At 37.9% G+C, this 57,671-nt stretch carries 57 protein-coding genes (2 of these 57 only partly in view); 43 read left to right on the top strand and 14 right to left on the bottom strand.

The genetic code is table 11. The features are described from left to right. The 3 genes from SULBA_RS09520 to mnmG all read right to left on the bottom strand — a co-directional run. Nucleotides 1–275, bottom strand: the 5' end (the start) of a protein-coding gene (locus SULBA_RS09520) for a cytochrome b (protein WP_014770082.1). 982 nt of this gene lie to the left of the window's left edge; only the first 275 of its 1,257 coding nucleotides appear in the window; it begins with the start codon at nucleotides 273–275; the stop codon falls past the left edge of the window. Between the two features lie 11 nt (nucleotides 276–286). Next, nucleotides 287–793 carry a ubiquinol-cytochrome c reductase iron-sulfur subunit gene (gene petA, locus SULBA_RS09515; RefSeq protein ID WP_014770081.1) on the bottom strand — a complete coding sequence of 169 codons (507 nt, stop codon included), beginning with the start codon at nucleotides 791–793 and terminating at the stop codon, nucleotides 287–289. 102 nt (nucleotides 794–895) lie between these two features. Continuing rightward, nucleotides 896–2,767, bottom strand: coding sequence for a tRNA uridine-5-carboxymethylaminomethyl(34) synthesis enzyme MnmG (gene mnmG / locus SULBA_RS09510; protein WP_041671844.1), 1,872 nt, complete (start codon nucleotides 2,765–2,767; stop codon nucleotides 896–898). A gap of 163 nt (nucleotides 2,768–2,930) precedes the next feature. Here mnmG and SULBA_RS09505 point away from each other — a divergent pair, with 163 nt between their 5' ends. Genes SULBA_RS09505 through SULBA_RS09495 form a run of 3 tightly spaced genes read left to right on the top strand, consistent with a single transcriptional unit; the run spans nucleotide 2,931 to nucleotide 5,268 of the window. Continuing rightward, nucleotides 2,931–3,659, top strand: coding sequence for a 5-oxoprolinase subunit PxpA (locus tag SULBA_RS09505; RefSeq protein WP_014770079.1), 729 nt, complete (start codon nucleotides 2,931–2,933; stop codon nucleotides 3,657–3,659). Next, the gene (gene pxpB / locus SULBA_RS09500) at nucleotides 3,656–4,339 is read left to right on the top strand and encodes a 5-oxoprolinase subunit PxpB (protein ID WP_014770078.1); all 684 of its coding nucleotides are present in this window, start codon (nucleotides 3,656–3,658) and stop codon (nucleotides 4,337–4,339) included. The genes SULBA_RS09505 and pxpB overlap by 4 nt, the downstream gene beginning before the upstream one ends. Continuing rightward, nucleotides 4,336–5,268, top strand: coding sequence for a 5-oxoprolinase subunit C family protein (locus tag SULBA_RS09495; protein WP_014770077.1), 933 nt, complete (start codon nucleotides 4,336–4,338; stop codon nucleotides 5,266–5,268). The genes pxpB and SULBA_RS09495 overlap by 4 nt, the downstream gene beginning before the upstream one ends. Nucleotides 5,269–5,283: 15 nt before the next feature. On the opposite strand, the gene SULBA_RS09490 is transcribed toward SULBA_RS09495, so the two are convergent. Then, nucleotides 5,284–7,236 (bottom strand): methyl-accepting chemotaxis protein, encoded by a 1,953-nt coding sequence (locus tag SULBA_RS09490; protein ID WP_014770076.1) that lies wholly within the window; start codon nucleotides 7,234–7,236, stop codon nucleotides 5,284–5,286. A 148-nt stretch (nucleotides 7,237–7,384) separates the two neighbouring features. On the opposite strand from SULBA_RS09490, the gene SULBA_RS09485 reads away from it, so the two are divergent. The 3 genes from SULBA_RS09485 to SULBA_RS09475 are packed head-to-tail and all read left to right on the top strand — an operon-like array spanning nucleotide 7,385 to nucleotide 8,912. Beyond that, complete coding sequence (locus SULBA_RS09485; RefSeq protein ID WP_014770075.1) at nucleotides 7,385–7,993, top strand: riboflavin synthase; 609 nt, start codon at nucleotides 7,385–7,387, stop codon at nucleotides 7,991–7,993. Further along, entirely contained in the window at nucleotides 7,993–8,667 is a 675-nt protein-coding gene (gene pgeF, locus SULBA_RS09480) for a peptidoglycan editing factor PgeF (RefSeq protein WP_014770074.1), read from the top strand. The genes SULBA_RS09485 and pgeF overlap by 1 nt, the downstream gene beginning before the upstream one ends. Beyond that, nucleotides 8,664–8,912: a hypothetical protein gene (locus tag SULBA_RS09475; protein ID WP_014770073.1), complete on the top strand. Its 249-nt coding sequence runs from the start codon at nucleotides 8,664–8,666 to the stop codon at nucleotides 8,910–8,912. Before pgeF ends, SULBA_RS09475 begins: the two co-directional genes overlap by 4 nt. On the opposite strand, the gene tpx is transcribed toward SULBA_RS09475, so the two are convergent. The 3 genes from tpx to SULBA_RS09460 form a co-directional block, all read right to left on the bottom strand. Continuing rightward, a complete protein-coding gene (gene tpx, locus SULBA_RS09470; protein WP_014770072.1) occupies nucleotides 8,913–9,452 on the bottom strand; it encodes a thiol peroxidase in 540 nt (179 codons plus the stop codon). It abuts the gene before it with no gap. Nucleotides 9,453–9,528: 76 nt separating this feature from the next. Further along, the gene (locus SULBA_RS09465) at nucleotides 9,529–11,991 is read right to left on the bottom strand and encodes a diguanylate cyclase (protein WP_014770071.1); all 2,463 of its coding nucleotides are present in this window, start codon (nucleotides 11,989–11,991) and stop codon (nucleotides 9,529–9,531) included. Between the two features lie 116 nt (nucleotides 11,992–12,107). Beyond that, nucleotides 12,108–13,535: an EAL domain-containing protein gene (locus SULBA_RS09460; RefSeq protein WP_156790533.1), complete on the bottom strand. Its 1,428-nt coding sequence runs from the start codon at nucleotides 13,533–13,535 to the stop codon at nucleotides 12,108–12,110. Between the two features lie 158 nt (nucleotides 13,536–13,693). Between SULBA_RS09460 and SULBA_RS09455 the strand changes: the two genes are divergently transcribed. Next, nucleotides 13,694–16,114 (top strand): heavy metal translocating P-type ATPase, encoded by a 2,421-nt coding sequence (locus tag SULBA_RS09455; protein WP_014770069.1) that lies wholly within the window; start codon nucleotides 13,694–13,696, stop codon nucleotides 16,112–16,114. Between the two features lies 1 nt (nucleotide 16,115). Then, entirely contained in the window at nucleotides 16,116–16,355 is a 240-nt protein-coding gene (ccoS, locus tag SULBA_RS09450) for a cbb3-type cytochrome oxidase assembly protein CcoS (protein WP_014770068.1), read from the top strand. 92 nt (nucleotides 16,356–16,447) lie between these two features. Here the strand turns inward: ccoS and SULBA_RS09445 are convergent, their stop codons facing one another. Next, the gene (locus SULBA_RS09445; RefSeq protein ID WP_014770067.1) at nucleotides 16,448–16,744 is read right to left on the bottom strand and encodes a c-type cytochrome; all 297 of its coding nucleotides are present in this window, start codon (nucleotides 16,742–16,744) and stop codon (nucleotides 16,448–16,450) included. Nucleotides 16,745–16,892: 148 nt separating this feature from the next. On the opposite strand from SULBA_RS09445, the gene SULBA_RS09440 reads away from it, so the two are divergent. From SULBA_RS09440 to SULBA_RS09355, 18 genes are all read left to right on the top strand, one after another. Next, a complete protein-coding gene (locus SULBA_RS09440) occupies nucleotides 16,893–17,597 on the top strand; it encodes a tetratricopeptide repeat protein (protein WP_014770066.1) in 705 nt (234 codons plus the stop codon). A gap of 1 nt (nucleotide 17,598) precedes the next feature. Then, complete coding sequence (gene gmhB, locus SULBA_RS09435; protein ID WP_014770065.1) at nucleotides 17,599–18,108, top strand: D-glycero-beta-D-manno-heptose 1,7-bisphosphate 7-phosphatase; 510 nt, start codon at nucleotides 17,599–17,601, stop codon at nucleotides 18,106–18,108. 8 nt (nucleotides 18,109–18,116) lie between these two features. Next, nucleotides 18,117–19,130, top strand: coding sequence for an ADP-glyceromanno-heptose 6-epimerase (rfaD, locus tag SULBA_RS09430; protein WP_014770064.1), 1,014 nt, complete (start codon nucleotides 18,117–18,119; stop codon nucleotides 19,128–19,130). Then, on the top strand, nucleotides 19,123–20,541 hold the full coding sequence (rfaE1, locus tag SULBA_RS09425; protein WP_014770063.1) for a D-glycero-beta-D-manno-heptose-7-phosphate kinase: 1,419 nt from the start codon (nucleotides 19,123–19,125) through the stop codon (nucleotides 20,539–20,541). The genes rfaD and rfaE1 overlap by 8 nt, the downstream gene beginning before the upstream one ends. Then, the gene (gene gmhA / locus SULBA_RS09420; RefSeq protein ID WP_014770062.1) at nucleotides 20,538–21,104 is read left to right on the top strand and encodes a D-sedoheptulose 7-phosphate isomerase; all 567 of its coding nucleotides are present in this window, start codon (nucleotides 20,538–20,540) and stop codon (nucleotides 21,102–21,104) included. The genes rfaE1 and gmhA overlap by 4 nt, the downstream gene beginning before the upstream one ends. A 6-nt stretch (nucleotides 21,105–21,110) precedes the next feature. After that, the gene (locus SULBA_RS09415; protein WP_014770061.1) at nucleotides 21,111–22,373 is read left to right on the top strand and encodes an O-antigen ligase family protein; all 1,263 of its coding nucleotides are present in this window, start codon (nucleotides 21,111–21,113) and stop codon (nucleotides 22,371–22,373) included. Next, nucleotides 22,373–23,290: a lipid A biosynthesis lauroyl acyltransferase gene (locus SULBA_RS09410; RefSeq protein WP_156790532.1), complete on the top strand. Its 918-nt coding sequence runs from the start codon at nucleotides 22,373–22,375 to the stop codon at nucleotides 23,288–23,290. The genes SULBA_RS09415 and SULBA_RS09410 overlap by 1 nt, the downstream gene beginning before the upstream one ends. Further along, nucleotides 23,256–24,329: a glycosyltransferase family 4 protein gene (locus SULBA_RS09405; RefSeq protein ID WP_216593423.1), complete on the top strand. Its 1,074-nt coding sequence runs from the start codon at nucleotides 23,256–23,258 to the stop codon at nucleotides 24,327–24,329. The genes SULBA_RS09410 and SULBA_RS09405 overlap by 35 nt, the downstream gene beginning before the upstream one ends. Next, nucleotides 24,326–25,306: a lipopolysaccharide heptosyltransferase I gene (waaC, locus tag SULBA_RS09400; RefSeq protein ID WP_014770058.1), complete on the top strand. Its 981-nt coding sequence runs from the start codon at nucleotides 24,326–24,328 to the stop codon at nucleotides 25,304–25,306. The genes SULBA_RS09405 and waaC overlap by 4 nt, the downstream gene beginning before the upstream one ends. 73 nt (nucleotides 25,307–25,379) lie before the next feature. Further along, on the top strand, nucleotides 25,380–26,138 hold the full coding sequence (locus tag SULBA_RS09395; protein ID WP_014770057.1) for a lipopolysaccharide kinase InaA family protein: 759 nt from the start codon (nucleotides 25,380–25,382) through the stop codon (nucleotides 26,136–26,138). Further along, nucleotides 26,135–26,842, top strand: a complete 708-nt coding sequence (locus tag SULBA_RS09390; protein WP_014770056.1) for a hypothetical protein — start codon at nucleotides 26,135–26,137, stop codon at nucleotides 26,840–26,842. The genes SULBA_RS09395 and SULBA_RS09390 overlap by 4 nt, the downstream gene beginning before the upstream one ends. A gap of 4 nt (nucleotides 26,843–26,846) precedes the next feature. Next, nucleotides 26,847–27,827, top strand: a complete 981-nt coding sequence (locus tag SULBA_RS09385) for a polysialyltransferase family glycosyltransferase (RefSeq protein WP_014770055.1) — start codon at nucleotides 26,847–26,849, stop codon at nucleotides 27,825–27,827. A 26-nt stretch (nucleotides 27,828–27,853) separates the two neighbouring features. Further along, the gene (locus SULBA_RS09380) at nucleotides 27,854–29,314 is read left to right on the top strand and encodes an MBOAT family O-acyltransferase (RefSeq protein WP_014770054.1); all 1,461 of its coding nucleotides are present in this window, start codon (nucleotides 27,854–27,856) and stop codon (nucleotides 29,312–29,314) included. 9 nt (nucleotides 29,315–29,323) lie between these two features. Then, nucleotides 29,324–30,409: a hypothetical protein gene (locus SULBA_RS09375; RefSeq protein ID WP_014770053.1), complete on the top strand. Its 1,086-nt coding sequence runs from the start codon at nucleotides 29,324–29,326 to the stop codon at nucleotides 30,407–30,409. A gap of 31 nt (nucleotides 30,410–30,440) precedes the next feature. Continuing rightward, a complete protein-coding gene (locus SULBA_RS09370) occupies nucleotides 30,441–31,484 on the top strand; it encodes an N-acetylneuraminate synthase family protein (protein ID WP_014770052.1) in 1,044 nt (347 codons plus the stop codon). Next, complete coding sequence (gene neuC, locus SULBA_RS09365) at nucleotides 31,477–32,616, top strand: UDP-N-acetylglucosamine 2-epimerase (RefSeq protein WP_014770051.1); 1,140 nt, start codon at nucleotides 31,477–31,479, stop codon at nucleotides 32,614–32,616. Before SULBA_RS09370 ends, neuC begins: the two co-directional genes overlap by 8 nt. Continuing rightward, nucleotides 32,574–33,311 carry an acylneuraminate cytidylyltransferase family protein gene (locus tag SULBA_RS09360; RefSeq protein ID WP_216593422.1) on the top strand — a complete coding sequence of 246 codons (738 nt, stop codon included), beginning with the start codon at nucleotides 32,574–32,576 and terminating at the stop codon, nucleotides 33,309–33,311. Before neuC ends, SULBA_RS09360 begins: the two co-directional genes overlap by 43 nt. Continuing rightward, nucleotides 33,308–34,432, top strand: a complete 1,125-nt coding sequence (locus tag SULBA_RS09355; protein ID WP_014770049.1) for a polysaccharide pyruvyl transferase family protein — start codon at nucleotides 33,308–33,310, stop codon at nucleotides 34,430–34,432. The genes SULBA_RS09360 and SULBA_RS09355 overlap by 4 nt, the downstream gene beginning before the upstream one ends. On the opposite strand, the gene SULBA_RS09350 is transcribed toward SULBA_RS09355, so the two are convergent. From SULBA_RS09350 to SULBA_RS09325, 6 genes are read right to left on the bottom strand one after another with little or no spacing between them, the layout of a single operon-like run. Further along, on the bottom strand, nucleotides 34,386–35,132 hold the full coding sequence (locus SULBA_RS09350) for a lipopolysaccharide core heptose(II) kinase RfaY (RefSeq protein ID WP_014770048.1): 747 nt from the start codon (nucleotides 35,130–35,132) through the stop codon (nucleotides 34,386–34,388). The genes SULBA_RS09355 and SULBA_RS09350 overlap by 47 nt on opposite strands. Next, nucleotides 35,129–36,055 carry a glycosyltransferase family 9 protein gene (locus tag SULBA_RS09345; protein WP_014770047.1) on the bottom strand — a complete coding sequence of 309 codons (927 nt, stop codon included), beginning with the start codon at nucleotides 36,053–36,055 and terminating at the stop codon, nucleotides 35,129–35,131. The genes SULBA_RS09350 and SULBA_RS09345 overlap by 4 nt, the downstream gene beginning before the upstream one ends. Further along, nucleotides 36,039–37,082, bottom strand: a complete 1,044-nt coding sequence (locus SULBA_RS09340) for a hypothetical protein (RefSeq protein ID WP_014770046.1) — start codon at nucleotides 37,080–37,082, stop codon at nucleotides 36,039–36,041. Before SULBA_RS09340 ends, SULBA_RS09345 begins: the two co-directional genes overlap by 17 nt. Further along, nucleotides 37,079–37,837, bottom strand: coding sequence for a glycosyltransferase family 2 protein (locus SULBA_RS09335; RefSeq protein ID WP_014770045.1), 759 nt, complete (start codon nucleotides 37,835–37,837; stop codon nucleotides 37,079–37,081). Before SULBA_RS09335 ends, SULBA_RS09340 begins: the two co-directional genes overlap by 4 nt. Continuing rightward, the gene (locus SULBA_RS09330) at nucleotides 37,834–38,559 is read right to left on the bottom strand and encodes a polysaccharide deacetylase family protein (protein ID WP_014770044.1); all 726 of its coding nucleotides are present in this window, start codon (nucleotides 38,557–38,559) and stop codon (nucleotides 37,834–37,836) included. Before SULBA_RS09330 ends, SULBA_RS09335 begins: the two co-directional genes overlap by 4 nt. Then, nucleotides 38,546–39,304 carry a lipopolysaccharide kinase InaA family protein gene (locus SULBA_RS09325; protein WP_014770043.1) on the bottom strand — a complete coding sequence of 253 codons (759 nt, stop codon included), beginning with the start codon at nucleotides 39,302–39,304 and terminating at the stop codon, nucleotides 38,546–38,548. The genes SULBA_RS09330 and SULBA_RS09325 overlap by 14 nt, the downstream gene beginning before the upstream one ends. 70 nt (nucleotides 39,305–39,374) lie before the next feature. On the opposite strand from SULBA_RS09325, the gene SULBA_RS09320 reads away from it, so the two are divergent. The 17 genes in view from SULBA_RS09320 to SULBA_RS09240 are tightly spaced (at most 33 nt apart) and all read left to right on the top strand, a layout consistent with a single transcriptional unit that may run on beyond the window. Beyond that, the gene (locus tag SULBA_RS09320; protein ID WP_014770042.1) at nucleotides 39,375–40,160 is read left to right on the top strand and encodes a 3'-5' exonuclease; all 786 of its coding nucleotides are present in this window, start codon (nucleotides 39,375–39,377) and stop codon (nucleotides 40,158–40,160) included. Beyond that, a complete protein-coding gene (locus tag SULBA_RS09315; RefSeq protein WP_014770041.1) occupies nucleotides 40,160–41,530 on the top strand; it encodes a phosphomannomutase/phosphoglucomutase in 1,371 nt (456 codons plus the stop codon). Before SULBA_RS09320 ends, SULBA_RS09315 begins: the two co-directional genes overlap by 1 nt. A gap of 2 nt (nucleotides 41,531–41,532) precedes the next feature. Beyond that, nucleotides 41,533–42,396, top strand: coding sequence for a glucose-1-phosphate thymidylyltransferase RfbA (rfbA, locus tag SULBA_RS09310; protein ID WP_014770040.1), 864 nt, complete (start codon nucleotides 41,533–41,535; stop codon nucleotides 42,394–42,396). Beyond that, a complete protein-coding gene (gene rfbB, locus SULBA_RS09305) occupies nucleotides 42,393–43,409 on the top strand; it encodes a dTDP-glucose 4,6-dehydratase (RefSeq protein WP_014770039.1) in 1,017 nt (338 codons plus the stop codon). The genes rfbA and rfbB overlap by 4 nt, the downstream gene beginning before the upstream one ends. Further along, nucleotides 43,409–44,224 (top strand): DNA ligase, encoded by an 816-nt coding sequence (locus tag SULBA_RS09300; RefSeq protein WP_014770038.1) that lies wholly within the window; start codon nucleotides 43,409–43,411, stop codon nucleotides 44,222–44,224. Before rfbB ends, SULBA_RS09300 begins: the two co-directional genes overlap by 1 nt. A gap of 11 nt (nucleotides 44,225–44,235) precedes the next feature. Next, nucleotides 44,236–45,492, top strand: a complete 1,257-nt coding sequence (gene tviB, locus SULBA_RS09295) for a Vi polysaccharide biosynthesis UDP-N-acetylglucosamine C-6 dehydrogenase TviB (RefSeq protein ID WP_014770037.1) — start codon at nucleotides 44,236–44,238, stop codon at nucleotides 45,490–45,492. Beyond that, the gene (locus SULBA_RS09290) at nucleotides 45,492–46,661 is read left to right on the top strand and encodes a nucleotide sugar dehydrogenase (RefSeq protein ID WP_014770036.1); all 1,170 of its coding nucleotides are present in this window, start codon (nucleotides 45,492–45,494) and stop codon (nucleotides 46,659–46,661) included. The genes tviB and SULBA_RS09290 overlap by 1 nt, the downstream gene beginning before the upstream one ends. 8 nt (nucleotides 46,662–46,669) lie before the next feature. Then, nucleotides 46,670–47,731 (top strand): NAD-dependent epimerase, encoded by a 1,062-nt coding sequence (locus SULBA_RS09285; protein WP_014770035.1) that lies wholly within the window; start codon nucleotides 46,670–46,672, stop codon nucleotides 47,729–47,731. A gap of 21 nt (nucleotides 47,732–47,752) precedes the next feature. Continuing rightward, on the top strand, nucleotides 47,753–49,024 hold the full coding sequence (locus SULBA_RS09280) for a lipid II flippase MurJ (protein ID WP_172634077.1): 1,272 nt from the start codon (nucleotides 47,753–47,755) through the stop codon (nucleotides 49,022–49,024). Between the two features lie 33 nt (nucleotides 49,025–49,057). Next, nucleotides 49,058–49,732: a class I SAM-dependent methyltransferase gene (locus SULBA_RS09275; RefSeq protein ID WP_014770033.1), complete on the top strand. Its 675-nt coding sequence runs from the start codon at nucleotides 49,058–49,060 to the stop codon at nucleotides 49,730–49,732. After that, nucleotides 49,729–50,460 (top strand): TylF/MycF/NovP-related O-methyltransferase, encoded by a 732-nt coding sequence (locus tag SULBA_RS09270; RefSeq protein WP_014770032.1) that lies wholly within the window; start codon nucleotides 49,729–49,731, stop codon nucleotides 50,458–50,460. The genes SULBA_RS09275 and SULBA_RS09270 overlap by 4 nt, the downstream gene beginning before the upstream one ends. A gap of 3 nt (nucleotides 50,461–50,463) precedes the next feature. Then, the gene (locus SULBA_RS09265) at nucleotides 50,464–51,528 is read left to right on the top strand and encodes a glycosyltransferase family 4 protein (protein ID WP_014770031.1); all 1,065 of its coding nucleotides are present in this window, start codon (nucleotides 50,464–50,466) and stop codon (nucleotides 51,526–51,528) included. Then, on the top strand, nucleotides 51,525–52,643 hold the full coding sequence (locus SULBA_RS09260; RefSeq protein WP_014770030.1) for a glycosyltransferase: 1,119 nt from the start codon (nucleotides 51,525–51,527) through the stop codon (nucleotides 52,641–52,643). Before SULBA_RS09265 ends, SULBA_RS09260 begins: the two co-directional genes overlap by 4 nt. After that, nucleotides 52,636–53,769 (top strand): glycosyltransferase, encoded by a 1,134-nt coding sequence (locus SULBA_RS09255; protein WP_014770029.1) that lies wholly within the window; start codon nucleotides 52,636–52,638, stop codon nucleotides 53,767–53,769. The genes SULBA_RS09260 and SULBA_RS09255 overlap by 8 nt, the downstream gene beginning before the upstream one ends. Continuing rightward, nucleotides 53,757–55,670, top strand: coding sequence for an asparagine synthase (glutamine-hydrolyzing) (gene asnB, locus SULBA_RS09250; protein ID WP_014770028.1), 1,914 nt, complete (start codon nucleotides 53,757–53,759; stop codon nucleotides 55,668–55,670). Before SULBA_RS09255 ends, asnB begins: the two co-directional genes overlap by 13 nt. Beyond that, complete coding sequence (locus tag SULBA_RS09245; RefSeq protein ID WP_014770027.1) at nucleotides 55,667–56,785, top strand: glycosyltransferase family 4 protein; 1,119 nt, start codon at nucleotides 55,667–55,669, stop codon at nucleotides 56,783–56,785. Before asnB ends, SULBA_RS09245 begins: the two co-directional genes overlap by 4 nt. Before the next feature lie 26 nt (nucleotides 56,786–56,811). Next, nucleotides 56,812–57,671: the 5' portion of a glycosyltransferase family 4 protein gene (locus SULBA_RS09240; RefSeq protein WP_014770026.1), read on the top strand. 160 nt of this gene lie beyond the right edge of the window; 860 of the gene's 1,020 nt are visible here — the first part of the coding sequence; it begins with the start codon at nucleotides 56,812–56,814; its stop codon lies beyond the right edge, outside the window.

Raw genomic sequence — 57,671 nt, 5'->3', positions numbered from 1 at the left:
TGTCTCCAAAGCCAGCCGTATTCTACCTCTTGCATAATGGTGTAGTTCACACTATCAAATGCTAAGTTAATGTCTGGTTTGTAGTACATAAGAAGGAAAATACCTGAAACAATCAAGATTTTAAACAAAACAACTAAAACAACACCCATTGCCCAAAGGAAGTTGATGTTTTTAGGAATCCAATACTCTGTCATCATTACACGCATAAATGCTTTAACGGCCAAACGCTGATCAAGCCAGTCCATCAGCCCATCTGCTTTTTTTATCTCTGCCATGACTGCCTCCTTTACGCTTTTTTAGCGGTTAATTTTTGGTATTCTGGACCTTCTTCACCGAGAACGAGTTTTTCGCCATCAATTTTAAAAGGAGGAATATCCATAGGACGCGGTGGTGGTCCAAATGTATTGACGCCACTGGCATCAAAGACACCACCATGACAGGCACAAGAAAACTCTTTACGGGCAGGAATCCATGTAGGAATACAACCTAAGTGTGTACAAAGACCGATAATAACAGTGTAGTTACTGTTTCCTGCAACGACATCACGGTTCTCGTTTTTTTTCATATCAGCGGTTTTTTTCAAGATAAAGATAGGTTTCCCTCTCCATTGAAGCGTTTTAAGTTCCCCCTCTTGCATCGGTGAGAGATCAACGGTAATAAAACCAGCAGATTGTACGCTAGGGAGTGGATCCCATGTCTTTTTCATCGCTCCAAGTGCTATGACACCACCCACAGCTGTGACACCGCCCAATGCCATACCGATGAAGTCTCGTCTGTTTTGTTCAACAGCCATTCCTTTTCCTTTCATTTTGATTAATTTGTGACAATTTTATCGCATAAATTATTAAGAATCTATGACAAAAGTCAATTATGACAAATTTATGTCACTATTTCGTCAATTGATTTTTTTGTTGTGTATTTTAATGTATACATGTAAAATATCAAGCGCCGCAGGGGTCATGCCACTGATTTCACTGGCTGCAAATAAGGTAGGAGGATTAAAGCGTTGCAATTTTTCAACCACCTCGTTACTAAGCCCTGAAATCGAACTAAAATCCATCATCGGTGGGATTTTAACATTCATCATCTCCTTCATGCCATCAATTTGGTCTTTTTGCTTGATGATATAATTTTTATATTTCGCTTCGACTAAAATTTGCTCTTTTGCATCTTCGCTAAATTCGAGGACCAAAGGGGCGAGTTTTTCCAATTTTTCAATACTAAAGTCTGAACGTGCAACAATTTTTTGCAAGGAGACTTTATCGGTAATTTTATCTTCTCCAATACTCGCTAAAAAAGCATTGTTTTCATGAGAAGGTGTAAGGCTGCTCTCTTCAAGATAACGAAGTCCTTCTTTCAGCTCTTTTTGTTTTTTCACCATTTTCTCATGCGTTTTTTCATCGATGAGACCAATTTTATAGCCATAAGGCATTAGTCTTAAATCAGCGTTGTCCTCACGAAGCAGTAAGCGATACTCTGCACGGCTTGTAAACATACGGTAAGGCTCTTTCGTTCCTTTGGTAACCAAATCATCAATTAAAACACCAATATAGGCTTCATCACGTCTAAAAACAAGTGGCTCTTCATCCCTTAGGCTCAGCGAGGCGTTAATTCCTGCCATCAAGCCTTGTGCTGCTGCTTCTTCGTACCCTGTGGTGCCATTAATTTGACCTGCACAGTAGAGTCCTGAAACTTTTTTGGTTTCAAGGGAGTGTTTGAGCTCTGTTGGGTCAACATAATCGTATTCGATAGCATAACCGTACCGTACAATGCGTGCATTTTCCATTCCTTGTACGGAATGAATCATATTTAATTGAGTATCTGTAGGAAGTGAAGTACTAAAACCATTAATATAATATTCGGTTGCCTCACGGGTTTGCGGTTCAATGAAAAGGTGGTGGCGTTCTTTGTCTCGAAAACGGTTGATTTTATCTTCAATGCTCGGACAATAACGAGGCCCTATGCCATTAATTTGTCCTGTAAAAAGGGGTGCTCTGTGAAAGTTCCCTTCAATAATCGTATGCGTTTCTTCATTGGTATAGGCAATATAACAAGGCAGTTGAAAAGGTTTAAAGCTCTCACGCTCGGTTCTAAAGCTAAAAGGCATTGGATTTTCATCGCCTGGTTGCAGTTCCATTTTTGAAAAATCAATCGTTTTTGCATCAATCCTTGCGCATGTTCCTGTTTTTAATCGCCCCATTCTAATGCCCAAAGATTGGATAGAATCGCTTAGGGTGCGTGAGGGGAATTCGCCTACACGTCCTGCTTCTTGTTGGAATTCTCCAATATGAATCAGCCCTTTTAGAAACGTACCTGTGGTTAGAATGACTTTTGGTGCATGGTAGTGATTTCCTAAGGCTGTGATAACGCCTGTCACGATACCATTGTCTGTGATGATTTTCTCTGCCATCTCTTGTGCCACATAAAGATTTTCGGTGTTTAAGATAATGGTACGCATGTAGATGCGGTACCTATCCATATCAATTTGTGCACGGCTACCACGAACGGCTGGTCCTTTGGAGAGATTGAGGGTGCGAAATTGAATGCCCGCATTATCCGTAGCAAGTCCCATTTGACCACCCAGTGCGTCAATCTCTTTCACCAAGTGTCCTTTGGCAAGTCCACCAATGGCTGGGTTACAGCTTGCTGCTCCAATTTGTTCTGCTAATAAAGAGAGTAAAAGGGTTTTATGCCCAAGTCTCGCGGAGGCTAAAGAAGCTTCAATGCCTGCATGCCCTCCGCCAATTACAATCACATCATATTTCATACGTATTTTTACCTTCGTTGTGTACATAGATTTGTCTCATTATACAATGATTAATGTTTTTAAATCTTTACATGTAAGAGTAATGGTAAAGAATTAAGCACAATTCACTTTTTTATTTGTGGTAAGATTCTTAACACAAAAGAGTTCTATAAAGGATACGGTCATGATACGTCTAAATTGTGATGCGGGTGAGAGTTTTGGTTCGTGGAAGATGGGATTGGATGAGGCGATTATGCCTTATGTTGATATGGCAAATTTTGCATGTGGATTTCATGCAGGAGATCCTTTGATTATGGATAAGTCCATTCAATTGGCGCTCAAACACGGGGTTAGCATTGGTGCGCATCCTGCTTATCCTGATTTGGTAGGGTTTGGTAGGCGTAGTATGGCGTGCTCTTTGGAGGAGATTGAAGCCATGGTGATTTATCAAATTGGTGCTTTGCAAGGTTTTGCGACAGCGCACAATGCTACGCTTTCTTACGTAAAACCCCACGGGGGACTTTACAACGATATGATGAAAAATGAACGCATTTTTGAGGCGGTTGCTAAGGCTGTGGCTCGGGTTAATCCTCGCTTAAAGCTGATGATTCTCTCCATGGTTGATACGTCGGTACATGAGCGCATTGCTAAGGCATTGGGCTTAGAACTTTTGTATGAAGTGTTTGCGGATAGGGCGTATGATGATGCGGGTTTATTGGTGCCTCGTACACAAAAGGGTGCCGTACTTCATGATGTTCAGCAGGTTTTGGCACGTCTAAAATTGCTGCAAAAAGAGGGTGTCTTAGAGACGATTTCGGGTAAAAAAATTGCATTAAGAGCAGATACCTTATGTGTTCATGGAGACAATGAAGAGGCTGTTTTGTTGGTAGAAACACTGAGGAAAAGCATGTGAGCCGTACGTATGTTATTGCTTCTGAATCGTGTGTGATTGTCTATTTTGGGGACAAAATTGATCCTTCTCTTTCACAGGAGGTTCAAAAAGCTTATTTTGCATTGAAAAAGGCGGAAATTGAGGGGTTTTATGAAGTGATTCCCTCGTATGCCTCGTTAATGGTTTGTTATGATGTTTTACGCTTTGATTTTAAAAGTGCGTGCGAGGCGTTAGAGCGGATTTTGCAAGGAGCAGAAGCCTGTGCATTGACTCCGTCTAAACGTGTGAAGATTCCTGTGTATTATGGAGAAGAGGTTGGGCTTGATTTAGCCCTTTTAGCGGAAGAAAAATCTTTGAGTGTGGAAGAGATTATTGCTTTACATGTAAACGAAATTTACACGGTTTATGCGATTGGTTTTGCCCCTGGGTTTGCGTATTTAGGAGAGCTTGATGCCCGTTTGGCAACCGCAAGACTTTCAAACCCTCGAAAAGCCGTTCCCAAAGGCAGTGTGGCTATTGCCGATCGGCAGTGTGCGGTTTATCCTGCTCAAAGTCCTGGTGGGTGGAAAATCTTAGGACGAACACCTATGGCAATGTTTGATGCAACGTATGAGGGATTATCGCTTTTACATGTAGGTGATACGGTGTGTTACGAGCCGATTTCTAAAGAGGAATTTTTACGCTTAGGCGGTGTGTTATGAATGGCTTTAGTGTTGAAAATGCAGGTCTTCAAAGCTCCATTCAAGATGCAGGGCGCAGAGGTTTTGGTGACATTGGCTTAACCCAAAGTGGGGCAATGGATGAACTCGCATTTGCCTATGCTAATATGTTGGTTGGAAACCCTTTTAACACCCCTGTGATTGAAATTGCTTTGGGTGGTTTGGCTTTAAAGGCGCACGGAGTGATACGTATAGCTGTATGTGGTGCTGCGATGAATCTTACATGTAAAGGCAAACCGTTGGCGTTGTGGCAAACCCACACGCTTCAAAAAGGCGATGTGTTATCGTTTGCTTTTGCCAGTGATGCTCAGTTTGCTTACCTTGCCGTGCAAGGAGGTTTTCAAACCCCTTATGCGTATGGGAGTTTTTCAACCAGTTTGAAGGAGGGATTAGGAGGGATTGAGGGGCGTAAACTCAAGGCAGGCGATTTTCTTGACGTGAAGGAAACAACGGTATGCCATGAAGTGCGAAAACTCAAAAGTATTTTTATTCCTACCTATTCTGATGAAATAACCCTGCGTCTTCTTAAGGGGTATCAAGAAGCACTCTTTACCAAAGAGGCGCAAAAAACTTTTTTTAGTACGGCTTATACTTTTAAAGGCGAGGGTGATCGCATGGGGTATCGTTTGAGTGGGGAAAAGGTGGTACCACGCACGAGTGGTATTCTCTCTGAACCTATTTGTTACGGTGCGGTGCAAGTGCCAAGTCATGGCGAGCCCATTGTGCTTTTAAAAGAGCGTCAAACCATAGGAGGGTATCCCAAAATTGGTTCTGTCATTGCTGTGGATTGTTTTAAATTGGCGCAATTAAAAGCAGGGGGTAGGGTTCGTTTTTGTGAGGTTTCCCTTGAAGAAGCACAAGAAGCTACCCAAACATTTTATAGGTTTTGTGAAGAAGTAGGCGCAGACTAACGCCTACTTTAGAATTTAGGTTCTAAAATTTCCCAACACACTGTTAAGATTTTCAGTTAAGCCGCTCAGATGATCGGTTGCGCCACTGACCTCTTCCATGCTACGGGTATTGCTAAGGGTAATGGTGTTGATTTGTTCAATTTTTGTGACAATGGCATCAATTTTCTTTCCTGTTTGAACATAATCTTGTACGGTATGCTCACTTGAAAGGGTGGCATTATCCATGATAATGGTTGTCTCTGTAATATTTTGCTCAACGCTTGAGGCAATGAGTGTTAAGTTTTCCATACTTTTTGAGTTGGTATTCATATGATCACTCGCATCATTGATGGCTTGAACAATCACATTAATGGTTGCATTAATCTCTGTTAAACTTTTTTGTGTGCGTTCTGCGAGGTTTCTTACTTCATCAGCAACAACAGCAAATCCTCTACCATGCTCTCCAGCCCTTGCGGCTTCAATGGCAGCGTTAAGGGCTAGAAGATTGGTTTGATCTGCGATGTCAGAAATAACCGTTAGAACACCTTTGACTTGATCGGCATCTTGACTGAGTTGTGAAATTTGACGTGCCAGTTCGATTTCAATATGCGCATTGGATTGGACTTGTGCTGCCATTTTGAGAATCTGCTCTTTTGCCTGAATTAATTTGGCGTGTGCTGTGTTGATTTCTTCTTTGGATGCTTCTGCTTTTTGCAAAGAGTTGGCGAGTTCTTCTTTCATACTTTGGGACATGTGATGCGTGTCATTTACGATGAGTGCAGTCTCTTCGGCACGTTTACCCACTTCTAATGCGGTGGAGCTTAGTTCATTGGCTACAGAGGCATTCTCATTGCTTGAAGATTTAGCAAGGCTTACGGTTGTACGTACTTTGTCAATGAAAAGATTAAAAGCTTTTGAGGTTTGACCTATCTCATCACCGCTTTTAATTTCCATTTTTTTGGTTAAGTCTCCATCGCCACTGGAGAGATTTTCCGCTCTTTGTTTTAGCTCTTGAATAGGGGTGATGACCATTTTGTTTAAGGCAAGAATCAGCATTGCCATAATGAAGCTAGTGACTACACCCATAATCAGTAATTGCTTAATTAATACATATTGCGCTTCGTGCACAACGGCTTTAACAGCTTCTAACTCTTTGGCAATCAGTACTTCACCTGCTCTGCTTCCATCAAACGAGAGGAGCTCTTCTCTGACTACAAAATAATTTTGTGTGGTAAAGCGTGCACCCATTGAGGCTAGGTTAAGCTCTTTAATTTCTTCAAAGAGCTTGATATTGCTTATCTCTTTTTTTTGTGAAAGGGCAGTGTCTTTTGCCAAAAGTGCATCTTTGGCGGTTGCGCTAAGGTTAAGAAGCTTTTTATCGGTAAGAAACATCACACTGGCACCCAAATCTTTTTTGGCATTGACCACAACCGCATCAAAGGAGTTGATAAATTCAACCGAGCCTAGGTACTCTGTCTCTTTTAGCACGGGGGCAACCCCTCGTAAAGACATTCCAGCAACACCCATTTCAATCGCTTTTAGAGGTTTTTTACTCTCTTTGACTTTTTTTATCGTTTGACGAAAGCTGGAGAGGTCATCGCCAAATTTATTAGGCATCCAGTCCCGTAAAAAACTCTTAATATCATGGGTATGAATATGAATTTGAGCCTCTTTGTAAGTGGTTTGCTCTTTGTAGAGTTGGGTGAGCTCTTGAAGCCCTTTCATCGCAAGGCTACGGTCTTGATTGATCAAGGATTGCATGACATAATAGTTTGAGGCAATGGTAATGGCATTGGTTAATGCAACATCGTATTGGGCGTTTAATTGATTGGTAACATAGACCTTTAAACTTTCTTCTTCACTCTTGTAGACGTCATTTTCGATGGATTGAATGCTCAGATAAGAAAAGGTAAGAATTAAAAGAAAACCAATAAAAATACTCCCAAACAAAGGAAGGTAAATTTTTTTGGAAATGGACCACTGTTGCATAAAAGGCTCCTTAACAAGAATATATAAAAATTATACAGGAATAACATTAAAGAAACTTTTTAAACTCCCTTTTTTAGGGCATTGCGCCTCTTAGGAATTCTCAATTTTAAACACGATATAATGCCTCTTAAATACGAAAAGGTGCTTCATGTTTACAGGATTGATTCGAGAATTTGCGGAAGTGGTAAGTTACGCTAACACGGTTTTAAGCCTTCGTGCCAACTACAAACCTGCTATTGGCGATAGCATTGCGATTAATGGTGCGTGTTTAACAGTCATAGAACTTTTTGAGAGTGGTTTTAGTGTCGAGCTCTCTTTGGAGAGTCGCTCTCTTTTAGCCCTTGAAAATCTTAAAGGAAAGGTGCACATGGAGCCCGCACTTGCTCTAGGTGATAGGCTTGATGGGCATATGGTACAAGGACATGTGGATTGTGTGGGGGTGATTGAGAGCTTAACGCAAAGAGAAAATGGCTTAGATATTGAAATCTCACTTCCTAAAGACTCTTTAAAATTTGTGATTCCTAAGGGGAGTGTGAGTATTGATGGGGTGAGTTTAACGGTCAATGAGGTGAAAAAAGAGAGTTTTCGTTTGACGATTATTCCGCATACGCTCGAAAAAACGCTGATTGCTTCGTATAAAGTAGGGCGCAGGGTTAATGTGGAGACCGATATGTTCGCACGCTATCTCTACCATATGTTTCAGAAAAAAGAGGCGTTGGACTGGAATGGTGTGGATCGTATTATGGCGACGTATTGATGCGCTATTTGTTTACTGAGCGCTGTGGCGGTGTAAGCGAAGGGGCTTTTTCAACATTGAATTTAGCGTTACATGTAAACGATAATGCTTTACATGTAAAGGAAAATCGAGACATTTTACGTGAAAAAATAGGTGCACGTGCGGTTGTTTTTATGGAGCAGGTACACAAAGATGCGGTTGTTGTAGTAGAACACGAAGCCATGAATCCAACGTGCGATGCGATGATAACCAACCAAAAAGGCATTGCACTGGCGGTGATGGTGGCAGATTGTCTTCCTCTTTTGATGTATGATCCCATTCATGAAGCCATTGGTGTGGCGCATGCAGGACGTGAGGGAAGCAAGCAGGGGATTGGCGTAAAATGTGTGGAGGCGATGATGCACCATTTTGGCACCGAGGTGAAAGAGGTACGTGTGATGATGGGACCTTGCATTGGGGCATGTTGTTATGAGGTAGGCAAAGAGGTAACCCAGGGCTTTGAAAGTGTTTTACATGTAAAGAATGAACGCCTGTTTTTAGACCTTCTCACCTACAATCTCAACACCTTTGCTGCTATGGGTATTTTAGATGAAAATATAGAGCGTTCAACCGTGTGTACGTGCTGTGATGAAAGGTATTTTTCATACCGTAGAGAGAAGACAACAGGGCGTTTTGCGGGAGTAATTTGCTTATGATGGCGAAAGGATTATCGCTGTATCAAGCAGAACAAAAACGTTTAAGCAGCACCGTTCGTGAACAGCAATACGAAAAGATCAGTGAAAATGCTAGGCGTCATCAGGTAAATTTTTTGCAAAATCGCCTCTTAATTGAAGAGATTATGGCTATGCCAGATGTATGCATGAAAGAGCAGGAGATACAAAGCGTAGAGAAACTTCTCTTGTGGCTTTTAAAGACACAAGAGAGTGTAGAACTGAGTTAGTTATTTGGTGTGGCAACCACACCCTTTTTTACCCGTAAGTGATTCAAGCGCACACAGTGCTGCTTCATAGTTTGGTTCTTCTGTAATTTCAGGACAAATCTCTTTGTACGCAATTTTACCATGTGTATCAACAATGAAAATAGCACGAGCGCTTAGACCTTGAAGCGGACCATCTTGAATCAAAACGCCATACGCCTCCGCCAATGCTCTTGCTCTAAAGTCACTACCCACTTGTAGATTTTCAATGCCCTCTGTGGTACAAAAACGACCCATTGCAAAAGGTAAATCCATAGAAACAACCACAACACGTGCTTCGCTCATTGCCGCTGCTTTTGTGTTAAATGTACGGGTTTCTTGTGCACAGACTGCTGTGTCCAATGAGGGAACAATAACAATCAGTTGTGCTTTATCACTTTTTCCACCAACGCTAATTTCACTTAAATCTTTTGCGACCACAGTTACACTAGGTGCACTATCGCCTACGTTTAGTTCTTTCCCTGTGAGGGTAACGAGATTGCCTTTGAGCTTGGTTGTTGCCATTGTGTGTCCTTTTAAGAAAAATATATGTTCGAGGCATTATAACTCAGTTGAATAAACAAACTCTTAACTAAAGGAACTAAACCATTTGTACCTGATTTCGTCCACTGTTCTTAGCTTTATAAAGGGCTTCATCAGAGCGTTTAATGGTGTCAAAAATTTCTAAATCCTCAGGCTGCATCACACTGATTCCAATGCTTACTGTAATGGTGGGTATCGTTAAGTTGGCAATGTTTTCATGGCTATTTTCAACATTTTTACGAATTCTCTCTGCTAGTGTCAGTGCTCCTTCTAAAGGGATGTTTTGTGCGCACACGCAAAATTCTTCTCCACCAATTCGTCCAAAAAGGTCACTTTTACGAAGAGTGGCTTGAACATTTTTACAAAAGATTTTAAGTACTTCATCCCCAATTGCATGACCATAGGTATCGTTGACACGTTTAAAAAAATCAATATCTAAAGAGAGAATATACAAAGGTGTGGAATTGCGCTTAGCCGCATGAAAATATTGCGTAGCAAGCAGCAAAAAATATCTTCGGTTGGCAATATTGGTCAATTCGTCGATGTTGGCGAGGTCTTTGAGTTTTGAGTTGAGCAAGGAGAGTTCATAGGTGCGTTCATTAACCTCTTGTTCTAGGGTCTCGTTAAAGCGTTCAATTTTGTGTGTGTATTGGCGTAATTTACGGTTTAAGAATTGAATGTATCCACTAAAAGCAAGGATAATGACAAAAGCAATGGCACTGCTTAAGAAGAGAAATTGATAGCGTGTGTAAACATCTTTAAAGGTAAAGGGTTCGTTTTCATACGGATAAAGATGCAACTCTTTTAGAAGGTGATGCACTTTGGAGTAGTCAAAAGTAGTGTTAACACCATAAAAATATGGGTTCGTAGGGGTATTTGATAATTTTAAGAGCGTACTTAAGAGTTCGTTGGAGAGTGCATCTTTTGTATGAGATGTTTTGGCTAAAATCCAGCCTGGATAGAGTTCGGTACTGATAAGAAATGGAAAATCAGGATAGGTTTTTGCCCCTAAAACCTTAATCTCTTTCAAATCCATTAGTCCCTCATCAACCATATGCTCAACCATATCGCTGCGAACAATACCGACATCAACACTTCCCTCCAATACTGCTTTCATGACATTAAAATGGGTCTCTAAAAATATGATTTTTTCATTTTTTTCTAGGGCTAATTCTTTCATACCAATGAGGTATCCTCCAAAAGAGTTGGGTGAAACAGCGCCAATTTTTTTACCCCTAACATCCTCATAAGTGTTAATCTCTTTAGCATTAGAACGTGTGAAAATAAGGCTTCCATATTCACTGTAGTGTTTGTTTTTATAATAAGAACTCAGTGTTGCAATGCGTCCTAGTCCATAGCGATGTTCAAGTTGAATGGCTTGCAAAGGGTTGGTAATAGCAAATTCAATAGCATGATTTTTAACACTTTGTTCCATTGCATCAAAATTAAGAGGAATAACTTCAAAGCGATGATACGGAAAGAGTGAAGAGAGGTATTTTGCGTTTTCATTCCATGAACGTGAGAGGGTATTGCTTTCATCACGGCTTGCAAGAACACCAATGCGAATAGTTTGTTTCGCAAAAGAAAGTGGATCGAGAAATCCCTCTAAAGAGGTCTCTTTTTTTATAAATCCACTAACCTTATAAATACCCATAATTTCTTCAAATTTTTTGCTTTTCAGCGTACCAAAAAAACCCTCTTCATCAAAAGCCAAAGCTTTCAGTTTTTCTCCCTCATAGCGTAGGGCTTCGAGACTTTTGTTTTGTGTATTGTATTTTTCATAAATCAGTTGTGCGGTTTCATCGATATGTGAAAATGCCCATTCCCAGCCTTTTTTCGTGGCATTATAAAATGCTTTTGTTCTTTGAGGGTGGAGTAAGAGTTCATTTTCAGAACTAAAAAGCACATCCCCGTAAAAATTGAAGCCATAGTCCATAGGATTTAAAACGGTGAAAGCAACAGCTTGTTCATGAAGCATAAAAGGTTCATTGGAAATGTAGCATGCCATTGCATCAACCTTTTGAGTGATTAAATCGTTTAAATTGAGCGAGTGATGGTGTAAAAAGAGCTCTTCACGTTTAATGCCATGGCTCATTAACATGGCAAGCATTCCAACGGAACGGTAATCTTCATCGGACATCAAAATGTGTTTGTATTTCAGATCGTATGGGTTTTTGATAGAGGGATTGGTGCTAATAAGAATAGAAGGGTCTCTTTGAAAGAGAGCCATCAATGCGACCACAGGTTTTTGGTTATGTCTATCAATCAACAAAGATGATCCATTGACGACACCGTAATGACTTTTTCCCTCTAACACATCTTGAACAGGTTGGGTGTGAGACGTGTACTCTTTAATCGTAACATCAAGATTTTCCGCCTCATAAAATCCTTTCTCTAGCGCAACATAAAATCCAGCGGATTGAAATTGATGAAGCCATGCAAGTTGAAGGGAAATAGTCTCTTTGGGTAGGTTGGCAAAAAGAGTCACGTTAAAGAGAAACGATAAAAAGAGTATACGCATTTGTAACCTCTTTGCCTTAATGTAGATGCGCTAAAATTGTAGCACAATCTTTAGCTAAACATTAAAAAAGAATGATTACATGTAAAGGAAGTGTTTTATGTTTTTATAGAAGAAACTCACGTGTTTTGGGGAAGTGGTGTAAGATGTGCGCAGGGCTTTCCTATGTAATAGCCTTGCGCATAATCAACGCCAAGCTCTTTAACGCATGCAAGGATACTTTGGGAATGGACATATTCAGCAATGGTTTTAATGCCAAGTTCTTTTGCAAAATTGACAATGTTTTTAACAATAATTTTTGTCTCTTCATTTCTATCCAGATTTTTAATCAAACTTCCGTCAATTTTAATATAATCCACACGCAATTGTGTCATGCGTTCAAAATTGGAATAGCCTGAGCCAAAATCATCAATAGCAATCGTCACACCGTAGGCTTTAACTTCATCAATAAAAGAGGCAATCGCTTCATAATTTTCAATACCATCGCTTTCTAAAATTTCAAAAATGACCCATGAGCCGACATTAAATTCTTCAAGTTTTTCAAAGATAAACGCTTTGGTGACACTGTTGGTCATATCAAGATACGAAAGATTAATGGAGAAGCTGTTTGAAGAGATTTGAAAGGTTTCAAAGGCTTTTTGAATCAGTGCCATAGAAAGCTTTGAGTAAATTTTAGAGTGTTTTGCAATCTCTAAAAACTCACAAGGCAGGTAGTGGTTTCCATCTTCTTTTTGAATGCGCATTAAGGTTTCAAATTTTTCAATTTTTTTTGTCTTGAGATTGATGATGGGCTGAAAAAAAGGCACAATGCGGTTTTTTGAAAGAGCCTCTTTTAAGATGTGATTCATCGTAATATTGTGATGATACTCTTTCTCTTTATACGAACTTTTATCGTAAATGACGTAAGAAATACGTTTATTTCTGGCCTCTTTACAGGCAATGGAAGAGAGTTTTAAAAGGTTTTTTCTTCCTTGTACAGCGCCAATACTCAAGGTTGTGTCAATCTCTATACCACGACAGAGAATATGCTCTTTGGTGATTTTCATGGAGATTTTTTTGAGGTATTTTTTAAGATTGTACTCATTAAAGGGTACTCCAATAAAAATAGCATAAATATCAGCTTCACACTTATAGAGTGTGGCTTCAACGGGAGGGAGGTTGTTTTTAAGCCAATGCGCAATGGTTCTTAAAAAGGCATCGCCAAACGCATGACCGTAGAAATTATTGGTGGTTTGAAAAGAGTCAATATTAATTAAAATTAGGGTTGAATCTATAGAAGGATTGAGGCTTCGTGCATCTTTTAAAAATTGTAAGCGGTTTGGAAGGCGGGTGTTAAAATCCGTGTAGAGATTGCTTTTAAGACGATGTTTAAATTTTTTATGGCTGTAGCGTAATTTTCCAACATACACAAAGCTGCTAGCACTTAGAAGTGTAAGAAGCACATACGAAGCAAGATAGTAGTTATACCAAAGTGTAGCGTAAAGTGGAAGTACGGCACATATAAAAGGAATTCCTAGTTTAACATACTCTTTTTTACGTGACTCCACCTCGTCCCTTTGTGCTTGAAATCCCACCATTACATGTAGGGCACGCACTTTATCACAAAGGATTTAAAAATAAAATTAAGCTAAGAGGGCTATCAGCTTTATCACACAAAAGTCACGTTATAATATTTGCAGGATGTAACTTTATGTGAAAGAAGCTTATGAGTAAACAACGCTGTGATCACTGCCATTTAGAATACGATACCTCTATCTTGCTGGAAGATGTGCACTTTAACCCACCAAAATTTTTTTGTTGCAAAGGGTGCCAGGGGATTTACCACCTTTTGCAAGAAGAGGGCTTGGAAAATTTCTATGAAAAGATGGGTGAGACAACCCTAGTGCCTCCTAAAGCGCATTTGGAAGAGAGTGTGCGTTTTGATTTGGAGGGTTTTGTTTCCAAATACGTTAAACAGACGCCTGAGGGACTTAGCGAGATTTCGCTGATTATTGAGGGGATTCATTGCAGTGCGTGCGTATGGTTGAACGAAAAGGTTATTTCAAAGCAAGAGGGTGTGGTGGAAGTTTCCATCAATTACTCCAATCATAAAGCTAAAATTGTTTGGGACAGTTCCCTTACAAAACTCTCTAAAATTATTGAAGCTATTCGTAGTATTGGGTATAACGCTTATCCGTATGATCCTAAGGGGGGAGAAGAGCGAGCCAATGCACTGCGAAGAGAATACTACTCTAAGCTTCTTGTAGGCGTTTTTGCAACCATGAATGTCATGTGGATAGCCATTGCTCAGTATGCAGGGTATTTTACGGGGATGCAAGAGAATGTTAAAAATATTCTCAATTTTGCAGGCTTTGTTTTGGCAACCCCCACGCTTTTTTATACAGGCTCCGTCTATTTTAAAGGGGCGTATTATGGTTTAAAAAATCGTTATATTACGATGGACTTTTTGGTGGCAACAGGAGCAACCCTTGCGTATAGCTTTTCAATCTATGCGATGTTTAGTAAAAGTGCCGAGGTTTATTTTGATTCGGTGACGATGATTGTGACCTTTGTATTCGCAGGGAAGTATTTAGAGGTTTTAAGTAAGAAAAAAGCTGTTGATACACTGGACGCATACGGCGGCGTTTTACCCACTGAAGTACTTGTGATTCAAGGAAATGAAAAAGCATTGGTTCGTGTGGAAAGTGTTGGAGTAGGCGATGTGATTGAAGTGAAAGCAGGCGATAAAATTGTCATTGATGGTCTGATAACGCAAGGGGAGGGTTCCTTTGACCTTTCTCATTTAAGTGGAGAGTCTGAACCTGTGTTGTTAAAAAAAGGAGATAAATTACTTAGCGGCGCTTTGTGTTTAGACAGTGTGATTCGTTATGAAGCAAGCAGTACTTTTTCTTCTTCAATGCTGACACGTTTGGTAGCATTGCTTGAAGATGCGCTGAGTAAAAAGCCACACATTGAAAAGTTTGCCAACCAACTCTCAGGCTATTTTTCCCGAACCATTCTTTTTTTAGCCTTGTGTACATGGACATTTTGGTATTTTCAAAGTGGCTCATTTGAAACTGCTTTAATTGTCGCCATTTCGGTGATTGTGATTGCCTGCCCGTGCGCACTCTCTTTGGCAACGCCTGTGGCAACGCTGGTAGGTTTGGGATTGGCAGCAAAGCGGGGCATTTTATTTAAAGAGGCAGGTTTTTTAGAGAGCATGGCAAAATGCGACACGCTGATTTTGGATAAAACAGGCACCATTACCAAAGGTAAGCCCGATGTGGTAGAGATGAAAACCCTGAAAATTGTTGATTTTTCTTTAATCTACGCTCTGGCTAATGCCTCAAATCATCCCATTAGTCAAGGGGTGGTTCGTTTTATTAAAGAGCGTGAAGAGCTTTTACATGTAAAGGCATTAGAGCAGATAAAATCGTTTGAAGCAAAGGGGTTGAGTGCCGTTTATGAGGGGCATGTTTTATTGGGTGGTAATGCAAAAATGATGCAAGAAGCAGGTATTGAGATTGTTTTAGAAGAGCAATTTGATGCATTAAGCCACTATTTTTTTGCGATAGATGGTGAATTGGTTGCTATCTTTGGGCTCAAAGACAGCTTAAAAGAGGGAGCTAAGGAGAGCATTGATGCGCTGAGGGCTTTAGGATTGGAGATTATCATGCTTAGCGGTGATCATCAGCGTGTGAGTGAAACGATTGCCAAAGAGGTGGGTATTACGACGTTTAAAGCAGGATTGCTTCCTGATGAAAAAGCTTCCTACATTGAAACGCTACGCCAGCAAACGAAAAAGGTGGTGATGGCAGGAGATGGTATCAACGATACCCTAGCCCTTTCTCAAAGTGAAATTGCCATTGCCATGGGCAGTGGGGCAGATGTTGCGGTGGAGGTGAGTGATATTATCTTAACCAACGATAGCATGAAAAGCTTACACGATGCTTTTGTCATTTCACGCATGAGTTTAAAGGTGATTAAAGAGAATTTAGCTTTTTCATTGCTTTACAATGTTGTTACGATTCCTTTAGCGATGAGCGGGCATGTCATTCCTCTCATTGCTGCGCTTTCGATGTCACTTAGTTCTTTGGTTGTGGTTGGAAATTCTATGCGTATCAAGCATGTTTTAAAAGGTTTATAAAATGGATGGTTGGGTTGTAGCAATGATGTTAGGTGCATCAACACTTTTGGGTGCGTTTGGATTGTGGGCATTGCTCTGGGGCATTAGAAGCGGACAATTTGATGACCACAAAAAATTTTTAGATGGGGCTCAATTTGATAGCGAAGAAGCACTCAATGATGCAGTGACTATGGAGCGTAAAAAAGAGGATATTTTAAAGCAAAAAGAGAAGAGAGAAAAAGGATACGCCCCACCTGATTAGAGCAAAAGCAAAAATACCTTCTGCCTCGAAGAGGCAAGCTTTAGTGCCTAGTGCAACGTAGCAACAGGAGCTTTGCCCCTGTTGTGTGTAAATTATTTAAATGCAGCGATGGTTTCAGCAACCGCTTTCATATCATCATCACTTAAACCAGAAGCGATAGGTTTCATAACCGCTTTCATTGGTCCACCTTGACCTGCTTTGTAGCCTTGTAAAGAAGCAACAATTTTTGATGCCTCCCAGCCTGCAATAATTTGGGATTTATTTAAAGCAGATGTTTTTGCATTCTCTTTGTGACAGGAGAAACATTTTGCTTTGTAAATTGCCTCACCATCAGCTGCCATAAGGCTAGAGACTGCTGCAATTGCCAAAACTGCGCAAATTTTTTTCATTTGATACCCTTTCCTAAGTTGTGTGCTGAAAATTATAACGAAGCAGACTTTATCCCTGCTTATATTTTTTATCATTATTTATGTTCAATTTTTCTTTTATAAAAAAACGCTATAATTCAGCTCATTTTAAAGTTTGAAGAGGGGTCGTGTGTTTCGAAAAATAGTGTTTCTAGTATGCGTATCTGTCATGGGATTTGCAGCCACTCACAGTGTATGCGAAAGTGAGCGTATAGAAACCTACAAAGCAAAAGAGATGATTGAGTCCATTCTTAAGGATGAACCAACCAATGCTATTTGCATGCTTCAATTAGCCAATATTTACCTCAAGCAAGGCGAAATAGCCAAAGGTTTTGATACCTTAGTGGATGCGTATTTATTGGATCCTCATTATGTACAGCACAGTAAAATTGCCACGGTTCTTCCTTTTGCTCTCAAAGTAACGCACCTAAAAACACAAGCTCAAAGCACAAATGATAAAAGCACTTGGAATGCTTTGGGTGATGGTTATTTTGATATGGGCATTTTTAACGAAGCTTCCTTGATGTATAAAAACAGTCTTTTCGTTGATCCCACACAGCATATGATTCGCTTGAAACGTGCGTTGAGTCTTCAAAAAAATGCTTATATTTACAGTGCCCTTGATGAGGTGCAGACCGTTTTGAATAAAGAGCCTTTTCATGTTTTTGCAAATTATTATATGGGAAAATTTTTAGCGTATGACCTTAAAAATAGAGAGAATGCACGTGTCTTTTTTCAAAGGGCAAAAGAGGCTTTGATGGCACAAAAAGATACATTTGCTTATTTAGAATACACCAATTTGCTCAGTGACATTACGAAAGAATTAGGTGACTAGGATGCAAAAAGCACTTTTTTTAGACCGAGATGGCGTCATAAACATCGATAAAGCCTATGTTTGCAAAATTGAGGATTTTGAGTTTTGCGAGGGCGTTTTTGAAGTGTTACGCCATTTTCAATCTTTAGGATATTTGCTCATTATTGTCACCAACCAATCGGGTATTGGAAGAGGCTACTACAGCGAAGAGGATTTTCAAAAACTCACCCAGTGGATGTGTGAAGCGCTTTTACATGTAAAGATAAAAATCGATGCAGTGTACCATTGTCCCCATGCTCCAGAAGAGCATTGTGCGTGCAGGAAGCCCAAAAGTGGCATGTTTGAAGAGGCGATACGTGCCTTTGATATTGATGTGAAAGCTTCATGGATGATTGGAGATAAGAGGAGTGACATGGAAGCAGCTCAAGGTGCAGGCATAGACAATACCATTTTGCTCGGTAGCGCCTGTGAGGGTGGGGCTAAATATTGTGTTAATTTAATTTTGGATACAATTAACCTTATTCAAAACTAAGGTTTCGTATGCAAACTCCTTTTATTGATTTTAATCTTAAAACCGTTCTTATCACGGGTGGAGCGGGGTTTATTGGCAGTAATTTAGCGTTTTATTTTCAAACACATTTTCCCCAGTGTCGTGTCATTGTTTTTGACTGTTTTCGCAGTGAAGCGACCTTTTCCAATGGCAATTTAAAGAGTTTTGGTCATTTTAAAAATCTGATTGGTTTTCAAGGCGAAGTGATTAGTGGTGACATCAACGACGATGTGGCACTAAAAGCCTTAGAAGCGTACCACGTTGATTATATTTTTCATGAAGCCGCTATTTCGGATACGACGGTTTTAGATCAAGGCATTATGGTTAAAACCAACGTCAATGCCTTTAAAAGCATTTTAGAATTGGCTCTCAAAAGTAATGCCGTGGTGGTGTATGCGTCTAGTGGCGCAACCTATGGAGATGCGCCTAGCCCACAACGTGTTGGGTTTGAACAGCCCCAAAATGTCTATGGCTTTAGTAAACTCTCTATGGACTATTTGGCACGAAAATTTAGCGCAGAACATCCTAACATGTCTGTGGTGGGGCTTCGTTATTTTAATGTGTATGGCCCTCGTGAATACTTCAAAAATAAAACTGCCTCGATGGTCTTGCAACTAGGATTACAGCTCTTAAGTGGCAAAGCACCTCGCCTTTTTTACAACTCCGATAAGATTTTAAGAGATTTTATTTACATTGACGATGTGATTCAAGCGAACATAAAAGCCGCACTTTCAGGCATTTCAGGTGTTTTCAATGTGGGAACAGCATTGCCTCGTAGTTTTCAAGATATTGCCGATATTTTGCAAAAAGAATTAGGCACACATTTTCAAACAGAGTATTTTGAAAATCCCTACATTGGGGCGTATCAGATGCATACGCAGGCGGATATTAGCCTTACATGTAAAGCGTTAGGCTACGTGCCAGAAGTGAGTTTGGAAGAGGGCATAAGGGCGTATGTACCAGAGATTAGACGTATTTTTGAAAGTGAAGTGAACCGTGGATAGATTACGAGCGTATCAGCCTTCTTTATTGGTGATTGGCGATGTGATGTTGGATCACTATTTGTGGGGAAAATGTGAGCGCATTTCTCCTGAAGCACCCGTTCAGGTGGTGGATGTGCAAAAAGAGAGTGTGCTTTTAGGTGGTGCTGGCAATGTGGTCAATAACCTTTTAAGTTTAGGTGCAAACGTGAGCGTGCTTAGTGTTGTGGGTGATGATGACAACGGACATGAACTTTTAGGAATGCTTGAAGCTTTAGGTGCAGATGCTAAGGGCATTGTACGAGAAGAGGGGCGAAAGACGAGTAAAAAAAGCCGTGTGATAGCCTCCCATCAACAAGTGGTGCGTTTTGATAGCGAATCCAAAGATGAGATAAGCGAGGCTTCTTCTTTAGCGCTTTTGCGTGCGTGTGAAATGTATTTGCCGCATGTCGATGCTATTTTGCTCTCAGATTATGGAAAAGGCGTGCTCACAACAGCCTTTACATGTAAGGTGATTGAGCTAGCTAAAAAGCATCATAAACCACTTTTGGTCGACCCTAAAGGGGATGATTACAGTAAATACCGTGGGGCAACGCTCATTACTCCTAATAAAAAAGAGGCAAGTATTGCTTCAAAAATTACCATCAAAGATGATGAAAGTTTGAGAAAAGCAGGAAACTTCCTCAAGGAGAGCTTGGATTTGGAGTATGCCATTATCACGCTCTCTGAAGATGGTATGGCAATTTTTGGTGATACCTTTCATAAAATGCCTACCGTTGCTCGTGAAGTGTACGATGTTACGGGTGCGGGCGATACAGTGTTGGCTTCTTTGGCGTATGCACTTACGTGTGGGCTTTGCATGCAAGAGGCGGCTTCGTTTGCCAACGCCGCTGCTGCGGTGGTTGTGGGAAAAATAGGCAGTGCAACGGTGAGTCTTGATGAAGTCGATGCGTATGAACACAGTTTGCGCACGGCGACTTCGGAGAGTAAAATCAAAACCAAAGAGCAGATGATAAGACTCCTTAAAGCTAAAAAAGGGCAAAAAATTGTCTTTACCAATGGCTGTTTTGATATTTTACATGTAGGGCATGTGAAATACCTAGAAGTGGCTAAAAGCTTTGGTGATATGCTGATTGTGGGGCTGAATTCGGATGCGTCGATTCAGCGTTTAAAAGGGCAGAGTCGTCCCATTAATACCTTAGAGGATAGAGCTTACATTTTAGCAGGACTTGAATCGGTGAGTTATGTGGTGCCTTTTGAGGAAGATACGCCCTTAAATCTCATCGAAGCGATTATGCCCGATGTGTTGGTGAAAGGGGCGGATTACGAAGGCAAAGAGGTTGTGGGAAGCCAGATTGCCAAAGAGGTGCGCTTAGTCAGGTTTGTTGAAGGAAAGAGCACTACGAATATTATTAAAAAGGTTCAAACTCAATGATGACCATGATACACAATGAGATGCTCTCGCATCAAAACGTAATTGAAAAAACCATACAGAGTCTTCAAAATCATATTTATACGGCATGTATTATTGCTACTGAAACATTGAAAAATGGCAATAAAATTTTACTCTGTGGCAATGGTGGCAGTGCCGCAGATGCGCAACACATTGCAGCGGAGCTTAGTGGTCGCTACAAAACCGAGCGAAAAGGGCTTGCAGGGATTGCTTTAACCACAGACACCTCTGTGCTCACCGCTGTGGGGAATGACTTTGGATTTGAGCGCATTTTTGATAGACAAGTTGAAGCACTCGCTCGTGAGGGAGACCTTTTAATCGGCTTTTCAACCAGCGGACACAGTAAAAACGTCATTCGAGCCTTGAGTTTAGCACGCAATATGGGGTGTAAAACAATAGGTTTAAGTGGACGTGATGGTGGCGTGATGGATGAATTTTGTGACATTAACATAGTTGTTCCAAGTGACGATACCCCACGCATTCAAGAGATGCATATTATGATAGGGCATATTATCTGTCAAGCTATTGATGATTCGTGGAAGTAGGCGCATATGAGTCTATCCTTTCCCATGTTCTCTTATCCTTTTGAAACGAAACTAGAAAAAGTTACTTTTTATTCTCTTTTTTTATTTATGTTACTCGTTCCTTTTTCAAGAGCGTTTGTCAGTTTTTGTGTTTTTTATTTTCCTGTTTTACTTTTTTTAAATTTTGGTGTAAAAGGAGTATTGGAAAGGCTAAGGCAAACGCCTGTTGTGCTCTCTCTGGCTCTTTTTGTTGGCTATATGACTCTAACACTTTTATGGACAGAGCATTTTGACGATGCTGATGGTATTTTAAAACTCTATTTTTTACTCTCCTTAGTCCCTTCTATTGGCTTTTTGGTCAAAAGAGAATGGCTTAAGCCTTTAGTGTTAGCATTTTTATGTGCTTTGTGTGTTAGCAGTGTTCTTTCCATGGGACACTATTTGGAGTGGTGGCAGATTAAAGATAAAACGCAAGTTAATACTTCTCCTTTTATGAATTCTATTCATTACAGTATGTTTATGGCAGTAGGCGCAATAAGCTCTTTATATTTTTTGATAATGTTAAAAATAGATTGGTTGAAAAAAAGCTTGTTTTTAGCTCTTTTTTTACTTTTTACTGTGACATTGTTTTTATCGGATGGTCGAACAGGTCAGCTTTCGTTTTTAGTAGCAGTGTGTTTGCTAATTGTCATGCTATTTAGAAATAATATGAAATTGTTTTTAAGTGTGACTATTTTATTTGTTTTATCTCTTTATAGTCTTTACACACTGATACCTCGCTTTGAATCAAGAGTGAATGCAGTAGTTAGAAATCTAACAACATTAGAAAATGGTTCATTTGATACATCGGTTGGCCGTCGTATTGCATATTGGTTATTAGCCAAAGAAATTGTTTTAGACTACCCTCTTTTTGGTGTCGGTTTTGGGGATTACAAGTTAGGGGCTAAAGAGGTATTAGAAAAAAAAGATTTTGGAATGGATGAAGCTGTAAAAGCATTTGTTGTCAGTAGGCATTTTCATAACCAGTACTTAATGGCGGTCGTCCAAGGAGGTTTAATTGGATTGATACTTTTACTAAATGTCTTTGCATCATTGTATCGTCTTAGTATTGAAACTCCTGTATATAGGCATTTGAGTATTTTATTATTAAGTGTTTATGCGGTTGGATGCTTAACAGAACCTTTATTGATTTTACAGAACCCTTTAACTGTCTTTGCTTTAGTGGTAGGATTTAGTGTGGTTGCTACTCAACCAAAAGAGTACCGTAGTTTATTGAAAAAAGTTGAATGATGGATAAAATTTATTTTGTATTGTTTCATATCTTTAGATTTTTGGTCACATTTATACCCAGAGCTCTTTTAGACCCTTTGTTAGTTTTTATTGCAGACATTGTACGTCTGTGTGATAGCAAGCATCGCTTTATTATGATGACAAACCTTAACCTTGCCTATGAAGATACGCTCTCTTTAGCGCAAAAAAAAGCGATTATCAAAGAGGTCTATCGCAATCTTGCATTTAATGGAGCGGATTTTGTGCGTAATTATCCTACCACCAAAGAGGCGATTTTAAAGAAAGTGCGTTTTGAAAATGAAGATATTATGCAACAAGCACTTGAAAGCAAACGTCCCATTGTTTTCCAAACGGGGCATTATGGCAATTGGGAATTAGTTTCATTGGCACTTGCTGCACGCTATGGGGCTCTTAGTGGTATTGGCAGACCGCTTGATTCACCAATGATGAATCACATTGTGCGTCAAAACAGAGAACAGCTTGATATTGAACTGATTGATAAAAAAGGGGCGATGCGTCCCATGCTCAAAGCCGTCAAAGAGGGGCGCAATATTGGTCTTTTGGTGGATCAAAATACCTCTCGACGTGCAGGGATTATTGTGAAGTTTTTTGGTAAAGACGTACGACACACCCCAGCTGCTAGCATTATGGCACGGCGTGTCAGTGGTTTAATTGTTCCAGTTTTTATCTCCACGGATGATCATAAAGTCTATACACTCACTTTTTATGACCCCATAGAAGTGGCAAATACAGAAAATATGGAACACGATATTTTAGAAGCCACACAAGCCCAAGCAAATGTGATGGAAGCGGTCATTCGTGCAAAACCTGAGGAGTGGTTTTGGTTTCACAGGCGTTGGAAGGGTGAACATAAAAGTGCGTATGGCATTCGAAAGAGGCGAAAAAGAGATGTCTAAAACCGTTTTACATGTAAACTTTGCCAAAGGCTTTAGAGGTGGAGAGAGGCAGACATTGCTTTTGCTTCAAGAGCTCTCACATAAAGGCTACACACAAACACTTTTAACAAGGCGCCATGCCGAATTGGCAAAAAAAGTGAGCGCACTTGCCCTTGAGAATGTCGTGATCATTGAGGTAAAAAAACCCTATCTGCTTTCGCTTAGCCTTCTTAAAAAGGCTGATTTAGTCCATGCGCATGAGACCAAAGCAGCGCAATTTGCTTTTTTAGGGCATCTTTTTTTTAAAACACCTTATATCATTACAAGACGCGTGGATAATGCGATTAAAAATAATGGTTTTACCCGTGCAATGTACCGTTATGCGCATAAAACCGTAGTGCTTTCACGTGCTATTTTAGAAGAGGTCAAAAAGATAGAGCCTCGTGCAAACTTGAGTATTATCCCCAGTGCTTTTAGTAAGCTTAGTGTTTCACCGCATGAAGTCGAAAAAATAAAAGAACGCTTTAGTGGTCAGTTTGTAATTGGCAATATTGGTGAGTTGGACAATGACCACAAAGGGCAATACTATCTTATCGAGGCAATGAAAGAACTTTTGCCTCGTTATGCGAATATGCACCTTCTTTTTTTAGGAAAGGGCAAGGATGAAGAGGCGTATAAAGCCCAAGCATCCTCTTTGAAAAATGTCACATTTGAGGGGTTTGTGAGCAATGTAGGGGATTATATTGCCACGTTTGATCTTTTTGTCTTTCCTTCTTTGCGTGAGGGTTTAGGCTCTATTTTACTGGATGTCATGCAGGCAAAGGTTCCCATCGTTGCTTCTAATGCGGGAGGCATTCCTGATGTCATTTGCCATGAAAAAAATGGTCTTTTGGTTGCGCCTAAAGATGTGAGCGCATTGGCAGAGGCTATTGAGAGACTCTATTTGGATAAAACCTTGCGAGAGCAACTCATAGAGAGTGCATTTCAGGATGTGGATTTATTTTCACCTGAAAAGATGGCTGAGCGCTATGCGGCATTGTATGCTGAGGTCTTAGGATGAGAATTTGCATTGTCAAACTCTCCGCAATGGGGGATATTATTCATGCGATGGTGGCACTACAGTTTATTAAAAAAGCCCTACCGCATGCGAAGATAGACTGGGTCGTAGAAGAAGCATTTAGGGGTGTATTGGAGAATAATCTTGATATAGAGAATGTTTTATGTGTCAATCTGAAATCCCTGAGAAAAAAGAAGCGTGCTCTCTTTTCTCAGTATCGTCTCTTAAAAAGCTATTCCAAAAATCACTATGACCTTATTATTGATGCGCAAGGGCTTTTAAAATCGGCATTGGTTGCAAAGATTATTGGAGCAAAAGAAATTGCTGGTTTTGATAAAGACTCCATTCGAGAAGGTATTGCTTCCTTTTTTTACACCAAAAAAGTCTCGATTGCGTATAGTGAAAATACGATTGATCGAAATGTACGAGTGCTGTGTGAACCTTTGGGAATTGAAGTGCCTCGTGAAGCAATTGTGGCTAAAAAACCTTTTTTGTTTAGTAAAAGTGTTGTTGCAGACCTACCCGAAAGGTTTTTAGTGTTTGTCATTGGCTCAACATGGAAGAGTCGCAATTATCCCAAAGAGAAGTTTGTGGAAATTGCCCAAGCTTTAGAGATGAAGACATTAGTGGTATGGGGAAGCGAAGAGGAGCATCGCAAGGCTCTTTGGATGCAAGAGAAAAGTGCCTTTATAGAAGTGTTGCCAAGAGGTTCTTTGGATGCCCTAAAACAGGTTATTTCAAAATGTACTCTGCTCATTGGCAATGATACGGGTCCCACGCATATGGCATGGGCTCTTAATGTTCCCTCTATCACCATTTTTGGTCCCACTCCCATTAATCGTGTGTACATTACACCTATCAACAAAGTGGTGAAATCTAAGAGCAGTGTCAATCCTTTGAAACTTAACAAGCATGATTTTTCCATTCAAGAGATTGCCTCAGAAGAGATTATTAAGGTGGCTCGTACACTCTTATCTTAACTCTTTTTCAGGGGCTTTTATACGAAAACGCAGTATAATCAGGCATTTTTAATCTCCCTAGAAAAGAGTTTGTTTGCCAAAAATTATTCCATTTGAAACAGTGAGCCCTGAAGAATATGCCCTTTTAGAATATGTCTTTGATGCTGTTTCAAAGGATATGCTCTTACAGATTGCTGAAAAATCTATTGCAACTGGCAGAAAAAATCACCAGCTTTTTATTGTTTCTCACCATTCTAAACGCTATTTTGTCAAAATTTTTCACGCATCTAAGCATGCAAAATGGGCAAGAAGAGTCGAACTTGGTTTAAAAGATATTTTCTCCTCAGGGGCTAAACGCTGTTTTGAAGGCTCCGCCATGCTCTATCGCAATGGCATTCCAACGGCTAGGCCGATTGGGTATTTTTCAATGGCTTCATTGCCATGGAATAAAAAAAGTGTTGCAATTTTTGAAGCGATTGAGGATGCCAAAGAGTTGAAAGAACTCTATGTAAACCACGAGAGCTTTTTTGAAGAACTGTTTATGTCTATGGCAGAGTGTACTAAAAAAATGCACGATGCAAATATTCGCCATACAGATATTGTATTGCATAATTTTTTAGTGAAAGAAGAGTGTGGCGCACAAAAATTGTATCTTATCGATACCGATAAAGTGCATTATGCAGGGCTTAGTCGCATGTCTTACCTTACCAAAACCTTTTTTGATATGCATTGTATTCGAAGAATTGAAGTTAATGAACGTGAAGTAGTGCTTTTTTTGAAGCACTACTTTGGAAAACACTACACACCTTTTTGGGGTAAGGTGCTTTCTTTTTGGAGTAAAAAAAGCCGATGAAATCTTTACATGTAACAACAAAAGAGGTACAAGCACTATTGGGTGAGATGCTTGTGCTCAGTGTTGATCCTCAAAAAGTAGATACATATGGGTATCCCTCTTTAATGAGTCGTTCTTTTGTAAGAGTTTTAGGATTTTTTATTGGAAAGAAACGAAGCGAAAAATTTTTCAAAAATTTGGATCATCTTTTTTCTCCAAGCGGAAATTGGGACTGTAATGTTATCAAAATTGAAAAAATTGGTCGTTACAAAAGAATGGAAAATCTTTGGAAGCACAGAAATAATTTTCGTAAAAGTATATGGTATAAACTTGCTACGCTTCAGCTTATTTTAGGGCGTTATTTTGGGCAAGGAGTGCGTTATAAAAAACGTTCCATTAAAACATTCAAGGAGTTAGATACTTTTTTTGACAAGTATCTTTTAGGACTTTTTTATAGCTTAAATATCAATGGCTATCGTACGGATATTGAGCAGGATATGCCAGAAGTAAGCATTGGGCGTAATGGAGAAATTATTAAGTCTAAAAGTGGGCGTCACCGTTTTGTGGTTGCACGTATTGTTGGAATCAAAACGATGCCTGTTTTAGTGTCACATATTCATCCTTTGTGGTTAGAAAAAATAGGTGGTAGTATGGAAGGAGAAGGGCTTGAGAGATTAAAAATAGCACTAAGAGAGCTTGCATCACACCATATTAAAGGACTATAAAACAATGAAAAATTTATTTATTATCAGGTCACCCCTGCAAATTTTAAATGCCTATGAAGCAATTGCGCATTTTGAGTTGAAACATAATATTTTTTTGATTGTGCAAAATCATCTAGAAAAAAATAATGTACAGATGAGAGAGATGCTCTCTATGTGCGAGTACGAAGAACTCATAGAAATGCCTCCTAGTAAGTCAAATTACTTTCGTTATGTTGCTTTGACACTAAAACTTAAAAAACAGCGTTATAACTTTATCTTTTTTGGCAATTTGGGAAGTTTTCAAAAGTTGTTGTTAGCGAATTTAGAGTACGAAAAATCGTATTTACTTGAAGATGGCACATCGACTTTGGTATTTCATAAGGAACTTTCAGAAGAGAAACAGCATGTTTCGTGGCGAGATATACGGTTTTTATTAGCAGGGCTTCATATTAAACGTAAAAAACCTGTTGACTACTTTACGATTTTTGATTTAGAACGCAAGGGTAAAGAAGAGATTGTTCAGCATAGTTTTGAATATTTAAAACTGAGGTTTTGTCAAAAATTTTTATTAACTAACGAAATATACTTTTTAGGACAAAATCTTGTTAAGTCTGGTTGGGTGTCTGAAGAAGCATACGTTTATTATATTAAAACAATTAAAAATTATTTTAAAAATGAAAAAATTATTTATATTCCTCATCGTGCGGAAATGATTGATTCAAAATTGCGAAGAATAGAGGATGAAAATTTTATAATCTTCGAAAATACTATGCCCATAGAGTTATATTTTATGCAACAAAAAATAAAGCCAAAAAAGATTTTATCTTTTTATTCAACATCACTTTTTACGCTTGCAAAAATTTTTGATAAAACATTAGTTATATCCTATGGAATTTGTCTAGAAAATATAAAAATGAAGAAAAAAATGCGTGCTTCATTTATTGAAAAATTTATTTTGCATGCAGGCATTGAAAAAAAGGAAATTTGTTTTCATGATATTAATTAAAATTTTTAATGGGAAAATAGATAATAATGCTTTTTAATTCTTATGAATTCGTCTTTGTTTTTTTACCTGTTGTCTTTTTTGGCTATTTCTTTCTTACTTCAAAACGATTAGTTATAGTTTCGAAAGTTTGGTTAGTTTTAGGCAGCCTCTTTTTCTACGCATGGTGGAATATTGCATATTTGCCGCTTATTCTTTTTTCGATGCTGATGAATTTTGGTATTGGAAGTTCTTTAGGTAATAATAAGGTACGTCTTAAAATATCTAAAAAAACAATTCTAATGTTTGGTGTTATTTTAAATCTTACTCTTTTGGGGTACTTTAAATACAGTGATTTTTTTATTGCAAATTTTAATTTATTAAGTGAAAAAGATGTATCCCTTTTACACGTAGCACTTCCTTTAGCCATTTCATTTTTTACGTTCCAACAAATTGCTTATTTGGTAGATAGTTATCGCAATGAGACGAAAGAGTATGACCTTTTAAATTACGCACTTTTTGTTACTTTTTTTCCACAGCTTATTGCAGGACCTATTGTGCATCACAAAGAGATGATGCCTCAGTTTTTTCGTACTCATAATTATGTTAAAAATTATAAAAATATTGCTATTGGTATCTTTATTTTTTCAATAGGGCTCTTTAAAAAAGTAGTTATTGCGGATACTTTTGCTATTTGGGCAACCAAAGGATTTGACGTAGCGCAAAGTCTTAATCTTATAGAAGCATGGGCGACAAGTTTGTCCTACACTTTTCAGCTCTATTTTGATTTTAGTGGCTATACGGATATGGCTATAGGTGCAGCACTTTTATTTAATATCACACTTCCTATTAATTTTAATTCCCCTTATAAGGCTTTAGATATTCAAGATTTTTGGAGGCGATGGCATATAACATTGAGCCGATTTTTAAGGGATTATATTTACATTCCCTTAGGTGGAAATCGTGTGGGGAGAGGTAGAAATTATATCAATCTTTTTTCTGTTTTTCTCATTGGTGGATTATGGCATGGGGCAAGTTGGATGTTTGTAGTATGGGGTGCTTTACATGGTATAGCAATCGTTATACATCGTATGTGGGTTGAATGTGGATTTAGGCTTAATAGATTTTTAGCGTGGTTTATTACTTTTAATTTTATTAATATAACGTGGGTGTTTTTTAGAGCCAAAGAGTTGGAAGATGCACTAAAAATTTTAAAGGGAATGTTTGGATTTTCAGATATTATTTTAGCTGATACATTTTCTAAAAAATTATCTTTTTTGCGCCATTACGGTGTTGTGTTTGATGAAGTATATCAACACATTGGGGATGGAAATAAAAGTTTTATTTGGATTGCATTTGCATTCATAATAATAATTTTTTCTAAAAATTCTATGGAAAAAATAGAAGAATTTTCACTCAATTATAATACAGCGTTGCAAGCTTCATTTTATTTTTTAGTGGGGATTTTATCACTTGGTAAAATTTCAGAATTTTTATATTTCAACTTTTGAAGGCTAATGATGCGAAGTACTCAATGGTTAAGAATAGTATGTACAATAATAGTTGTTGGTATGATTTTTGTCGCTGGAGTCAATTATTTGATAGACCCAGGATATGTATATTTTAAAAAAAAATCGGGTATAAGCCCTGATGTTTATGTTCAGAAATTATTGACATCAGAAAAAGGTCTTGTAACAGAAGAATGGAATGAAAGGGCTGTTAAAACTTCATTAGCGAAGGTGAATACTGAAATTGATTGTATTATTGTAGGTTCAAGTCATATTATGCAAATATCTTCTCTTCGAAATACTGGTAATATTTCGAAACTGTGTCCAGTATTATTGAATCTAGGAGTGAGTGGTTCAAGTTTTGAGGATTTGTTGATCTTCTCAAATATTATTTTAGAAAATAAAGGAAAACCTAAAAGAGTTTTTATAGAGATTAACCCTTGGTTATTCAAATTTAACATGGACTCACGCTATAAAATGAATCAGGTGCAGTATGATTCATTTTTAAGAAAATTAAATGACCAAACACTGCTTACAAGCAATAGTCACTATGAGTTTGATTTACTCAAAAACCTTTTTAATTTAGAGTATTTTATGATAAGTTTAAAAAATTATAAATCATTATTTCATCAAGCCTCCATTGAAGAACCCAAAGAAAAGTTTTTGTATGAAAATGGATACACTAAAGCGGTAACTTTGCAAGATGGAAGCCATGTGTATGATTCTCATCATATTGCGAAGGCAAAAAAAACTATAAAAAGTATAAAAAATGGTGGTGGAGACTATAAAATAAATGGAAATATTTATGATGATTATGCTCTAGAACTTTTTGAAAAACTTATTCTTTTGTATCAAAGAAATGAAATAGAGATTAATTTTTTAATAACACCTTATCATCCTAGTGTTTTTAAAAATGGTCCTACAAAGACAACACAACATATGCAGGAAATAGAAAACGTGGCACAAAGACTTTCAATAAAGCATAAAGTAAAATTATATGGGTCTTTTTTACCAGAGAATATTGGATGTCAAGAAGATGAGTTTTTGGATTTTATGCATGCAACTTCTAATTGCTTAGATAAGATTAAGTTTTATTAATGTCAAATTTTCTAAAAGAAGGAGATTGAAAATGTCTAGAATAATAACCATAGAGAGAAGAGTGATAGGGTTAAACCATCCGCCATTGGTAATCGTAGAAATTGGGATTAATCATGAGGGCAATTTACAAACGGCATTTGAGATGGTAGATGCTGCATGGAAGGCTGGAGCAGAAGTTATTAAGCATCAGACCCATGTTGTTGAAGATGAAATGAGTCAAGAAGCTAAAAACGTTATTCCAGGGAATGCTTCTGTTTCCATTTATGAGATTATGGCGAGATGTGCACTTAATGAAGAAGATGAGATAAAATTAAAAGAGTATGTTGAATCTAAAGGGATGATGTTTATGAGTACCCCTTTTTCTCGTGCTGCTGCTGATAGACTAGAGCGTATAGGAGTAAGTTCTTATAAAATTGGCTCAGGTGAGTGCAATAATTATCCTTTGATTGAACATATTGCATCTTTTGGAAAGCCTATGATAGTAAGTACTGGTATGAATGATATTGAATCTGTTAGAAAGACTGTCAATATACTTGAAAAATATAAAGTGCCTTATGCTTTATTGCATACTACAAACCTTTACCCTACACCTGTTCATTTGGTAAGGCTTGGCGCTATGCAAGAGCTCCAAAAAGCGTTTCCAAATGCTGTAGTAGGGCTGTCTGATCATACGACTTCAAATAGAGCTTGTTTTGCAGCAACGGCACTTGGTGCTTCAATTTTAGAGAGACATTTTACAGATAAAATGGAAAGACCAGGACCTGATATTATTAATTCAATGGACCCAATAGCGCTAAAAGAACTCATTATTGGAAGTAATGAAATAGCACTGATGAGAGGTGGAAAAAAAGAGGCTACTAAAGAGGAACAAGTGACAATCGATTTTGCTTTTGCTACAGTTGTTACCATTAAGCCAATAAAGCAAGGTGAACACTTTACGAAAGAAAATCTTTGGGTAAAACGACCTGGGACTGGGAAAATACGGGCAGAGTTTTATAATGATGTATTGGGTAAAGTTGCAAAACGAGATATAAAAAGTGATGAGCATATCGATTGGAGTGATATAAATGAGTAAGAAAAAAATTGTTTTTCTTACAGGAACCAGAGCCGATTTTGGAAAGCTTAAATCTTTAATAAAAATCACTCAAAAATCTCATAATTATGAGGTGCACCTTTTTGTAACAGGCATGCATATGAACTCAAAGTATGGAGCTACTGTTCAAGAAATTGTAAAGTCAGGATTTGAAAACATTTATAGCTTCATTAATCATGATACAGTTGAGCATATGGATAGAACACTTGCTAAAACGATTGATGGTTTTTCACATTATATAGCCGAAATTAAACCAGACTTGATTGTTGTGCATGGAGATAGAGTGGAAGCTCTAGCAGGGGCTATTGTTGGAAGTTTAAACAATATACTGGTGACGCATATAGAAGGTGGTGAGATTTCTGGAACAATTGATGAGCTTATACGGCATGCAGTGAGTAAAATGTCTCATGTGCATTTGGTAGCGAATGAAGAGGCTAAAAAAAGATTATTACAACTTGGAGAGATTGAAGAATCTATACAGGTTATAGGCTCTCCTGATTTAGATTTAATGAACCCAGCTCATTTACCTCCTGAGGTAGAAGCTCTGGAGTATTATGGTATTAAGTTTAACAAATATGCTATTGCGATGTTCCACCCTGTAACAACAGAGTATGAATACATTTCTTTGTACGCAAAAAACTTTGTTGATGCACTGATTGAAAGCCAACTTAATTATATAGTAATTTATCCCAATAATGATTTAGGGAGTAATGAGATATTGGCTGAATATACACGATTAAAATTGAATGAAAAATTTAGAATTTATCCCTCTTTACGATTTGAATATTTTTTAACCTTGTTGCAAAATGCAGAGTTTATTATTGGAAACTCAAGTGCGGGGATAAGAGAAGCACCTTACTATAATGTTCCAACGATCGATATAGGCACAAGACAATTAAATCGAGCACACTTAAAAACGATTATACATTGTAATTATGATAAAAATGAAATTTGTAAAAGCATAGAAAAAGTAACAAATAGCTTCACACAAAGTAATGATGTTGTACAAAATTATTTTGGGGATGGGAAGAGTGATAAAATGTTTTTAGAGTTATTAGATTCTGATAACTTATGGAAAATAAATCATCAAAAGCAGTTTCGGGAGCTTGTTTAGAAATGTATAAAAATAAAAAAATTCTTGCATTGATTACTGCACGGGGTGGTTCTAAGGGGATTCCCAATAAAAATATTAAGTCCCTTGGAGGTAAACCTCTTATTGCTTGGACAATTGATGAAGCAAAGAAGAGTTCGTATATTGACCGATTAATTTTGTCGAGTGATAGTGAAGAAATTATGCAGATTGCAAAAAGTTATGGATGTAGTGTTCCATTTGTTCGTCCTCGCGAATTAGCGAGTGATACGAGTTCAAGTATTGATGCAATTCTTCATGCTATTAATACGATTAATGAAGATTTTGATTATTTGATGTTGTTGCAGCCTACCTCACCTTTTCGAAGGGTCGATGATATTGATAAAGTAATCGAACAAGCTATCGACAAAGGTATTGAATTGATGATATCTGTTGTTAAGTTTAAAAAGCATCCTTCCTATTTGTATAAAATTGAAAATAATGTATTAGTACCTTATATTGATACCAATAAACAATTACGTAGACAAGATATGCCTGAGACATATGAACATAATGGTGCGATTTATTTTTCAACAGTGACCTATATGAGAGAAAATAAAACATATAATCATTTAAAAGCAGTACCTTTTGAAATGTTTGGAATGGCAAATTTAGATATAGATACACAAGAAGATTGGGATTATGCAGAATATTTAATACAAAAAGGTTTATTTTTATGAAAATTTTACATATTGCATCTTTTAAAGGTAATATTGGAGACAATGCAAGTCATATAGGATTTTATAGTATCCTTGAAAAAATATTAAAAAACTATGAAATTGAACAGGTAGAAATTAGAAAATTTTATAAAAATTATTATGAAAAAGATAGGCAATGTTTTGATTCAAAATTTATTGATTATTTAAATACCTTTGATATGTGTTTTATAGGTGGTGGAGGTTTTTTGGATTACTGGGTTCCAGACAGCCAAACGGGTACAACTATAGATATTGAGCTAAATTTACTGGGAAAAGTGATGAAGCCAACTTATTTTACGAGAATAGGATCTAATCCGCATAAAAAAATTCCTAAAGGGAATATAGAAAAGTTTAGAAATTTTTTGAATGAAGTAAATAAGAATAAAAATCTAAAAATAGCTTTAAGAAATGATGGATCAATAGAATCTATCAAGCGAGATATTGGTGAGAAATATTTAGAAAATATATGTGAGATACTTGATCATGGCTTTTTTTATACTGATGAAAAAAAATATTCAAAAATTATTGATGCAAAATACGTAGCAATAAATATAACTAGCGATCAAATGTCTATGTGCAGTGAGTTTAAGGAGATTGTTGATAAAGCATTTTATTTAGAGGAACTAAAAAAAGTAATTGATTATTGTATTAATTATTTAAAATGTGACATTGTATTTGTTCCTCATATTTATAGTGATTTAAAGGCAATATCAGAGTTGTTGGAAATAATAAATGATAGTATTATAAGAAAGCATATAACAATTGCGCCTTGTATTCAAGGTGATAATGGTACGAAGCGTCTTTTTTCTATATACAAGCAAAGTGAATTTGTAATAGGTACTAGGTTTCATGCCAATGTTTGTAGTTTAGCAATGGGTAAATATACTATTGGTTTAGTTGTACTTGATAGAGTTAAATATCTTTATGACTATTTTGGTATTAGTGAGCGAGCTATTGTACTTAAAGGTACATTTAGCAATAAAATAATTGAACTTTTGAAAGATAAAAACAAGAAAGATGAAAATACTTTGGAAATGTTTAATCAAGATCATACGATTAAGTTTTATAAAAAAATTTTAAGCGATTATAATAAAACTTCTTGATTTTCTGTCGTGTACTTCGCCAATACATCAAGACTCTATGCCATTGATACATCGTTTTAAACAAAAGCGAGTTCTTCTGGTTTGCACTCATATAGTCTTTATCGTTAGGCAGGGTTTGAAAAAATTTACACAGATTCAGCGTACATTCCATCTTTGAAAAAAAGCGAGGTTTTTTGAGCCTAAAATCAATAAAATAAACCTCTCCTTCCTGCATAATAAAATTTTGAAGTTTAGGATCGCTTCTAGTATAGCCTTTCTCATGAAGCGTATTCATCGCTTCAATCACTTTTAGAGTCTCTTCTTCTTTTGGCGCTTTGCCTTCTACAAAGGAGTAGGTAAAAAAACTTTCCAAAACAATGCCTCGAAAACGCTTTTGTGCCGCTAAAATAGGTATAGCTCCTTTTAGTCCCAATGCTTCAAGTGTGAGCATACTTTCATGGTTGCGAAACGCTTCGCTCTCTCGAAAAAGGGTTAACATTCGCTCCCACGTACGTCTGCTTCTGGAACGAGGAATTTTAAAAACCATCTCATCAAAGCCATCTATTTTTATTTTTTGAACAAGGCATTTGCGATTATCTTTAAAATTATCTGTGATGGTATAGCGTTTCTCCATAAGGCTATCAAAAAGTTTTATCGCCTCCTCTTTGGGCAGGGTACTGATAATTTCGTGCTCTTTATAGGTAAATGCGCTTTGATTCATTGGATTTCCTTTAGTATCATGGTAGCGTCAATGCCCTTCATGCACGCATGGTGTCCTAGAGGGCAGGTGCGTTTCATGCAAGGCTGACAGGGGAGATTGAGTTTGATAATTTTTTCATAAGGGTTATTCCATCCGTGCGTTTCGGTGCTAATGGTTGGACCAAAAATGGCAATGGTTTTCACTTTGTAAGCGGCTGCGATGTGCAAGGGACCACTATCATTGGTGATGAAGAGCTCAAGTCCACCGATGTGTTCACATAAGCTTTGGATGGAGGTTTTTCCTGCGATATTTTCAACATTTTCAATGCCCTGAGCTCGTATAAGCTCTTCAATTTCACGGGCAATGTCAACCTCGCTAGGCCCTCCAAAGATGACAATGTTATAGCGTTCATGCAAGGCGATAGCCACTTTGGCAAACTCTTCAGGATACCAGCGTTTTGCACTGCCATAGGTTGCGCCAGGATTGAGTCCTAGGGTGGGTCTTTCATAGGAATGTGCCTTAAAAGGCAGATACAAGTCACCCAGCGGGAAGTTTACATGTAACGCATGCGAAGCAAAATCGTTGTAGCGTTTGACTTGATGGATAGACTCTTTTGAGAGTCGTTTGTAGTGCATTTTTTGGGTGGCGCTTAGGCACAGCAGTAAAAACTTCGTACTCCATTGTCTGCGAAAGGAGAGGGCAATATCGCATTTGCCAACCTCTTTACTCATTGTGTAGAGCCATGCCCAACGGTTAGAGCTTTTTTTACTCTCATCCACAATCACCCTGCTGACACCCTCATACTCTTTGTAAACTTCCATAGCAGCAAAGGAACCAAAGAGAATAATCTGGGCTCCCTTAAAATGCTCTATGATATTTTTAATCGCAACACTTGCCATAATGGCATCACCGAGCCATACAGGCGTTTCAATGAATAGTTTCATGCAAAACCTCTTTGAAGGCATAAAAGCCTTCCATTTTTCGAATGCCCTCACGGTTATCCACCAGCCCGTATCCAGGGGCAATCAGTTGGTGCCAGAAGAGTTTACGCACTTTGCCACTCTCTTTGGCGGTGCGAATGTACGCTTTTAAAAAGGTGGCGTAGTCTGTTTCACTCACACACTCTTTCTCACTCGTTGGAGCGTAAGGTGCGGTGTTAGAAAGCGGCCAGTTCACCTCGGTAATGTAAATATCATCGCTGCTTTTGGAACTCATGGCACACAAAGCGTAGAGGAGATTGATTTTCCCTAAGGTGTTAAAGCCAAGCTGTGCGTTTTCTGGTGCCCCTCTTCTGTCCACATATAAAAGCGAGGTGTGTTTATCAAAACGTATTTTAAAGCCATTAAAAAGGGCACGTGCCGTGTAGTGGTACTCAAAGTCGATGATAGAAGGGCCTAAGAGAAGTAGTTTGGGGAAAGATTCATCTCTAAGTTTTTGCACGCAGGCATAAAAACGCAAATATTCTCCCACACTAAAAAAGCCCCATTTGGCACGATTAATCGCATTGCCAATTTGAAACTCACGCACAAAAGGAGAAAAAAGCTCAAAAACTTTTGTTACATGTAAAGCAGTGAGCGCTAAATCTTCGATGTGTTCTCTATCTTGCATAATGCAGAGCACAATATGTTTATCGTCGCCAAAACGCTTTAAAAAAGTGACATAGGCTTCAATGTTTTGCATATCCCACAAAGGAAAGCGACAGAGCAGGTGTTTAACCCCTAACTCCTCCACCAGCGCTATTTGCTCTTCGCCTTTATCGAGGTTTACGCAGAGCCCAAGTTCAAAGGGTTTGGGTGTTTTGGGTTTGAAAAATTTCATGCCTAAAACTGCCACAGGCAAGATAAACAGTGCGCTCAAGAATGTTTTTAAGTATTCCATCCATTGCAGGGCACGCATACGCTTTTTGTAAGCTTTATCTTTTAACACATGAGGCTGGTCGGAGTAGGCATCCCAAAAAAATGGTGGTTTCACTTCGCCTCTTTTTCGCGGTTGGCTTCGTAGAGTTTCATGTATTTGTAAAAGTTAGTGACCATGTGCGAAAAGGAGATGATAAGTCCTGGATAGCCATCTAAAAAGCCACGTTTTAAGATGTAGCTTCTAAAAAAGGAGTAGAGTCCATTGAAAAAAGCTTTGGCGGGTGAGGAGGATTTTTTACCCACAAAATCATTGGCAAAAAGGCTCGAGTAGCGATCGGCTTTGATGATAAAATCGCTGATACTAAGATAGCTGTAATGCTCAATGTTCCCTCCCTCAAAACTCTTTACATGTAAACCCTCATCGATGATATTTTCATGCACATAATTGTCGTTAAAACGGGTGATGGTTTTGTTGTAGAGGCGTTTGATTTTTTGATTGTTCCAACCGCAATGATAAATGGGGTATTCTTTGTAAAAGGCTAAAAAGTTGAGTAAGTAAACGGTTTTATCTTCCAAAGGTGTGCTTAAAAGCGCTTGTGCCAAAGAAGCATCGATGACTTCATCGGCATCTAAAATCAGCACCCACTCATGTTTAGCAAAGGAAGCAGCTTGATTTTTCGTTGGCCCAAAACCGATAAAATCACCCTCAATCAGTGTGACATTATGAAAGGTTTTGGCAATAGCTTTCGTCTCATCGCTGGAGCCATTATCGTAGACCACCACATCATCAAACGCATAGAGACTTTGAAGAGAGCGTTCAATGGTTTTAGCACCGTTTTTCACAATCATCACAATGGAAATAGCATTCATCCTAGCACCTTTTTTAAGAACCCTTTGAACCAAAAGCGCATGAGATTTTTAGGAGCAAAGAGCGCATGAGGTGTGGGCATGCCATCGCCGTTGATGCGATAATTTAGCCCTCTAATGCCTGAAAAATCGCTCTGCACTGCATTGCCAATGCGAAAAATAAAGCGGTAGTGCTTTTGGGTCTCTTTTAAAACGGTGGCATTGTACTTGCCAAAAGGGAAAACAAAACTGAATACTTCAATGCCTAAAGCTTCTTCCAAAAGGGTTTTAGAGGTTTTAATTTCAAGTTCCAAATCGGTGTTAGGCAAGCAAAGATTGGTGTGGGAATGAGCATGTGAGGCTATCATAATGTGCCCTGAGTCTACCATTTCTTTTAGCTCTTCAATGGTACAAAAGGTTCCTTTTTTGTAGTTGGCGTGAGCCTCTTTGTGAGAAAATGCCATGCGCTCTTCTGGTAAAAGAGCGCTGTTTGGAATGAGGTAGGCACTGGAAAAGGCTAAAAGTGCTTTGAGGTGATATTTTTTTAAAAGGGGATAAACCAAAAAATAAAAATCACAGTAGCCATCATCAAAAGTAAGACAGACTGAGGTTTGGGTGATACTCTCTCCTGGAAGCACGCAGGCATAATGTTCTTTGATGTAGGAAAAATGCGCTTCTAGCATCTCCACGCTGTTGCTAAAAACATCTTTATTGGCGTGATGGTACATCATATTAATCAACAACATTCACCCCTCGCAGACGTTTTTTGAAGTTGATTTTGGCTTTGTGGGCATGAGAGGCTTTGAGCCCCTCTTTGACAAAAGTGGCGACATCAAGTGAGGCAATCGTAGCATAGTGACCAAGCATCAGTGTTAAATCCTCATCGCTTGCCCAAAGCTTTGCGAAGTTTTGGGCTCTTTGCTTCATGCTTAAGGGTTGAAATCCCATACGGTTAATGTCCACCACACAGCATTTCAATCCCTCTTTTTGAATCAAAATATTGCCAGGAGAGAGGTCTTTGTGCGTGATGTGTGCCTCATGCAAGGCATAGACAAACTGCGCAAAGGCTTTAAAAAGGGCTTCTCGATTGGGGAAGGTTTTGTTTAAGAGGGGCTCTCTAATCGTAAAATCATACTTCCATTCCACGCTTACATAAAAACTCTCTTTTAAGATGCCCTTTTCAAAAAACTCGATGTAGCCTACAGGTGAGGGTGTTTCAATGCCACTTTCTTGAAGAATGCAGGCATTTTTGTAAGAGGTTTTGGCTTTGCTAGGGCGTAGAAAACTGTAAAAATATTTTTGAATGCCACGGGGAATTTTAAAGGATTTGACCACTAACGCTTCATCAATTTCGTTTACATGTAAGACTTTTAATTCATTTCTGGCACGATGAATACTCTCGTTGCTAGCATTAAAGTGTGTTTTGATGTTTTGCAAAAAAGCATCATGTTTTTGAAAGTTTGGCGAAAGGGTATACGCATGGGTGTGCATTCAATGTGTTCCGTGTAAAATTTCTATATAATTGCTTCATTTTACTTTAAAAAATCTAAAAAGGTACTTTATGATTTGTGTATTTGACATCGAAACCATTCCCGATTGTGAGCTGATTCGCAAGATTTTGGGGCACGAGGGGAGTGATGAGGAGGTTTCACGCTTCGCTATTAAGGAGCAAGAAGAGAAGAGTGGAAGTTCGTTTTTGCCTCTACCTTTTCATAAAGTTGTGGCGATTTCTGCGGTGATTGCCGATGATTTTGGTATCTTTCGTAAAGTGAGCAGCATTGAGGGAAAGAATGAGTTTGAGATGGTGAAAAACTTTTTAGGTTTTATCAACAAACACAATCCTAAGCTAGTAAGCTTTAACGGACGCAGTTTTGATATGCCTCTTCTCATGCTTCGAGCCATGCAATACAACCTTACATGTAACGCTTATTTTGAAGTGGAAAACAAGGAGCTCAGTAAAAATAAATGGGAAAATTACCGCTCACGTTATTCAGACCGTTTTCATGTGGATGTGATGGACCATCTGTGTGAATTTGGAGCGGTGCGTGGCTTAAAGTTAGACCATGTCTGTGCGATGGTGGGACTTCCTGGAAAATATGACGTGCATGGCGATCAGGTAATGGAGCTTTTTTACGCAGGTGAGATTGAGAAAATTAAGGAGTATTGCGAGAGCGATGTGCTCAATACCTACTGGCTTTTTTTGAAATACGAACTGCTTAAAGGCAACCTTATTATAGAGGATTATCAGCGAGCTTTGGCTACAATGCAGGAAAATTTGAAGCATGACAAATCCTACACAGACGTGTTTGGCATTGCGATTGAAGAAGAATTATATAAGGAAGGGTAATGAAAACAATTTTTAGAGAGTATGATATTCGGGGCATTTACGAAAAAGAGCTCAATGAGCAGATGGTAAAACTCATTGGATATTTTTTAGGAAAGCAAATTGTAAAGGTAGGAAAGGTGGTTTCTATTGGTTATGATGCCCGTTCGCACTCTCCTATTTTGTGCGAATACCTCACAAGTGGGCTGAACAAAGCAGGCTGTAAAGTCCTCAATATGGGACTTGTGGCAACCCCTGTGAATTACTTTAGCAATTTTCAAACTTTCAATGGGACAACCCCAAATGCTTCTATTATGATAACAGGCTCACACAATCCTAGTGAGTACAACGGTTTTAAAATTACCATTGATAAAAAGCCTTTTTTTGGCGAAGATATTTACGCATTGGGTCGTGAGATTATGCAAAACTATGCCATGGAAATTGAGGATGATTTTAGCGCCTCGTTTATTGATGCGAAAGAGCGTTACATTGCTTATATGATTCAAGAGTTTGACCACCTTAAAGGTTTTGATAAACCGTTTGTGTATGACTGTGGAAATGGCGTTGCTGGGGTTGTTGTACAAGATATTTTCAAAGCTTTGAACTTTACATGTAAAGGGTTGTTTGTTGATCCTGATGGCACGTTTCCAAATCACCATCCCGACCCAACGGTGGAGAAAAATCTTAAAGATATTAAAAAAGAGCTAGAAGGGGAATTTGAACTGGGTTTTGCCTACGATGGTGATGCGGATAGAATTGCCTTTTTAACGAAGAAAAACAATGTCAAAGGCGACATTATGGCGATTTTATTCTCCCGTGCCATGAAAAACCCAACGGTGATTGGTGAGGTGAAATGCTCTCAAATTATGTACGATGACATCAACGCCCGTGGTAAGGCGATTATGTACAAAACGGGGCACAGTAACCTCAAAGTCATGATAGCAAAAACGAATGCAGACTTTGCGGCAGAGGTGAGCGGTCATCTTTTCTTTAACGATAGATATTTTGGGTATGACGATGCCATTTATGCGACCCTTCGTATGATAGAGCTTGTTAAAAATGGGTTGGATGTGGACGGCGAAATCGCCAAATTGCCTGTGGTGTATTCTACCGAAGAGCTTAAAGTTGAAACCAATGAAAACGATAAATTTCCTTTAGTCGATAAAGTCAAAGAGCTTCTTAAAAATCCTCCAGCAGATTTTCCAGCCATTAAAGAGATTGTGGATGTGGATGGTGTACGAGTTATTTTTAGTGATGGTTGGGGACTTGTAAGGGCGAGTAACACCACGCCTGTTTTAGTCACCCGTTTTGAATCGACCAATGAGAGTAATGCAAAACTGTACGAGCAAAAGTTAAATGAAATTATAGCTATGGCTAAAGCGGAGCTTCATTAACCATGAAAGGGATTATCTTAGCAGGAGGCAGTGGAACGAGGCTTTATCCTGTGACAAAGTCTATTTCTAAACAGCTTTTACCTATCTATGATAAGCCGATGATTTATTATCCGCTCTCGGTTTTGATGTTAGCGGGGATTCGTGAGATACTCATTATCTCTACACCGAGTGATATTGGAAAATTTGAGGAGCTTCTGGGCGATGGAAGCCAATGGGGCATAGAGCTTGTCTATAAAATTCAACCCAGCCCCGATGGACTTGCACAAGCGTTTCTTTTGGGTGAAGCATTTATAGGTAATGATAGCGTGTGTCTCATTCTGGGCGATAATATCTTCTACGGACAAGGCTTTACCCCTTTGCTTCAAAGCTCAGCCAAACTTGAAAAAGGAGCGGTGGTCTTTGGCTATCAGGTGAAAGACCCACAACGTTTTGGTGTGGTGGAATTTGATGAGCATCAAAAAGCCATCAGCATCGAAGAAAAACCAAAAAATCCAAAATCAAATTTTGCGGTGACGGGGCTTTATTTTTACGATAACGATGTGATTGAAATCGCTAAAAATGTCAAACCCAGTGAGCGAGGTGAACTTGAAATCACCAGTGTGAATGAGGCGTACTTGAAGCGTGGGGATTTACATGTAGAAGTGCTCGGACGTGGGTTTGCGTGGCTAGATACAGGAACACATGATAGTTTGATAGAGGCGGGAATGTTTGTGCAAACCATTGAGAAACGCCAAGGCTACAAAATCGCCTGTTTGGAAGAGATTGCTTATAATTATGGCTGGATTGATAAAGAGCGTGTCTTAGAAATTGCCAAGCCTCTGAGCAAAAACGGGTATGGTGAATACCTCAAGGATTTGGTCAAATGAATCAAAAAACAATTTTAGTAACAGGCTGTGCAGGTTTCATTGGCTCCAATTTTGTTCCCTACTTTTTGGCGGAGCATCCAGAGTATCATCTTATTAATTTAGACCTTTTAACCTATGCAGGCACTATGGAAAATCTTAGCGAAGTGCAAAACCATCCTCGTCATACCTTTGTGCAAGGAGACATTCGTGATAGAGACCTTGTGGAGTCTTTGTTTGAGCAATACACTATTCAAGGGGTGATTCACTTTGCAGCAGAGTCACATGTGGACAATTCCATTAAAAATCCAGGTGTTTTTGTGGAAACTAATGTCAATGGCACCTTTACACTTCTTGACGTGGCGTACAAAGCGTGGATGCAAAAGCCTTTTGTTTTAAAAGAGGGGTTTGAAACGTGCAGGTTTCATCATATCTCCACCGATGAGGTTTATGGCACATTGGGAGAGATGGGTTTGTTTACAGAGAGTACACCTTATGCGCCTAATTCTCCCTATTCGGCGAGTAAAGCCAGCTCCGATATGATAGTACGTGCCTATCATCACACCTATGGAATGAATACGGTGATTACAAACTGTTCGAACAATTACGGGCCTAAACAACACGATGAAAAACTGATTCCTACCATCATACGAAAAGCACTTTCCAATCAAAACATTCCCATTTACGGGGATGGTAAAAACATTCGTGATTGGCTCTATGTATTAGACCACTGCAAAGGGATAGACCTCGTTTTTCATGAGGGCACTTCAGGAGAGACCTATAATATTGGAGGGCGTAACGAGCGGGACAACCTCTACATCGCTCATAAAATCTGTGAAATCTTAGATACCTTAAAACCCAAAGCAACTTTCTATAAAGAGCAAATCAGTTTTGTAGAAGATAGAGCAGGGCACGATAGACGTTACGCCATTGATGCGACAAAAATTGAGACGAAGTTGGGCTGGGTCGCTGAGGAGAATTTTGAGAGTGGTATCGTCAAAACGATTGAGTGGTATTTGAGAAAATACGAGGCATAATGAAATTTTTTTGGCTTTGCTTGACGTTTTTATGTTTGCTGTGGGCAGATAAGCCTTCCCTTTTACTGCTTGAGAGCTACAAAGACCAAACTATCTCAGGGTGGCTGATGAGTGAAAAGATGGATGGGGTGAGAGCTTACTGGGATGGTGAGAAGCTCCTCTCAAGAGGTGGAACCCTCTTTGCCACACCTTCATGGTTTACCAAAGGCTTTCCTTATTTTGCGGTGGATGGAGAGTTGTGGAGTAAGCGGGGTGATTTTGAGCATATTCAGTCCATTGTGATGCAAAAAGAGGCACATGAAGGATGGAGGGAACTTGCTTTTTATGCCTTTGATGTTCCCAAAGAAGTGGGAGGGTTAACCAAGCGCTTATCAAAGTTAGATTATTATTTAAAATCAGATTATGTGGATTATTTAAAAATTGCTCCGCAGTTTACATGTAAAGATGCAAATGATCTTAAACGCTTTTTGAGCGAAGTTGAAAAAGCAGGAGGTGAGGGCGTGGTGATTCGCCATCCTGATGGCTTGTATGCTGAGGGAAGAGATGCGTATTCGCTGAAAGTTAAAACCTTTCACGATGCAGAATGTACTGTGCTTGCTCACCACAAAGGTGAGGGTAAATACAAAAGCGTTTTAGGTGCGCTTACATGTAAAAACGATGAAGGAGCAATGTTTAAAATCGGTTCTGGTTTTAGTGATGAACAAAGGCACAATCCACCTGCCATTGGAACAAAAATCACTTATAAATATAAAGAATTAACGAAAAATGGAAAACCTCGTTTTCCAGTATTTTTGCGCATGAAAGAAGAATTATAAAAGGTATAGATATGGATAAAATTGCAATTATTGGGCTAGGTTATGTGGGACTTCCTTTGGCTGTTGAGTTCTCTAAAAAATACTCTGTTGTTGGATTTGATATTTTTCAAATACGTATTGATGAGCTAAAAAGAGGCTATGATAGAACTTTGGAGCTCTTAGAAGTTGATGTTAAAGCATCTATTGCATCTGGAATAGAATTTACAACACGTGTTGAGAGTTTAAAATCGTGTAATATTTTTATTGTCACGGTACCTACTCCAATTGATAAGCATAAACGTCCTGATTTAACGCCTTTGATCAAAGCCAGTGAAACGCTTGGTAAGGTTTTAAAAAAAGATGATATTGTGATTTATGAAAGTACCGTTTATCCTGGCGCAACAGAAGAAGAGTGTGTTCCCGTTTTGGAAAAATTTTCAAATCTTAAATTTAACAAAGATTTTTTCTGTGGGTATTCTCCTGAGCGTATTAATCCTGGAGATAAAACACATACGGTGACAAAAATCTTGAAAGTCACTTCTGGTTCAACACCTCAAATAGCAGAAAAAGTAGATGCATTGTATCGCAGTATTATTAGTGCTGGAACGCATAAAGCATCATCCATTAAGGTAGCAGAAGCTGCAAAAGTCATTGAAAATTCACAGCGTGATATTAATATTGCTTTTGTCAATGAACTTTCTATCATATTTAATCGTTTAGGTATTGATACCCAAGAGGTTTTAGAAGCTGCTGGTACCAAATGGAACTTTTTGCCATTTCGTCCTGGTCTTGTTGGGGGACATTGCATTGGGGTTGATCCTTATTACTTAACCCATAAAGCGCAAGAGGTTGGCTATAACTCAGAGATTATTTTAGCAGGAAGACGTTTGAATGATAATATGGGAACCTATGTTGCTAGTCAAATTATCAAGCTGATGATCAAAAAAGGGCACACAATTGAGGGGTCAAAAGCGTTGGTATTAGGGATTACTTTCAAAGAAAATTGTCCTGATATTCGTAATTCTCGTGTGATTGATGTGATTAAAGAATTAGAAGAGTTTGGTGTCATGATTGATGTGTATGATCCTTGGGCAGATGCTAAAGAGGTCGCACATGAATATGAAAAAGATTTGCTTTCTTCTCTGCCCGATTTTAGTGCCTATGGAGCGATTATTTTAGCAGTAGCACATCAAGAATTTATGGCGATTGATTTACAAAAACAAACGCATCAAGTGATTTATGATATAAAATCGTGCTTACCAAAATCTATTGTTGATGGGAGATTATAGTGAAAATAGCCATCGTTGGAACAGGGTATGTAGGACTTTCAAATGGGATTTTACTGGCACAGCATCATGAGGTTGTAGCTCTTGATATTGTGCCTGAAAAAATTGAGATGATTAACGCTAAAATCTCTCCGATTGAGGATAAAGAAATCGAAGAATATTTAAAAACAAAAGCGTTAAATTTCAAAGGCACTTTAGATAAAGAAGAGGCGTACAGGGATGCTTCGTTTATCATCATTGCAACACCCACAGATTATGATCCTGAGAGTAACTATTTTAACACCAAATCCATTGAAAGTGTTATTAAAGATATTCTTACATGTAATCCTCAATCAACGATGGTGATTAAATCAACCATTCCCGTAGGCTATACTAAAAGCTTGCGTGAGCGTTTTAACACCGATAACATCATCTTCTCCCCTGAATTTTTACGTGAGGGAAAAGCCTTGTTTGATAATTTGCATCCGAGTCGTATTATTGTCGGTGAAAAGAGTGAGCGAGCCCAGCTTTTTGCTTCACTGCTTGAAGAGGGGGCGATTAAGAAGGATATTCCAAAACTCTTTACTGATAGCACCGAAGCTGAAGCGATTAAACTTTTTGCCAATACCTATCTAGCAATGCGTGTGGCATATTTTAACGAGTTGGATTCTTACGCTGCGATTCATGGTTTAGATACCAAGCAGATTATTGAAGGTGTGGGCTTAGACCCTCGTATTGGGCTTCACTACAATAACCCCAGTTTTGGTTATGGTGGGTATTGTCTACCCAAAGATACCAAACAGCTTTTAGCCAATTATGCGAGTGTGCCTTCTAATTTGATTGAGGCGATTGTCAAATCCAATTCAACCCGTAAAGATTTTATTGCCGATGCCATTTTGAAAAGAAATCCAACTCGTGTGGGGATTTATCGTTTGGTGATGAAAGAGGGCAGTGATAACTTTAGAAGTTCTGCCATTCAAGGTATTATGAAACGCATCAAAGCAAAGGGTGTTGAGGTTGTTGTGTATGAGCCAAGCATCAAAGAAGAGAGCTTTTACCACTCTGCTGTAATAAAGAATTTGGATGAATTTAAGGCAACGTGCGATGTGATTATTGCCAATCGTATGAGTCATGAACTTGAAGATGTTCAAAAGAAAGTTTATACCCGTGATATTTTCAATAGTGATAGTTAAGGAATAAAATGAAGATTTTAGTGACAGGAACGGCAGGATTTATTGGTAGTCATTTAGCCAAGAGATTGTTGGAACGAGGTGATGAGGTCATAGGACTTGATAACATCAATGACTACTATGACCAACGTGTCAAATACGGTAGGTTAGAAAGAGCAGGAATTGCACAAGATGTAATTGAGTATAACAAAATAGTACCATCCTCTTTACATGTAAATTATCGTTTTATTAAACTTAACCTTGAAGATAAAGCATCTCTTGAAACGCTTTTTGCTTCTGAAAAATTTGATGCGGTGTGTAATCTTGCCGCACAAGCGGGGGTTCGTTATAGTCTTAGTAATCCTCAAGCCTACATCGATAGCAATATTATTGGATTTATCAATATTTTGGAGTGTTGTAGGCATTATGGTGTGAAAAATCTCAGTTATGCCAGTAGCTCATCGGTCTATGGACTCAATGAAACATTACCGTTTTCAACGGACGATAATGTTGATCATCCCATTAGCTTGTATGCGGCCAGTAAAAAATCAAATGAACTGATGGCACACACGTATAGTCACCTTTTTGGCATAGCAACAACAGGACTTCGTTTCTTTACGGTGTATGGTCCATGGGGACGTCCTGATATGGCACTTTTTTTATTTACCAAAGCAGCACTTGAGGGAAAAAGTATTGATGTGTTTAATAACGGAGAGATGCAGCGTGATTTTACCTATATTGATGATATTGTTGAAGGTGTCATACGTGTGATTGACAATCCTGCAAAAAGTGATGCCTTATGGAATGGAAAAGATGGACGAGCTTCCACTTCGTCTGCCCCGTATAAAGTCTATAATATTGGTAATAACAATCCTGTGAAACTGATGGATTTTATTGAGGCGATTGAGAAAAAATTAGGAAAAAAAATAGAAAAAAACTTTTTGCCACTGCAAGCAGGCGATGTCCCTGCGACCTTTGCGGATGTGAGCGATTTGGTAGAGGATTTGGGATATAAGCCCGCAACACCGATTCAAGAGGGCATTGATACATTTGTGGATTGGTATGTGGAGTTTTATCATTTGTCTCTAAAATAGCCCATTGAAATGAAATTTTCATTGGAAATCAAAGATATTTTAAAAGCGTCTTCTGTCATATTCTTATTTATATTTTTGGTAAAAATCTTTGGGGCATTTAAAGAAATAGTTATAGCTTACAAATTTGGTGTTGGTCCTGTTGTTGATGCATTTTCTTTTGTTTTTGCTATCGTTCAGTGGCCGATTACCATTTTTACTTCTATTATGACTGCTGTCTTAATTCCAATCATTCATAAAATAGCGCGTGAAACTACCAGTGAAAAAGAACTCTTTTATAAAGAAGTTTTTGCTTTAACGATTCTTTTTAGTATTTTTATTTTGATAGTTATCTATTTTACATTTCATTTTTTGATACATTATAATGTTTTTCAACACTCATTATTTCAAATAGTATTTTTAAAGTATTTAATTTTTTACATACCCTTGGGTTTTTTAATTGCTTTATTCTCTGTTATCACAATGGCAAATCAAAAACATATTAATACCTTATTAGAATTGTGCCCATCCTTGGGAGTTATCTTATTGTTAGGATGTTTCGATACGTATATGTCTTTAGTTTATGGCATTTTAGTTGGGAGTTTTATACAGGCTTCAGTATTGGGGGTTTTTTTGTATTTTAAAAAGGAACTCTTTTTACCTCAAATCTCTTGTACATCACCTTACTGGAAGCTGTTTTTTACAGCAAGCGGAATTGTCCTTCTTGGACAATTTTTTATGAGTGGTATTACTTTGATCGATCAATACTTTGCTGCTACATTGGCATCTGGTAGCCTGTCCATTTTAAGCTATAGTGATAAAATATTAGGACTTTTTTTAAGTTTAGCGACTATTGTTATAGGTCGGTCCATTTTGCCTATTTTTTCGAAGATTCATGTGCATAATACGGATATCTTAAAGTTGTTAGTTTTAAAAATTTCTTCTGGATTATTTTTGGTTGGAATAATACTCTCAGTTTTTATCTCACTTTATGCTACGGATATAGTAAAAATAATTTTTGAGCGGGGTGCATTTACTTTTATGGATGTTATGAAAGTTGCCTCTTTTTTAAAACTATCTTCTTATCAAATCCCTTTTTTTTTATCGAGTATTGTTCTTTCCTATTCTATTATTAGTCAGAGGCGTTATTGGGTAATTGCATGGAGTGGTTTTTTTGCTTTTTGTTGTAAGCTATTCTTTATCGTAATTTTTATGAATCATATTTCAGGTTTAGAGCTATTAGCTTACTCAACGACTTTTGTTTATTGTTTTACAAGTATTTATTGTTTGGGTGCAATAATCATCAAAAAGAATTGATCTTTTGATGAAAAGTATCAAAGAGGATTAAGGATGAATCAAAATAAGATTTGGGATTATTTTCAAAATGAAGGTGTTCATAGTTTTGAAGGCAGTAAAAGTAGACTGGCTTTTTTAGTAAAACAGTTTAACCCTTGTGATAAAATTTTAAATATAGGCGTTGGAGGATGTTTCTTTGAGAGAATCGCTTTAGAAAAAAAAATAGATGTTTATTCTCTAGACCCTAATGAAAAAGCAATAAATGTTCTTCAGCAACTTGTAGGAAACTCAAAAGCTAAAGTTGGCTATTCTCAATCTATTCCTTTTGAAAATGATTTTTTTGATGGTGTTGTCATGTCTGAAGTGCTAGAACATTTAAGCGATGAAGTCTTGCATACAACGATCAGTGAAGTTTACAGAGTGTTAAAAGTAAACGGCAGATTTATAGGAACGGTACCTTATTGTGAAAATCTTTTAGAACAAATAGTCGTTTGTCCAGATTGTGGTAAAAAATTTCATCGATGGGGACACTTGCAGAGTTTCAATGAGAGAGGTCTTAAAAAGCTATTAGAACGTAAATTTTTATCTTTACATGTAAAACCAAAAATGTTTATCTCATGGAAGACACTGAATTGGAAAGGAAAAGTAGAAGCTATTTTGAAGTATCTGTTTTTCATGTTGAACGTAAAGAAAAGTGGTTTGAATTTATATTTTGAAGGTCAAAAATGAAATTATTAACATTTATAAAGTTACTCTCTAAGGGGTTACTCTTAAAGGATGAGTGGAGTCGATATTATTTAGCAGAAAAGTTATTTAACGTTATTTATCCAAAAATAAAAATATCAGAATTTGGTAATATTTATTATGAAGATATGGAATTTCAAACGTATTACAGAGATTTTGTAGGAGATAATTTTCACAGTTATGATAGAAAATTTACACTCATGAATTTACTTAAAATTGTAACTCATTTGTCAGGAAATTATGCGGAATGTGGTGTTTTCCAAGGTGCTACTGCTTATTTGATTGCGAACGCTATGCAAAATAATGAAAAGCTCTTTTTATACGATACATTTGAAGGACTCAGTGAACCTTCGCAAGAAGATGGAATATACTGGAGTAAAGGTGATTTGAGTGCAGGGATAGATTTTGTAAAAACTCGTTTAAAGCAATTTAAAACTATAGAGTATAAGCAAGGATTGATTCCTATAAGATTTAAAGAAAATGAAGAGACCCGTTTCAAATTTGTTCATGTTGATGTTGATTTGTATCAACCCACGAAAGATAGCATAGAATTTTTTTACGATCGGTTGGTGAAAGGTGGCCTTTTAATCTGTGATGATTACGGTTTTAAAAGTTGCCCTGGAGCTAAAAAAGCTTTTGATGAAGTGATGCAGACAAAATCTGAAAATATCATTTTTTTACCAACAGGTCAAGCTTTTATCATTAAAGAGTAACGATTGAAAATTCTGTTTGTTATCTCATCTTTATCTCACGGAGGTGCGGAAAGGGTGCTGGTGAATATTGCAAATACTTTATGTTTAAAACATAAAGTAAGCATTGCTACTTTTTCTAATACAGACTCTTTTTATCCACTCGATGAAAAGATTCAACATATGTGTTTAGATTTGCTAAAACCATCTCATACTATTGTTGAGACACTTTATAACAGTTTGAGGCGATTCTTTATTTTATCAAGAGTGATAGAAACCCTTGATCCAGATATAATCATTAGTTTTATGACACATACTAACATCATCGCATTATTGGCTGCTAAATGGACAAAACGTAAAATTATTATTTCTGAGAGAATCACCTATGTTTTTTATTCTTCATGGACTCTTAATTTAATAAGAAAGTTGACGTATCCCTTATGTGATTATCTGATAACTCAAACACACGAAGATGCGAAAAAGTATAGTTTTGTTAAAAATGTTATGATTATTTATAATCCTATTGTTGTATCTTCTGATTCTTTGAGCCATCAAAAAGAAAAGATTATTTTAGCTGTGGGACGATTAGATAAACAAAAGGGGTTTGATAAACTCATCATGGCATATAAACTACTCTCTTCTAAGGATGATTGGGAATTATGGATTGTTGGAGAAGGATGTGAGCGAGATGCGTTGGAAAAGCAAATAAGCGAATCCAATATACAAAATATTAAATTACTAGGAATTCAAAAGAATATTTTTGATTATTATGCTAAGGCTTCTATCTTTGTTTTATCCTCTGAAAAAGAAGGCTTTCCTAATGCTTTGTTAGAAGCAATGTCTTGTGGTTGCGCTTGTATTAGTTTTGATTGTCCTTGTGGGCCTGCTGAAATCATTGAGCATGGGGTAAATGGTATATTGGTTGAAAATCAAAATATAGAGCAGCTAGCAGAGTGGATGCAGGTACTTATGGAGAATGATTCTATGCGTCAAGATGTATCTCAAAAAGCTCTAAAAGTAACAAAGAAATATGCGATAGAGTCTATCATTCAACAATGGGAAGAAATTATTCAAAGAGTTTATTCAAAATGATAAAGCTTGTTTTATCCATTCGCTCTTTAAATTTAGGAGGTGCGGAGCGTCAATTTATAGAGCTTGTTAAGCAGATAGATAAAACAAAATTTGATATTTATGTTTGTACAATGTATGGTGGTATTTTAGAAGATGAAGTCAAAAAAATCCCTGCTATTACGTATATCAATTTAGAAAAAAAAGGACGGTATGATGTATTGTCTTTTTTTATAAGGTATCGTGCTTATTTAGCTTCGATTCATCCAGATGTGATTTATTCTTTTTTGCCAGAGATGAATCTTTTTTCTTTTACATGTAAACCCTTGCATACAAAAATTATCTGGGGTTTTAGGGCTTCAAATATGGATTTTAAACAGTATGGCTTAATGGCAAAATGGCTCTTTTTTCTCCAAAAAATTCTCTCTAAAAGGGTTAATTGTATTATTACAAACTCCTATGCATCACAAAGATTTCATACGCAAGAGGGCTTTATGATGGAACAATCATGTGTTATTCCCAATGGTATTGATACCCAACGTTTTTGTCCCAATGCATTAAAAACAGTGACATGTAAAAAGCAATATGGGGTTGGGCATGGGCAGATTATTGTTGGTTTAGTTGCTCGCATTGATGTAATGAAAGGTCATGAAATTTTTGTAAGAGTTGCGAAAAAACTCTTAGAGGAAAATGAGCGTTTTTGTTTTGTTGCAATAGGAAGTGGAGATGAAGCTATAAAACAAGCATGCCAATCTATCTTAGGTCAAGACCATCAAGCACGCTTTATTTGGTTAGATGCTGTGGAAAATATTGAAGATTATTATGTGGGATTGGATATATGTTGTTCAACCTCTTTATTTGGTGAGGGATTTTCCAATGTTATTGCTGAAGCGATGGGTTGTGAAGTTCCATGTATTGTCACCGATGTTGGGGATAGTAAAATGATTGTAGGGGAATGGGGTATCGTAATTCCTCCTAATGATGAAGAGGCATTGTATGATGCTATACTACAAATGGCTTCTATGGAGAGGGCGCAAATGGCAAAAGAGAGCAGAAAAAGAGTTGAGAATTATTTTAGTCTTTCTGAAATGGCTATGAGAACAGAAAATGTTTTATTGCAGGTGCTTGATAATGCGTGATAGGCTAAAAGTAGCATTTTTTATCTCTTCCTTGGAAGCAGGAGGGGCAGAACGTGTGGTGTCTTTACTGATACCAGAGTTACTTTTGCATTATGATGTGACGCTTATTCTATTTAATAATACAATAAACTATCCCCTTCCTCCTGATGTTCGCATCATTATTTTAGACCAGAGAGCAAAATTTTTAGGGCGCTTTTTGGCTTTACCTTTTTTGGCATGGCACTATAAAAAGAGGTGTCAATCATTGGGTATTGAGATTTCCCTCTCTTTTTTAAATCGACCTAATTATTGTGCTGTTTTAGCGCAATGTATGGGCTTACATGTAAAGATGATTATTTCTGAAAGAGCCATGCCCTTATTGCAACATCAATACGGTCTGAAAGGGTTTGTAAATCGTTTATTGATGCGATGGTTGTATCCTAAAGCGGAGTGTATTATTGTAAACTCTAAAAGAAATGCATGGGTACTTCACAATGCTTTTGGCTTAAAAAATGTCAAGACTATTGTTAATCCCACGACGCTTCAAGCGGATAGCGTTCAAAAACAAAAGATTCCTTTTACGTTTATCACAATAGGGCGTTTGGATGAGGGGAAAAATCATTGCAGTCTTCTTGAAGCAATGGTGCATGTTAATGCGCAGTTGTGGATTATTGGAGAGGGTGTGTTACGAAGCAAACTGGAATACCAGATAGAAAAACTCAACCTTAAGCATAAAGTGAAACTTTTAGGGTATCAAGCAAACCCTGCTCAATGGTTATTGCAAGCTAATGCTTTTGTGTTTAGTTCTTTATATGAGGGATTTCCTAATGTCTTATTAGAAGCTTTATCGTGTGGACTTCCTGTGATTTCTACGGATTGTTTATCGGGTCCTAGGGAGATTTTAGCACCACAAACAGATTACATGTATCAGATGACAAAGGATATTGAAGTGGCAGAATTTGGGATTTTAGTGCCTATCAATGATGCACAAGCGATGCAAAAAGCGATGCAATGTCTTATTGATGATGAGGTCTTATATGCTCATTATTGTTCTCAAGCTTTCAAAAGAGCCCAAGATTTTGCCATAGAGTCCATTGCCAAACAGTGGTGTAATATTTTAGAGGGAAAAATGCCATGTGCGGAATAGTGGGTTTTTGGGGTGGAGATTTCACACAGAGTGATGCACACGTTCTCTTGCAGGCAATGGCATCTCAATTACGTCATCGAGGACCTGATGATGCTGGGGTTTGGTTTGATGCACATTCACAAATTGGTTTAGGGCACCGTAGGCTTTCGATTCTTGATCTCTCTTTGGCAGGGCATCAACCCATGCACTCTCGCTCAAATCGGTATATTTTAGTCTTTAACGGAGAGATTTATAATCATCTTGTATTGAGAGATGAGCTGAATCAAAAGGTTAGCATTGAATGGAATGGGCACAGTGATACCCAAACACTTTTGGAATGTTTTGAGGTATGGGGAATTGAGAAAACCTTGCAAAAAACAGAAGGAATGTTTGCCTTGGCATTGTGGGATAAGCATACACAAACTCTTACCTTAGCACGAGACCGTATGGGTGAAAAGCCACTTTATTATGGGTGGAGTGGAAAGTGTTTTCTCTTCGCCTCAGAGTTAAAAGGGCTCAAGCCTCATCCAAATTTCAATGCAACACTCAATAAAGGAGCTATCGCTCTTTTATTACGTCACAACTATATTCCAACCCCTTATTCTATTTATGAGCATGTAAATAAATTAGAACAAGGTTGTTATTTAACTATTTTTAAAGATGGTGGTGAAATTAAAAAAACGTACTGGTCTTTACAAGAGAGCATTTCTACTGCAAAACAAAAACCTTTTCAAGGGAGTTTTTTAGAAGCCAAAGAGAGTTTAGACTTTGTGTTAAAAAAAAGTATTGGTTCTGAGATGCTTTCTGATGTTCCTTTGGGCGCTTTTCTATCAGGAGGTGTGGATTCGAGTATAGTTGTGTCGTTGATGCAAGCCCAATCTATGCAAAAGATTAAAACGTTTTCCATTGGATTTGAAGAGGAGCGCTTTAATGAAGCGCCTTTTGCTAAAGCCATTGCAGAGCATTTAGGTACAGACCATACAGAGTTGTATGTGTCTAGCAAGGATGCTCTTAATGTAATACCAACCTTAACAACATTATACGATGAACCTTTTGCTGATTCTTCTCAAATCCCTACCTTTTTGGTTGCTCAGTTAGCCAAAACGAAAGTCAGTGTTGCCCTTTCTGGTGATGGAGCGGATGAGCTCTTTGGTGGATACAATCGCTATACCATGACGCATAATCTTTGGAATAAAATCATTAAAATGCCTTTGTTTACTCGTAAAATTGTTGCAAAAGGTTTAGATGTTTTGCCTCTTGAGTTGCTAAATGCTGTTTCCTTGAAATCGTATGCACATTTGGGAGATAAAATGCGTAAGGGAACACAACTTCTTACATGTAAAACGATGGAAGAGCTCTATTTAAAGCTTGTATCGCATGAATTATTTCCTGAGAAGATGCTTCTCAATGTGCAAGAACCAAAAACAGTCTTAAATTCGAAGCAAACACATTTTCATACATTAGGACGTATTGAAACAATGATGGCATACGATGCAATAAGCTATTTGCCTGATGATATTTTAGTTAAGGTGGATCGTGCGGCTATGGCTGTTTCCTTGGAGACGAGGGTACCTTTTTTAAATCACAATGTGGTTGAATTTGCATGGTCTTTACCTTTTGGCATGAAGTTTCATCAAGGGGAGGGAAAATATATTTTAAAAGAGTTACTCTATGACTATGTGCCAAAAAAATTAATCGATAGACCTAAAATGGGTTTTGGTATTCCTTTAGAGCATTGGTTACGTAATGAATTAAAAGAGTGGGCAGAGGAGTTACTTGATGAGCGCCGTTTGAGGGAGGAAGGATTTTTTAATGTTCCTTTAGTTCGAAAACGGTGGCATGAACATCTTACATGTAAGCAAAATTGGGCGTACCATTTGTGGGATATTTTGATGTTTCAAGCATGGTTGGATGCACAGTGAAAACGGTTGCAATCGTTTTAAACACGGCATGGAACATGTACAATTTTAGACTCAATCTTGCACGTGCTCTAAAAAATGAGGGCTATAAGGTGGTGTGTGTAGCACCCTATGATGCTTTGTATACACCACAAATAGAAAAAGAGTTTCCTTTTTATGCCATTCCTTTTGACGCCAAAGGAATAAACCCTTTTGCTGATTTGAAAACCATGTGGCTTTTGTATCGGTTATTTCGAAAACTAAAGCCAGATGTGGTTTTAAATTACACGATTAAACCCAACCTTTATGGTACGTGGGTCGCATCTTTGGTTGGAGCTAAAAGTATTAATAACATTTCAGGACTTGGAACGGTTTTTATTCATCGTTCTTTGCTTACATCTCTTGTGAAATTACTGTATCGGTTCACATTGCACGTTACATGTAAAGTTTTTTTTCAAAATAAAGATGATTTCACTCTGTTTTGTTCTGAAAAACTTGTCAATCCTTTACGTGCAGAGGTTATCTCTGGAAGTGGCGTTGATTTGAAACGTTTTTATCCACAGCTTGCACATAAGCAGCATGAAAAAATTATTTTTTTATTGGTCGCTCGTATGTTAAAAGACAAAGGTATTTATGAATTTATTGAGGCGAGTCAAAAGCTTTATCTTTTAAACTCCGCTATTGAGTGTTGGTTGCTAGGTGCGTGTGATGTTCATAACAAAACAGCAATTTCTAAAGAAGAGATAGAAACCTTGTGTGCTAGGGTTCCTTTACGCTATTTGGGGACGAGTGATTCCGTTGAAGCGGTCATTGGAAAAGCAGATTGTGTGGTATTGCCTAGTTATCGTGAGGGAACGCCTCGCAGTTTATTGGAAGCCGCTGCTATGGCAAAGCCTATTATCACTACCGATGCTGTTGGATGTAAAGACGTTGTTGAGGATGGCATCACAGGGTTTTTATGTCAGCGCAATGATAGCGACGACTTGATGAAAAAAATGGCACAAATGGCTTCTTTATCTAATGAACAAAGAATCCATATGGGGAAAATGGGACACGAAAAAATAAAAAAAGAGTATGATGAGGTTATTGTGATTAAGTGCTATTTAAAGGCTATTAAAGAGCTTTTATTTTATAATTAAGTCTGTTGTAAAATAAAAGGATAGCAATGGCTCTTATCGATATACCTTTAAGTGTTATGCTTTGCTGTGTTTTACTACTCTCCTTTACCCTCAATCTTATTCTTATTCGCTTTCAAAATCGTTTACCGCTATTGGACATTCCAAATGAACGAAGCTCTCATACAAAAATAACACCACGAAGTGGTGGCATTGCTTTATTTGCATCTTTTCTGGTAGGCATCTTTTGCTCAGGTTATATTGATTCTTTGCTTTTTTTGATTCCTGTGAGTTTTGTGTTTTTTGTTGGATTGTACGATGACATGCGACCACTTTCTTCTAAACTCAAACTTTTTTTAACGGCACTTCCCGCGGTAGGTCTTTTTCACATGGGTTTTAGTTTGGAACACTTTGGCACATTTTTTGGCAAAGAGATTGTTTTAAGTTATGGCTTTGCTTTGCTGTTTTTTTCATTTGCAATATCAGGTTTTGTAAGTTCATTGAATTTGATTGATGGTCTTGATGGATTAGCATCAGTTGTTTCTTTAGCAATTTTATTACCCTTTGCTTATATGGGATATAAATACACCGATTTATTTTTATTTTCAATAACATTGATGCTTATGAGCAGTATTTTCGGATTTTTGCTGCTTAATTGGCATCCTTCAAAAATTTTTATGGGTGATAGCGGTAGTATGTTTTTAGGTTTTATGATCGCAATCATTGTTGTTTATGCTATTAAAAAAGAGTACATCACAGCTATTTCAGCACTCTTCTTAGCAGGGGTTCCTATTTTAGACACATTAATCGTGATGCTCCGTCGTTTTTTACAAGGAGTACATCCCTTTAAGGCTGATAAAACGCATATGCATCATCTTATTTTAAACTACCACAAAAGTATTCCTAGAAC

The organism is Sulfurospirillum barnesii SES-3, assembly GCF_000265295.1.
Classification (GTDB): Bacteria; Campylobacterota; Campylobacteria; order Campylobacterales; family Sulfurospirillaceae; genus Sulfurospirillum; species Sulfurospirillum barnesii.
This window is presented reverse-complemented; position numbering and strand designations above follow the sequence as displayed.

Excerpts from the sequence above, each read along its gene's own strand:
- petA (WP_014770081.1), bottom strand. The coding sequence starts at position 793 with ATGGCTGTTGAACAAAACAGACGAGACTTCATCGGTATGGCATTGGGC.
- mnmG (WP_041671844.1), bottom strand. The coding sequence starts at position 2,767 with ATGAAATATGATGTGATTGTAATTGGCGGAGGGCATGCAGGCATTGAA.
- SULBA_RS09505 (WP_014770079.1), top strand. The coding sequence starts at position 2,931 with ATGATACGTCTAAATTGTGATGCGGGTGAGAGTTTTGGTTCGTGGAAG.
- SULBA_RS09495 (WP_014770077.1), top strand. The coding sequence starts at position 4,336 with ATGAATGGCTTTAGTGTTGAAAATGCAGGTCTTCAAAGCTCCATTCAA.
- SULBA_RS09490 (WP_014770076.1), bottom strand. The coding sequence starts at position 7,236 with ATGCAACAGTGGTCCATTTCCAAAAAAATTTACCTTCCTTTGTTTGGG.
- SULBA_RS09485 (WP_014770075.1), top strand. The coding sequence starts at position 7,385 with ATGTTTACAGGATTGATTCGAGAATTTGCGGAAGTGGTAAGTTACGCT.
- pgeF (WP_014770074.1), top strand. The coding sequence starts at position 7,993 with ATGCGCTATTTGTTTACTGAGCGCTGTGGCGGTGTAAGCGAAGGGGCT.
- SULBA_RS09475 (WP_014770073.1), top strand. The coding sequence starts at position 8,664 with ATGATGGCGAAAGGATTATCGCTGTATCAAGCAGAACAAAAACGTTTA.
- tpx (WP_014770072.1), bottom strand. The coding sequence starts at position 9,452 with ATGGCAACAACCAAGCTCAAAGGCAATCTCGTTACCCTCACAGGGAAA.
- SULBA_RS09465 (WP_014770071.1), bottom strand. The coding sequence starts at position 11,991 with ATGCGTATACTCTTTTTATCGTTTCTCTTTAACGTGACTCTTTTTGCC.
- SULBA_RS09455 (WP_014770069.1), top strand. The coding sequence starts at position 13,694 with ATGAGTAAACAACGCTGTGATCACTGCCATTTAGAATACGATACCTCT.
- ccoS (WP_014770068.1), top strand. The coding sequence starts at position 16,116 with ATGGATGGTTGGGTTGTAGCAATGATGTTAGGTGCATCAACACTTTTG.
- SULBA_RS09445 (WP_014770067.1), bottom strand. The coding sequence starts at position 16,744 with ATGAAAAAAATTTGCGCAGTTTTGGCAATTGCAGCAGTCTCTAGCCTT.
- gmhB (WP_014770065.1), top strand. The coding sequence starts at position 17,599 with ATGCAAAAAGCACTTTTTTTAGACCGAGATGGCGTCATAAACATCGAT.
- rfaD (WP_014770064.1), top strand. The coding sequence starts at position 18,117 with ATGCAAACTCCTTTTATTGATTTTAATCTTAAAACCGTTCTTATCACG.
- gmhA (WP_014770062.1), top strand. The coding sequence starts at position 20,538 with ATGATGACCATGATACACAATGAGATGCTCTCGCATCAAAACGTAATT.
- SULBA_RS09415 (WP_014770061.1), top strand. The coding sequence starts at position 21,111 with ATGAGTCTATCCTTTCCCATGTTCTCTTATCCTTTTGAAACGAAACTA.
- SULBA_RS09410 (WP_156790532.1), top strand. The coding sequence starts at position 22,373 with ATGGATAAAATTTATTTTGTATTGTTTCATATCTTTAGATTTTTGGTC.
- SULBA_RS09405 (WP_216593423.1), top strand. The coding sequence starts at position 23,256 with ATGGCATTCGAAAGAGGCGAAAAAGAGATGTCTAAAACCGTTTTACAT.
- waaC (WP_014770058.1), top strand. The coding sequence starts at position 24,326 with ATGAGAATTTGCATTGTCAAACTCTCCGCAATGGGGGATATTATTCAT.
- SULBA_RS09390 (WP_014770056.1), top strand. The coding sequence starts at position 26,135 with ATGAAATCTTTACATGTAACAACAAAAGAGGTACAAGCACTATTGGGT.
- SULBA_RS09385 (WP_014770055.1), top strand. The coding sequence starts at position 26,847 with ATGAAAAATTTATTTATTATCAGGTCACCCCTGCAAATTTTAAATGCC.
- SULBA_RS09380 (WP_014770054.1), top strand. The coding sequence starts at position 27,854 with ATGCTTTTTAATTCTTATGAATTCGTCTTTGTTTTTTTACCTGTTGTC.
- SULBA_RS09375 (WP_014770053.1), top strand. The coding sequence starts at position 29,324 with ATGCGAAGTACTCAATGGTTAAGAATAGTATGTACAATAATAGTTGTT.
- SULBA_RS09370 (WP_014770052.1), top strand. The coding sequence starts at position 30,441 with ATGTCTAGAATAATAACCATAGAGAGAAGAGTGATAGGGTTAAACCAT.
- neuC (WP_014770051.1), top strand. The coding sequence starts at position 31,477 with ATGAGTAAGAAAAAAATTGTTTTTCTTACAGGAACCAGAGCCGATTTT.
- SULBA_RS09360 (WP_216593422.1), top strand. The coding sequence starts at position 32,574 with ATGGAAAATAAATCATCAAAAGCAGTTTCGGGAGCTTGTTTAGAAATG.
- SULBA_RS09355 (WP_014770049.1), top strand. The coding sequence starts at position 33,308 with ATGAAAATTTTACATATTGCATCTTTTAAAGGTAATATTGGAGACAAT.
- SULBA_RS09350 (WP_014770048.1), bottom strand. The coding sequence starts at position 35,132 with ATGAATCAAAGCGCATTTACCTATAAAGAGCACGAAATTATCAGTACC.
- SULBA_RS09345 (WP_014770047.1), bottom strand. The coding sequence starts at position 36,055 with ATGAAACTATTCATTGAAACGCCTGTATGGCTCGGTGATGCCATTATG.
- SULBA_RS09335 (WP_014770045.1), bottom strand. The coding sequence starts at position 37,837 with ATGAATGCTATTTCCATTGTGATGATTGTGAAAAACGGTGCTAAAACC.
- SULBA_RS09330 (WP_014770044.1), bottom strand. The coding sequence starts at position 38,559 with ATGTTGTTGATTAATATGATGTACCATCACGCCAATAAAGATGTTTTT.
- SULBA_RS09325 (WP_014770043.1), bottom strand. The coding sequence starts at position 39,304 with ATGCACACCCATGCGTATACCCTTTCGCCAAACTTTCAAAAACATGAT.
- SULBA_RS09320 (WP_014770042.1), top strand. The coding sequence starts at position 39,375 with ATGATTTGTGTATTTGACATCGAAACCATTCCCGATTGTGAGCTGATT.
- SULBA_RS09315 (WP_014770041.1), top strand. The coding sequence starts at position 40,160 with ATGAAAACAATTTTTAGAGAGTATGATATTCGGGGCATTTACGAAAAA.
- rfbA (WP_014770040.1), top strand. The coding sequence starts at position 41,533 with ATGAAAGGGATTATCTTAGCAGGAGGCAGTGGAACGAGGCTTTATCCT.
- rfbB (WP_014770039.1), top strand. The coding sequence starts at position 42,393 with ATGAATCAAAAAACAATTTTAGTAACAGGCTGTGCAGGTTTCATTGGC.
- SULBA_RS09300 (WP_014770038.1), top strand. The coding sequence starts at position 43,409 with ATGAAATTTTTTTGGCTTTGCTTGACGTTTTTATGTTTGCTGTGGGCA.
- tviB (WP_014770037.1), top strand. The coding sequence starts at position 44,236 with ATGGATAAAATTGCAATTATTGGGCTAGGTTATGTGGGACTTCCTTTG.
- SULBA_RS09285 (WP_014770035.1), top strand. The coding sequence starts at position 46,670 with ATGAAGATTTTAGTGACAGGAACGGCAGGATTTATTGGTAGTCATTTA.
- SULBA_RS09275 (WP_014770033.1), top strand. The coding sequence starts at position 49,058 with ATGAATCAAAATAAGATTTGGGATTATTTTCAAAATGAAGGTGTTCAT.
- SULBA_RS09270 (WP_014770032.1), top strand. The coding sequence starts at position 49,729 with ATGAAATTATTAACATTTATAAAGTTACTCTCTAAGGGGTTACTCTTA.
- SULBA_RS09260 (WP_014770030.1), top strand. The coding sequence starts at position 51,525 with ATGATAAAGCTTGTTTTATCCATTCGCTCTTTAAATTTAGGAGGTGCG.
- SULBA_RS09255 (WP_014770029.1), top strand. The coding sequence starts at position 52,636 with ATGCGTGATAGGCTAAAAGTAGCATTTTTTATCTCTTCCTTGGAAGCA.
- asnB (WP_014770028.1), top strand. The coding sequence starts at position 53,757 with ATGTGCGGAATAGTGGGTTTTTGGGGTGGAGATTTCACACAGAGTGAT.